This window comes from Hymenobacter sp. GOD-10R (assembly GCF_035609205.1).
Classification (GTDB): domain Bacteria; phylum Bacteroidota; class Bacteroidia; order Cytophagales; family Hymenobacteraceae; genus Hymenobacter.
The window spans coordinates 5,532,132-5,589,802 of record NZ_CP141184.1; the positions used below are offsets into that span (position 1 = coordinate 5,532,132).

At 53.1% G+C, this 57,671-nt stretch carries 49 protein-coding genes (2 of these 49 cut by a window edge); 23 read left to right on the forward strand and 26 right to left on the reverse strand.

What is annotated here, in order from left to right:
• The 5 genes from SD425_RS22065 to SD425_RS22085 all read left to right on the forward strand — a co-directional run.
• A protein-coding gene (locus SD425_RS22065; protein ID WP_324672306.1) for a TonB-dependent receptor crosses the window boundary here: on the forward strand, positions 1–1,399 show its final stretch. 1,739 nt of this gene lie to the left of the window's left edge; only the last 1,399 of its 3,138 coding nucleotides appear in the window; the start codon falls outside the window, past its left edge; the stop codon is at positions 1,397–1,399.
• Between the two features lie 38 nt (positions 1,400–1,437).
• Positions 1,438–3,003, forward strand: coding sequence for a RagB/SusD family nutrient uptake outer membrane protein (locus tag SD425_RS22070; RefSeq protein ID WP_324672308.1), 1,566 nt, complete (start codon positions 1,438–1,440; stop codon positions 3,001–3,003).
• A 99-nt stretch (positions 3,004–3,102) separates the two neighbouring features.
• Positions 3,103–4,167: a glycoside hydrolase family 43 protein gene (locus SD425_RS22075; protein ID WP_324672310.1), complete on the forward strand. Its 1,065-nt coding sequence runs from the start codon at positions 3,103–3,105 to the stop codon at positions 4,165–4,167.
• Positions 4,168–4,196: 29 nt separating this feature from the next.
• Positions 4,197–5,798, forward strand: coding sequence for a family 43 glycosylhydrolase (locus SD425_RS22080; RefSeq protein ID WP_324672312.1), 1,602 nt, complete (start codon positions 4,197–4,199; stop codon positions 5,796–5,798).
• A gap of 180 nt (positions 5,799–5,978) precedes the next feature.
• Positions 5,979–7,028 carry a methyltransferase domain-containing protein gene (locus tag SD425_RS22085; protein WP_324672313.1) on the forward strand — a complete coding sequence of 350 codons (1,050 nt, stop codon included), beginning with the start codon at positions 5,979–5,981 and terminating at the stop codon, positions 7,026–7,028.
• A 107-nt stretch (positions 7,029–7,135) separates the two neighbouring features.
• Here SD425_RS22085 and SD425_RS22090 read toward each other — a convergent pair whose 3' ends face one another.
• Complete coding sequence (locus tag SD425_RS22090) at positions 7,136–7,414, reverse strand: YMGG-like glycine zipper-containing protein (RefSeq protein ID WP_324672314.1); 279 nt, start codon at positions 7,412–7,414, stop codon at positions 7,136–7,138.
• 183 nt (positions 7,415–7,597) lie between these two features.
• On the opposite strand from SD425_RS22090, the gene SD425_RS22095 reads away from it, so the two are divergent.
• A complete protein-coding gene (locus SD425_RS22095; RefSeq protein WP_324672315.1) occupies positions 7,598–8,323 on the forward strand; it encodes a DUF72 domain-containing protein in 726 nt (241 codons plus the stop codon).
• A gap of 20 nt (positions 8,324–8,343) precedes the next feature.
• Here the strand turns inward: SD425_RS22095 and SD425_RS22100 are convergent, their stop codons facing one another.
• A complete protein-coding gene (locus tag SD425_RS22100; RefSeq protein WP_324672318.1) occupies positions 8,344–9,408 on the reverse strand; it encodes an MBL fold metallo-hydrolase in 1,065 nt (354 codons plus the stop codon).
• 172 nt (positions 9,409–9,580) lie between these two features.
• On the opposite strand from SD425_RS22100, the gene SD425_RS22105 reads away from it, so the two are divergent.
• The gene (locus SD425_RS22105; RefSeq protein ID WP_324672320.1) at positions 9,581–10,492 is read left to right on the forward strand and encodes a glutamate--tRNA ligase family protein; all 912 of its coding nucleotides are present in this window, start codon (positions 9,581–9,583) and stop codon (positions 10,490–10,492) included.
• Between the two features lie 59 nt (positions 10,493–10,551).
• On the opposite strand, the gene SD425_RS22110 is transcribed toward SD425_RS22105, so the two are convergent.
• Both SD425_RS22110 and nfi read right to left on the reverse strand, forming a co-directional pair.
• Positions 10,552–11,586, reverse strand: coding sequence for a T9SS type A sorting domain-containing protein (locus tag SD425_RS22110; RefSeq protein WP_324672322.1), 1,035 nt, complete (start codon positions 11,584–11,586; stop codon positions 10,552–10,554).
• A gap of 303 nt (positions 11,587–11,889) precedes the next feature.
• Complete coding sequence (gene nfi, locus SD425_RS22115; protein ID WP_324672324.1) at positions 11,890–12,573, reverse strand: deoxyribonuclease V; 684 nt, start codon at positions 12,571–12,573, stop codon at positions 11,890–11,892.
• Between the two features lie 142 nt (positions 12,574–12,715).
• Here nfi and SD425_RS22120 point away from each other — a divergent pair, with 142 nt between their 5' ends.
• Both SD425_RS22120 and SD425_RS22125 read left to right on the forward strand, forming a co-directional pair.
• Positions 12,716–13,276, forward strand: a complete 561-nt coding sequence (locus SD425_RS22120; RefSeq protein WP_324672326.1) for a DUF1990 family protein — start codon at positions 12,716–12,718, stop codon at positions 13,274–13,276.
• The gene (locus tag SD425_RS22125; RefSeq protein WP_324672328.1) at positions 13,248–13,916 is read left to right on the forward strand and encodes a DUF1990 domain-containing protein; all 669 of its coding nucleotides are present in this window, start codon (positions 13,248–13,250) and stop codon (positions 13,914–13,916) included. The genes SD425_RS22120 and SD425_RS22125 overlap by 29 nt, the downstream gene beginning before the upstream one ends.
• 23 nt (positions 13,917–13,939) lie before the next feature.
• Here SD425_RS22125 and SD425_RS22130 read toward each other — a convergent pair whose 3' ends face one another.
• Entirely contained in the window at positions 13,940–15,532 is a 1,593-nt protein-coding gene (locus SD425_RS22130) for a hypothetical protein (protein ID WP_324672330.1), read from the reverse strand.
• 499 nt (positions 15,533–16,031) lie between these two features.
• Between SD425_RS22130 and SD425_RS22135 the strand changes: the two genes are divergently transcribed.
• Complete coding sequence (locus SD425_RS22135) at positions 16,032–17,033, forward strand: glycoside hydrolase family 43 protein (protein WP_324672332.1); 1,002 nt, start codon at positions 16,032–16,034, stop codon at positions 17,031–17,033.
• A gap of 56 nt (positions 17,034–17,089) precedes the next feature.
• On the opposite strand, the gene prmA is transcribed toward SD425_RS22135, so the two are convergent.
• The 6 genes from prmA to uvrA all read right to left on the reverse strand — a co-directional run bounded on the left by prmA (position 17,090) and on the right by uvrA (position 23,746).
• Positions 17,090–17,920 carry a 50S ribosomal protein L11 methyltransferase gene (gene prmA / locus SD425_RS22140; RefSeq protein WP_324672334.1) on the reverse strand — a complete coding sequence of 277 codons (831 nt, stop codon included), beginning with the start codon at positions 17,918–17,920 and terminating at the stop codon, positions 17,090–17,092.
• A gap of 258 nt (positions 17,921–18,178) precedes the next feature.
• Positions 18,179–18,568: a DUF6150 family protein gene (locus SD425_RS22145; RefSeq protein WP_324672336.1), complete on the reverse strand. Its 390-nt coding sequence runs from the start codon at positions 18,566–18,568 to the stop codon at positions 18,179–18,181.
• Between the two features lie 168 nt (positions 18,569–18,736).
• Positions 18,737–19,501, reverse strand: a complete 765-nt coding sequence (gene tpiA / locus SD425_RS22150; RefSeq protein WP_324672338.1) for a triose-phosphate isomerase — start codon at positions 19,499–19,501, stop codon at positions 18,737–18,739.
• A 49-nt stretch (positions 19,502–19,550) separates the two neighbouring features.
• A complete protein-coding gene (locus SD425_RS22155) occupies positions 19,551–20,357 on the reverse strand; it encodes a tryptophan-rich sensory protein (RefSeq protein ID WP_324672340.1) in 807 nt (268 codons plus the stop codon).
• 62 nt (positions 20,358–20,419) lie between these two features.
• Entirely contained in the window at positions 20,420–20,839 is a 420-nt protein-coding gene (locus SD425_RS22160) for a DUF2251 domain-containing protein (protein ID WP_324672342.1), read from the reverse strand.
• 72 nt (positions 20,840–20,911) lie between these two features.
• On the reverse strand, positions 20,912–23,746 hold the full coding sequence (uvrA, locus tag SD425_RS22165; RefSeq protein ID WP_324672344.1) for an excinuclease ABC subunit UvrA: 2,835 nt from the start codon (positions 23,744–23,746) through the stop codon (positions 20,912–20,914).
• Positions 23,747–23,906: 160 nt separating this feature from the next.
• On the opposite strand from uvrA, the gene SD425_RS22170 reads away from it, so the two are divergent.
• On the forward strand, positions 23,907–24,896 hold the full coding sequence (locus SD425_RS22170; protein WP_324672346.1) for a hypothetical protein: 990 nt from the start codon (positions 23,907–23,909) through the stop codon (positions 24,894–24,896).
• A gap of 2 nt (positions 24,897–24,898) precedes the next feature.
• Here the strand turns inward: SD425_RS22170 and SD425_RS22175 are convergent, their stop codons facing one another.
• A complete protein-coding gene (locus tag SD425_RS22175) occupies positions 24,899–25,852 on the reverse strand; it encodes an amidohydrolase family protein (RefSeq protein WP_324672348.1) in 954 nt (317 codons plus the stop codon).
• Between the two features lie 185 nt (positions 25,853–26,037).
• Between SD425_RS22175 and SD425_RS22180 the strand changes: the two genes are divergently transcribed.
• Complete coding sequence (locus SD425_RS22180; RefSeq protein WP_324672350.1) at positions 26,038–27,123, forward strand: PKD domain-containing protein; 1,086 nt, start codon at positions 26,038–26,040, stop codon at positions 27,121–27,123.
• 32 nt (positions 27,124–27,155) lie between these two features.
• Here SD425_RS22180 and SD425_RS22185 read toward each other — a convergent pair whose 3' ends face one another.
• On the reverse strand, positions 27,156–28,214 hold the full coding sequence (locus SD425_RS22185) for a GNAT family N-acetyltransferase (RefSeq protein WP_324672352.1): 1,059 nt from the start codon (positions 28,212–28,214) through the stop codon (positions 27,156–27,158).
• 283 nt (positions 28,215–28,497) lie between these two features.
• On the opposite strand from SD425_RS22185, the gene SD425_RS22190 reads away from it, so the two are divergent.
• The 3 genes from SD425_RS22190 (at position 28,498) to SD425_RS22200 (ending at position 32,643) form a co-directional block, all read left to right on the forward strand.
• Positions 28,498–29,178 (forward strand): hypothetical protein, encoded by a 681-nt coding sequence (locus tag SD425_RS22190; protein WP_324672354.1) that lies wholly within the window; start codon positions 28,498–28,500, stop codon positions 29,176–29,178.
• A 249-nt stretch (positions 29,179–29,427) separates the two neighbouring features.
• Positions 29,428–30,855, forward strand: a complete 1,428-nt coding sequence (locus SD425_RS22195) for an alpha/beta hydrolase family protein (protein ID WP_324672356.1) — start codon at positions 29,428–29,430, stop codon at positions 30,853–30,855.
• Positions 30,856–31,293: 438 nt separating this feature from the next.
• A complete protein-coding gene (locus SD425_RS22200) occupies positions 31,294–32,643 on the forward strand; it encodes an alpha/beta hydrolase family protein (RefSeq protein WP_324672359.1) in 1,350 nt (449 codons plus the stop codon).
• Positions 32,644–32,765: 122 nt separating this feature from the next.
• Here the strand turns inward: SD425_RS22200 and SD425_RS22205 are convergent, their stop codons facing one another.
• Positions 32,766–34,055 carry an MFS transporter gene (locus SD425_RS22205; RefSeq protein ID WP_324672361.1) on the reverse strand — a complete coding sequence of 430 codons (1,290 nt, stop codon included), beginning with the start codon at positions 34,053–34,055 and terminating at the stop codon, positions 32,766–32,768.
• A gap of 530 nt (positions 34,056–34,585) precedes the next feature.
• On the opposite strand from SD425_RS22205, the gene SD425_RS22210 reads away from it, so the two are divergent.
• A complete protein-coding gene (locus SD425_RS22210; protein ID WP_324672362.1) occupies positions 34,586–35,221 on the forward strand; it encodes an RNA polymerase sigma factor in 636 nt (211 codons plus the stop codon).
• A gap of 263 nt (positions 35,222–35,484) precedes the next feature.
• Positions 35,485–36,177 carry an endonuclease III gene (nth, locus tag SD425_RS22215; protein WP_324672363.1) on the forward strand — a complete coding sequence of 231 codons (693 nt, stop codon included), beginning with the start codon at positions 35,485–35,487 and terminating at the stop codon, positions 36,175–36,177.
• A 28-nt stretch (positions 36,178–36,205) separates the two neighbouring features.
• On the opposite strand, the gene SD425_RS22220 is transcribed toward nth, so the two are convergent.
• Both SD425_RS22220 and SD425_RS22225 read right to left on the reverse strand, forming a co-directional pair.
• Entirely contained in the window at positions 36,206–37,435 is a 1,230-nt protein-coding gene (locus SD425_RS22220) for a glycosyltransferase family 4 protein (RefSeq protein WP_324672365.1), read from the reverse strand.
• Positions 37,436–37,515: 80 nt separating this feature from the next.
• Positions 37,516–38,430, reverse strand: coding sequence for a gliding motility lipoprotein GldB (locus SD425_RS22225; RefSeq protein ID WP_324672367.1), 915 nt, complete (start codon positions 38,428–38,430; stop codon positions 37,516–37,518).
• Positions 38,431–38,614: 184 nt separating this feature from the next.
• On the opposite strand from SD425_RS22225, the gene SD425_RS22230 reads away from it, so the two are divergent.
• On the forward strand, positions 38,615–39,289 hold the full coding sequence (locus tag SD425_RS22230) for a porin family protein (protein WP_324672369.1): 675 nt from the start codon (positions 38,615–38,617) through the stop codon (positions 39,287–39,289).
• Positions 39,290–39,391: 102 nt separating this feature from the next.
• Here the strand turns inward: SD425_RS22230 and SD425_RS22235 are convergent, their stop codons facing one another.
• The 3 genes from SD425_RS22235 to SD425_RS22245 all read right to left on the reverse strand — a co-directional run bounded on the left by SD425_RS22235 (position 39,392) and on the right by SD425_RS22245 (position 42,728).
• Positions 39,392–40,999, reverse strand: a complete 1,608-nt coding sequence (locus tag SD425_RS22235) for an Rne/Rng family ribonuclease (RefSeq protein ID WP_324672371.1) — start codon at positions 40,997–40,999, stop codon at positions 39,392–39,394.
• 437 nt (positions 41,000–41,436) lie between these two features.
• Complete coding sequence (locus SD425_RS22240) at positions 41,437–42,345, reverse strand: tetratricopeptide repeat protein (protein ID WP_324672374.1); 909 nt, start codon at positions 42,343–42,345, stop codon at positions 41,437–41,439.
• A gap of 77 nt (positions 42,346–42,422) precedes the next feature.
• On the reverse strand, positions 42,423–42,728 hold the full coding sequence (locus SD425_RS22245) for an HU family DNA-binding protein (protein WP_086594261.1): 306 nt from the start codon (positions 42,726–42,728) through the stop codon (positions 42,423–42,425).
• A 277-nt stretch (positions 42,729–43,005) separates the two neighbouring features.
• Between SD425_RS22245 and mutY the strand changes: the two genes are divergently transcribed.
• From mutY to recG, 4 genes are all read left to right on the forward strand, one after another.
• Entirely contained in the window at positions 43,006–44,016 is a 1,011-nt protein-coding gene (gene mutY / locus SD425_RS22250) for an A/G-specific adenine glycosylase (protein ID WP_324672378.1), read from the forward strand.
• 92 nt (positions 44,017–44,108) lie between these two features.
• Complete coding sequence (locus SD425_RS22255) at positions 44,109–44,540, forward strand: single-stranded DNA-binding protein (RefSeq protein ID WP_324672379.1); 432 nt, start codon at positions 44,109–44,111, stop codon at positions 44,538–44,540.
• A 130-nt stretch (positions 44,541–44,670) separates the two neighbouring features.
• Positions 44,671–45,264: a gliding motility lipoprotein GldD gene (gene gldD, locus SD425_RS22260; protein WP_324672381.1), complete on the forward strand. Its 594-nt coding sequence runs from the start codon at positions 44,671–44,673 to the stop codon at positions 45,262–45,264.
• A gap of 102 nt (positions 45,265–45,366) precedes the next feature.
• Positions 45,367–47,460 carry an ATP-dependent DNA helicase RecG gene (recG, locus tag SD425_RS22265; protein WP_324672383.1) on the forward strand — a complete coding sequence of 698 codons (2,094 nt, stop codon included), beginning with the start codon at positions 45,367–45,369 and terminating at the stop codon, positions 47,458–47,460.
• Positions 47,461–47,503: 43 nt separating this feature from the next.
• Here the strand turns inward: recG and SD425_RS22270 are convergent, their stop codons facing one another.
• Positions 47,504–47,737 carry a hypothetical protein gene (locus tag SD425_RS22270; RefSeq protein WP_324672385.1) on the reverse strand — a complete coding sequence of 78 codons (234 nt, stop codon included), beginning with the start codon at positions 47,735–47,737 and terminating at the stop codon, positions 47,504–47,506.
• Positions 47,738–48,290: 553 nt separating this feature from the next.
• Here SD425_RS22270 and SD425_RS22275 point away from each other — a divergent pair.
• Positions 48,291–49,586 carry a hypothetical protein gene (locus SD425_RS22275; RefSeq protein WP_324672388.1) on the forward strand — a complete coding sequence of 432 codons (1,296 nt, stop codon included), beginning with the start codon at positions 48,291–48,293 and terminating at the stop codon, positions 49,584–49,586.
• 86 nt (positions 49,587–49,672) lie between these two features.
• Here the strand turns inward: SD425_RS22275 and SD425_RS22280 are convergent, their stop codons facing one another.
• From SD425_RS22280 to SD425_RS22305, 6 genes are all read right to left on the reverse strand, one after another.
• Positions 49,673–51,463 carry an acyl-CoA dehydrogenase family protein gene (locus tag SD425_RS22280; protein WP_324672390.1) on the reverse strand — a complete coding sequence of 597 codons (1,791 nt, stop codon included), beginning with the start codon at positions 51,461–51,463 and terminating at the stop codon, positions 49,673–49,675.
• A 132-nt stretch (positions 51,464–51,595) separates the two neighbouring features.
• On the reverse strand, positions 51,596–51,907 hold the full coding sequence (locus tag SD425_RS22285; protein ID WP_324672392.1) for a 50S ribosome-binding protein YggL: 312 nt from the start codon (positions 51,905–51,907) through the stop codon (positions 51,596–51,598).
• A gap of 30 nt (positions 51,908–51,937) precedes the next feature.
• Positions 51,938–53,116 carry an acetyl-CoA C-acyltransferase gene (locus SD425_RS22290; protein ID WP_324672395.1) on the reverse strand — a complete coding sequence of 393 codons (1,179 nt, stop codon included), beginning with the start codon at positions 53,114–53,116 and terminating at the stop codon, positions 51,938–51,940.
• A 44-nt stretch (positions 53,117–53,160) separates the two neighbouring features.
• A complete protein-coding gene (locus SD425_RS22295) occupies positions 53,161–55,569 on the reverse strand; it encodes a 3-hydroxyacyl-CoA dehydrogenase/enoyl-CoA hydratase family protein (protein ID WP_324672398.1) in 2,409 nt (802 codons plus the stop codon).
• Positions 55,570–55,630: 61 nt separating this feature from the next.
• On the reverse strand, positions 55,631–56,107 hold the full coding sequence (locus SD425_RS22300; protein ID WP_324672400.1) for a MarR family winged helix-turn-helix transcriptional regulator: 477 nt from the start codon (positions 56,105–56,107) through the stop codon (positions 55,631–55,633).
• 135 nt (positions 56,108–56,242) lie between these two features.
• Positions 56,243–57,671, reverse strand: partial view of a long-chain fatty acid--CoA ligase gene (locus SD425_RS22305; RefSeq protein ID WP_324672404.1) — the 3' portion only. 350 nt of this gene lie beyond the right edge of the window; 1,429 of the gene's 1,779 nt are visible here — the last part of the coding sequence; its start codon lies off the right edge, out of view; its stop codon occupies positions 56,243–56,245.

Sequence of the window (57,671 nt, forward strand, 5' to 3'; positions counted from 1 at the left end):
GTCATACTTTGGCCAGATGACCTACGACTACAACCAGCGCTATCTGCTGACAGGCGCCATTCGCCGCGACGGTTCTTCGCGCTTTGCCGATCGTTGGGGTACCTTCTGGGCTGCTTCAGCCGGTTGGCAAATTTCCAAGGAAGATTTCTTCCAGGAAGCTACTGATGTGGTCAATAATCTCAAGCTGCGCGCCAGCTATGGCTCCAATGGCAATGACTTTATTGGTGGGGAGTACGGTGGTTCTTACCGATATCTAAATACCATCAACTCCAACGTAAATTACCCATTTGGCTCTAGTCAAGCCATCCTCAATGGACAGATTCAGACACAATTAGCAAGCCCCAACATCACGTGGGAGGAGCGCCGCACCACTAACCTAGGTTTCGATGCCGGCTTCTTGGAAGACCGCTTCACGCTATCGGCTGATTACTACATTTCGCAGACGCGTAATGCGTTGGTTAACCCTCCTATTTCTACCTTCTACGGCAACGCTGGTGACAACCCTTACCAACCCATTGGCCGCTTGGAGAACCGGGGCTTCGAGTTTGCCCTAGGTTACAACCAGAATAAGGGACCGTTCACCTATAGCGTGACGGGTAACTTGACGACCCTAAAAAACAAGGTGACGCGTCTGATAGATAATACCACAGGGCAGCCCTTAAACTTTGTGGGAGGAGCAGGTGATGCGGCCCGCACCGAGCAAGGGTACGAAATCAGCTCTTTCTACCTCTATCAATTTGACGGGATCTTCCAGCAAGGCGACAATATCGCCTCTAGTGCCCAGCCCCAGGCTTCGCCCGGCGATGTACGCTATAAGGATGTAAACAATGATGGCATAATTAACCCCCAAGACCGTGTCCATGTGGGTCGGGTGTTTCCCAAGATCCAGTATGGCCTAAATCTGAACGCCGCCTACGGTAACTTCGATATTGTTGCCTTCTTCCAAGGCGTGCAAGGCAACAATGTACTGAACGTGGGTAAATGGTGGCTCGACCGCACCGATGATAACAGCAACTATCGGAGCAACTTCAACCCCTGGACGCCACAAAACCCATCGACTACAACACCGCGCGCTATTATTGCCGGCGGTGCGGGCAATGCTTCTTACTCTGCTGGTAGCAACTCCTTCCTAAACTCAACTCGTTGGCTGGAAAGCGGTTCTTATTTGCGTTTGAAAAACGTGCAGATCGGCTACACCATCCCCAAAGCAGTCATCGAGCGCGTGAAAGGTATTGGCAGCTTGCGCATCTACGTGACAGGTCAAAACGTCTTCACCATCACTAAATACGACGGTTACGACCCCGAAACGGTTGGCAGTGGCCCCTTGGCCCGTGGCATAGACGATGGCAGCTACCCCAACATTCGCACGTTTACGGCTGGCTTACAGCTTGGTTTCTAGTGCGGTGGTTCCCGTTTTTACTTCTTCCGATTTCTCTTATGAAACGCTATAAACTTTCCCTAGCAGCGCTGCTCGGCGGCCTACTACTCACGACGGCTTGCGAAAAGGATCCGCTCGATCAGCCGAACCCAAACCAGCCTACAGCCGAATCTTTCTGGGCCAACAGCAACGACGCGGTAAAAGGCGTGAATGCGGCCTATAGCGGCCTGCAACAGCTCGGCACCTACCGGCGCTGGCTTAACTTTGCTTACGACTTGCGTTCCGACGATGGCTTTAGCAACAGCCCTTGGGGTGAGCTAGCTAGCTTCACCAAGTTTGTGCTGACCAACTACAACTTCGAAGTATCGGATAACCTGTGGCGCGACCATTATCGGGCTATTTGGCGCACCAATCAGGTGATTACCAATGTGCCGAATATTTCAGCTTCGAACATCGACGAGACCCTGCGCAAGCGGGTAATAGCCGAAGCTAGGTTCCTGCGGGCACTATACTATTTCAACTTGGTGTCGCTTTACGGCAATGTGCCGATCCTGCTGACGCCTTCTGACCCAACCATTCTGCCTCCTCAGGGCACTGAAGCGCAAGTATGGGAGCAGATCATCGCGGATGCACAAGCAGCCAAAGCTGACCTTCCTGCCACCTACACCAGTGCCAATGACCTAGGCCGAGCTACAAAGGGCGCCGCCTCCACGCTGCTGGGCAAAGTGTATATGCAAACCAAGCAATGGACGTTAGCTTCGGCGCAGTTTAAGGAAGTAATCGACTCCAAGCTTTACGACCTTACTCCCATTTACACGGACAACTTCCGTCATACCAGCGAAAACAATATCGAATCTATTTTCGAGGTGCAGTTTTCGGATGCCAAGCTAAATGGCAACGACCAGGACGACGCCACCTCTTCAGAAGGTGGTCAACGTTCGCAGTTCTGGGGTGCACCGAATGCCGGTGGTTTCGTCGATGGCGAAGTACGGCCTTGGGTAGTAAGCGAATTTTTGAAAGAAGGCACCACGACTGCTGCCCGCGACCCGCGCCTAGCCGCTACGGTGTTCTACAACCGCACGCAGTTTGCCACTTCGCTGCCGGTGGATGCTGATACGCTAGTGTATGGCGTTGGCTTCCTGACCCGCTACAAGAGCAACGCTACGAACCGCGTGCGCGTGTACTGGCGCAAGTACCAAACCGACTACTACCGCAACTTCGAGAACTTCGACTCGCCTATCAACCACCGGGTGATGCGCTTTGCCGATGTGCTACTCTTACAAGCGGAAGCCTTGAACCAGCAAGGACAAACTGCCGCGGCTGCGGATCTCATCAACCGGGTGCGCACCCGCGCTACATTAGCGCCGCTGCTTACCAGCAACTTTCCTACGCAAGCTAGCTTGCTTACGCAAATCATGCACGAGCGGGTAACGGAGCTGACAGGCGAAGGCCTGCGCTGGTTTGACCTTCAGCGTTGGGGCTTGCTTGATAATCAGGCTACGGTGGATCAGTTGAAAGCTCATGACGCTGATTTTGGCAACTTCGTGGTGGGCAAGTCGCGCTTGCTGCCTATTCTGCAACGCGACATTGACATAGCAAGACTTCAGCAGAACCCAGGCTGGTAAGCCTCTCGGCGGTTACGTTTGACAACAGCCGCTCCGGCCTCGAACCGGGGCGGCTGTTTTGCTAAAAGCTAGGTTTTCAACTCCTCTTACCTTTTCTCGATGGCAATATTTTCATCTTCCTGGCGCCTGCTGGCCGTGGCCTTGCTCCTGACAACGGCGGCTTGCAAAGACTCGGGTGGAGGCAGTGCGCCTGCCCCCGCGCCTCCTACTCCCGCCCCTGCCGCAGCCACTTTTACCAACCCGTTGCTGCCCTCCGGACCTGACCCGTGGGTATACCAGAAAGATGGTTTTTACTACTACATGCAAACCACCGGCAACAACCTGGTAATTCGCAAAACCGCGAAAGTGTCGGAGCTAGGGTCGGCGGTGAGCACCATTATCTGGACGCCGCCGAGCAACGGCGGAAACTCTCGCAACATTTGGGCGCCGGAGCTGCACTTTCTGGATGGCAAGTGGTACGTGTACTTCACAGCCGGACCAGGCGCCGATGCCGGACAGCGCACCTGGGTGCTGGAAAACCCCGCCGCCGACCCCACAACGGGAACTTGGACGGAGAAAGGGCGCGTCTATAACCCCACGGAAGACTACTGGGCCATCGACGGGACAGTGCTGGAGCAGAACGGCAAGCGCTACTTTCTGTGGTCGGGGTGGCCAGCGGGGAGCGGCGGGGAGCAGCGCCTGTATATCTCGGAGATGAGTAACCCCTGGACGCTCATTGGCCCTCGCATAGAGTTGTCGCGTCCTCAGTATGCGTGGGAAAAGAACGGCTTTGGCGTGAACGAAGGCCCTGAAATCCTGAAGCACGGCGACAAAACCTACGTGGTGTACTCGGCGAGCTTCTGCGGCACCGACGACTACGCCCTCGGCCTGCTAACAGCTACGGCCACCGCCGACCCACTAACTCCAACGACCTGGACCAAAACAGCCACCCCGGTATTTGTGAAGAGCAATGGCGCGTACGGGCCCGGTCACAACGCGTTCTTCAAGTCGAAAGACGGCGCCGAAGACTGGATTATCTACCATGCCAATAACAGCGCCGGCCAGGGCTGCGGCGACGTGCGGAATCCGCGCATTCAGAAATTTACCTGGAATACCGATGGCACCCCGAACTTTGGCGTGCCCGCTGCCATCAATACAGCCCTGCCGCGCCCGAGTGGCGAATAAGTTGTTTTTCCACCTTTCTCCCTGCAACTGTGCTGCTTTCTAACCTCAAACACACACTTTCCTTCCTGCTAGTAGGCGCTTTGCTACTACCTAGCTGCCAGCAACACGCGGCCACCGGCACCACTGACACAGCCACCACGCCGGCGGCTAGCACGGAAGCCCCTATTGCCAACCCCGTGCTGGCTGGCGACTATCCTGATCCGTCGGTCACCAAAATTGGGGACACGTACTGGGCTACTGCTACCACCTCCAACTGGGGCGCTATTTTCCCCCTGCTGAAGTCGAAAGACCTTACCAACTGGCAGCTGGTGGGGCACGTTTTCCCGGATGGTCCGCCCGCCTGGGCCGACTACTACTTCTGGGCGCCCGAAATCAGCGAGGATGGCGGCAAGGTGTACGTGTACTACACTGCTCACCGCAAAGGCGGGCCGCTGAGCGTAGGCGTGGCGCGCGCCGACAACCCCGCGGGGCCGTACCAAGACCTAGGTCCGCTAGTCGGCCAACCCGACGGCTCTATTGACGCATTTCCGATGCGAGACGAAAATGGGGTGGCGTACCTGATCTGGAAGGAAGACGGTAACAGCGCCAATAAGCCCACTCCCATTTGGGCCCAACGCATCAACGACGCACACACGGCCCTGACGGGCGAAAAAACCGAGCTATTCCGCAACACCGCCCCGTGGGAAGGCAACCTGGTGGAAGGCGTGAGCATGGTACGGCACGAAGGCTATTTCTACGCTTTTTACGCGGCCAACGGCTGCTGCGGGCGGGGCTGCACCTACGCTACGGGCGTGGCCCGGTCGCGCACCCTGCTAGGTCCTTGGGAAAAATATGCTCAGAACCCCATCCTGGTTAAAAACGACGTGTGGACGTGCCCAGGCCACGGCACCGCCATCAGTCGCGGCAATCGGTGGTTTATGCTGCACCACGCCTACAATACCAATGGGTTTGAGAACGTAGGGCGCCAGGGCGTGCTCAGCGAGTTCCGGTGGAATGCCGATGGTTGGCCCGAATTCTTGGACAACCACAGCGTACCCACGCCCCTCTCGGCGAACACTGGAGGGCGCGACTTCACCGATGAGTTCAACGGCGCCACGCTCGCCCCAACCTGGCAGTGGCCGGTTGAGGAAAAGCCACAATTTGCCCTACGCGGCGGCAAGCTGCTGCTTACCGCCCGCACCGACCATAGTGGCGCGGCGCTCGGCCAAAGCTTGGCAGTGGCTGATTATGCTGCCACCACTACCCTCGACCCCACTGCGTTACCCGCCAGCACTGTAGCGGGCCTAGCTGCCCTTGGCGACCCCAACAATACGCTGGCGCTACTGGCAGGCGAGGGCAAGCTGCGCCTTCGTCAGATGAAAGGGGGCAAGCCTCAAATGCTCGGGGAAGTGCCCGTGCCGACTGGCAAAACGCTGCACTTACAACTGCAGGCGCGAAGCGGCAATCAGTACCGCTTTAGCTGGAGCACGGATGGTAAAACCTGGCAAAACCTGCCCGCCGATGGCGCCGCGGTCGACGGCTCCTACTTGCCGCCTTGGGACCGGGGCGTGCGCGTGGGCGTTTTGGCCCAAGGCCCTTCCACGAGCACTGTAGGTTTTGAGGCGTTTCAGGTAGCTAGCCTTAAACGCTAAAATGCTCAGCGGATACCGACACCAAAACGACCTGTTGCTTGTGCAGCAGGTCGTTCTGGTTTATAACCTCTTGGCTCCGCTCGTTTTTGCCTAGCTGGTTCTGCCTTTTACACCTAGGCCAAAGACCAAATACGCCTAGCTTAGTTATAGTAGTACGAAACAGCCCAAGCGCAACCCCCAATGGAACAGCAGATTCAAGAGCAAGTACAGGACTATTACGGCACGCAGCTGGCTTCTAGCCAAGATTTGAAAACCAATGCTTGCTGCACGGAGGATATTCCGGCGGCACACAAGAAAATACTGGCTACGCTCGAAAGCGAGGTGCTGGAAAAGTATTACGGCTGTGGCGTGTGCGTGCCGGCGGCCGTGCAAGGCTGCACCGTGCTCGACCTAGGTTCGGGCAGTGGGCGCGATGCCTATTTGCTCTCGAAGCTGGTAGGTGAGCAAGGCCACGTCATCGGGGTGGATATGACTGATGAGCAGCTGGCGGTGGCGCGGCGCCATGTGCAAGCACACACCGAGCGCTTTGGCTACGCCCAGCCCAATGTGGAGTTCCGCAAAGGCTACATCGAAGACCTAGGCAGCGCCGACATTGCCGACAACAGCATCGATCTGGTAGTAAGCAACTGCGTGCTCAACCTCAGCACCGACAAGGCAGCCACGTACCGCGAAATTTTTCGGGTGCTGAAGCCTGGCGGCGAACTGTACATCTCCGACGTATTTGCCGACCGCCGCGTGCCCGAGTCGTTGCGCCAGGACCCCGTGCTGTACGGCGAGTGCCTGAGCGGTGCGCTTTACATCGAAGATTTTCGGCGCTTGCTGCTAAACCTAGATATTCGCGATTATCGCCTCACCGAGCGGCGCCAGCTCACCATCAACAACGAAGAAATCGAGCGGAAGGTAGGCAACATCAAGTTTTATTCGATAACCATTCGCGCCTTCAAGCTGGAGCTGGAAGACCAGTGCGAAGACTACGGCCAAGTAGCCACCTACCTAGGTTCTGCCCCCGACGAGCCCCACGGTTTTCGCCTCGACGACCACCACTACTTTGAAACAGGCCGGCCGATGCTCGTGTGTGGCAACACCGCTGATATGCTCTCCCGCACCCGCTACGGGCAGTACTTCCGCGTGGATGGCAATAAGGAGCGGCACTTTGGCTTATTTGCCTGCGGCACTCCGGCAGCTAGCCCGGCGTCTTCGCCCGAAGCCGCTAGCTCCTGCGGCTGCTAACGCCTGCCGGTCAGACGCCTAGAGCGCCGGACTGGTGCACAGCTTTATAACGACGAAGGGCCTGCGGTGTGTACCGCAGGCCCTTCGTCGTTCTGCCAGAAGCTAGCTTACTTCTTAGCGTAGTTTTTATAACGTACTGGGTCTTTTTTCTTGTCTTTGTTGCGGCCAATTAAGCCACCACCAACCGCACCAGCGGCGGCACCAATAACGGCACCTTTACCACCGCCAATCACGGCACCCGTTACAGCACCTGCACCGCCACCAATGGCAGCACCTTTTGCCTTCTTACTCCAACCTTTTTTCGGAGCTGTTTGAGCCTGAGCGAATTCGCTGCTTAGCATAAAGAAGGCTAGCAGCATAATGGCGAATACTTTGAAAACTTTCATGACGTCTAATGTTGAATGTTGCTACTCACTGAAGAGTAATAGGTGGAGCTTATGAGGGATTTAACGCGGTACAATTTATCTTGGTTACGTTACATTACTGAAATCTTTAGCTGAACCGTTACGGACCATCAAACAGAAGAGTTTAGCCGTATAAACGGCTTCACGAAAGGTCGTAGCAGACGCATGACGCAGACTTGGTTTATCGGGTGTTCGGGTTATCATTATCGGCATTGGAAGGAGCGGTTCTATCCGATTGGGTTGCCTCAGCGCCGCTGGTTTGAGTTCTATAGCCAGCACTTCAACACGCTAGAGCTGAACGTCACGTTCTACCGATTTCCACAAGTAGCCTTTCTACAAAATTGGTATGCGCAGAGTCCGGCTACGTATCGTTTTTCCGTGAAGGCGCCCCGGCTTATCACGCATTACAAGCAATTTCACGAATCGGCGCAGTTGCTCGCCGATTTTTACCAGACCATTCAAGTTGGCTTGCAGGAAAAGCTAGGGGCCGTGTTGTTTCAGCTGCCACCCAAGATGGCCTATACCCCCGAGCGCCTCCAACGCATCGTCAGCAGCCTCGACCCAGCGTACCGCAACGTGCTGGAGCCGCGGCATGTCAGCTGGTGGCAACCTGGCATTTACGAAGAACTAGCGCAGCACGGCATCAGCTTCTGCGGTATGAGCCACCCCGAGTTGCCTCGCGACGTAGTCGCCAACACCGACGTGCTGTACTACCGCCTGCATGGCGTGCCCGAGTTGTACAAGTCGCCTTACGCGGTGGACGAACTGCGCGAGCTGATGCAACAGGTAAAAGTCGCTGCGCAAGTGCAAGAGGTATACATCTACTTCAATAACGACATCGACGCATCGGCCATTCTGAATGCCAAGCAGCTCCAGGAGTTGATGTCGTAGGAATGCACCGTGACACGCTCTTACCTAGCCTGCCAGCCTACGCCTTCTTTCAGCGCCATAAATACACTGTCGGGCAACTGCTTTTCGCGCAGTGCTTTATGCAAGTCCGTTACGGGTTCGGTCAGGCCATCGTCGGCGAGCTGAAACGTGCCGAAGTGCGTGGCAATGCTACGAGCGGCACCTAGGTCCAGGGAGGCTTGCACGGCTTCCGCCGGGTCCATGTGGATGGGCTGCATAAACCACCGCGGTCGGTAAGCACCAATGGGCAAAATTGCCAATCTTATGGATTTAAATTGCTGACCAATGGACTTAAAGTGCGGTCCGTAGCCGGTGTCGCCAGCGTAGTAGAGGCCGCCGCGTGTTGTTTGAAAAAGGTAGCTCACCCAGAGCGTGGCGTTACGGTCGCCGAGGCCCCGGCCGCTGAAGTGTTGCGCCGGCGTGCACGTAAGCTGCACCAACGGGCTGAGTCGCACGGCTTGGTTCCAATCGAGGTCGGTGGCGTTCGGAATATTTTCTTTTTTCAGTAGCTCACTCACGCCTAGCCCCGCAAAAATGCGCGGTTGGTCGCGCGCGGCAAGGCGGCGGAGCGTGGGCACATCGAGGTGGTCGTAATGGTTGTGGCTAATGACGACTGCGTCAATTTTGGGTAGATCCTCGAAGCGTAGCCCTGGCGGGCGCAGGCGCTTCGGGCCAATCCACTCGTAGGGGCTGGTTCGCTCACTCCAGATGGGGTCGGTGAGGATATTTAAGCTGTCAAACTGCAACAAGAACGTACCGTGGTTGACGAACGTCACGCGCAGCTTGCCCCTGCCCACCCGTGCAGGTGGCTTGGGGCCGTAGGGCAAATTGGGCTGGTCGGTAAAGTCGCCTTTCTCGCGGTGCAAATACCAGCGCAACACGGGACCTAGGCCCTCCTGCGCATGCACACCCCCCGCGTTTTTGAACTCCTTGCCGTCAAAATGATCTGAAGGCGGCCCTTGGTAGCGGGGTGCCGACAAGGAGCAACCGAGTCCAAACGCACCAGCAGCCAAGGCTATGATTACCAAAAAGACCCAAAGTAGATAACGACGACGGGGAGCAGGCATAATGGCGAGTTTACGGATAGTTATCTGGTACGATGCCCTAAGTATCCGACCAGTTGTTGATTGCAAGCGCCTGCGCGAGCTAGGCGCCTGGTGATTGTTTGGGCCGCCGTTCGGAGCAGACGAGTCTCTTTACGGATACGCCGAAAACATTGCTACCGTATCTTGCTCGGCGATGCTGTATCGTCCTGCTTTAGTGGCGCCTGTTCGGGGGCGCTTCGCTCCTACGCCCAGCGGCTACCTGCACCTAGGCAACGCCGTCAACTTCGTGCTGACTTGGCTGCTCGTACGCCAGGCAGGCGGCTCCTTGCACCTGCGCATCGACGACCTCGACCGCGCCCGGCTCCGGCCGGCGTATCTAGCCAACATCTTCCACACCCTCGATTGGCTAGGGCTGGACTACGACACGGGGCCGCGCAACCCTGCCGATTTTGACCAGCACTACTCGCAGCTGCACTACCTATCCGATTATCAGTCTCTACTTGAGCAGCTTCGGCAGCAGCCTGGCCTGGTGTACGCCTGTACTTGCTCTCGCACCGATATTCTGGCCCTAGCTCCCGATGGCCGCTATCCTGGTACGTGCCGCCACCGTCATTTGCCGCTCAGCACGCCTGGGGCCGCATGGCGCGTACACGTACCCGATACAGCGGAAGTGTCTTTCTCCGATGGCTGGCAAGGGCCGACGACAGTAAAGCTAAGTCACAACCTAGGTGACTTTGTTGTGCGCAAAAAAGACGGTTATCCTGCTTATCAGATTGGCTCCATAATCGACGACCTGCGGCTGGGCACCACGCTTATCGTGCGCGGCGCCGACTTGCTGCCCAGCACCGCCGCGCAGCTGTGGCTAGCGCACCAGCTACCCACTACGGCCGCCTTCAACGCCACGCGCATTCACTTCCTGCACCACCCGCTGCTCCCCGGCCCCGATGGGCACAAGCTCTCCAAATCGCAGCAGCAGCCTTTGGAGCGCGGCGTGGTAGCGCAGGCAGAAGGGCCACAGGTGGTATACAGAGCCGTGGCGCAGCTGCTAGGTTTACCGCCAGAGGCGGGTCTTTCGCTGGAATCGTTGCAGCAAAGCTGTCCATAAAAAAGCCCGCCAGCAGTTTTGTAAGAACTACTGGCGGGCCCGATCTAAGAGCGACCTACTTACTCCTTCACTAGGCGAGCCCGCGAGCTGCCTTGCGCCGAAGTCATGGTGAACATGTAAACGCCGGCGGCTAGGTTATCCATGGGCACGGTGGCCGAGGAGCTACCCGATTTCACGTTGCCCTTCCACACCTGACGACCCTGCATATCGCTGAGTTCTATGATGGCGGCACTACGCAAGGTTTCAAATTCGGCGTTTACCGTGCCACTAGTTGGTACAGGACCAACTTTTAGCTCAACAGCATTTTTCTTAAGGCCGCTGGCCAGAATGGTTCCGTCGTTGATGATGAAGGGGAAGTCAACCGTCACGTCGGGCGCACTATCGGGGTTGCCAGCGTCGATGGTAGGCGTCCAGGCACCCGAAATGTATTGCAAGGCATTAGCGCCCGGTGTTTGCCGAGTGCCAGCAATGGTGACGGGCACGTAGAAGTGCGCTCCACCACCTGTCACAGTTGAGGCCCATTCAACCCAGTAAGTGCCAGCTGGCAGCACCAAGGCGGGCGAGACGGTAGCACGCACCTTCCAGATTTTACGCGTTGTGCCAGGAGCGGAAGGAGTAGGATAAAGCGTATTAAAAATGCGATAGGAGCGCGCATCTGTAGCGCCCGCCAAACGGTTAGTAGTAAGGTCACCGAAAACCACTGTAGAGCCAGCTACTGCCGGCGAGCCTCGCCAAATACGAATAGAAAGTTCTGTGAAAGGCGAAGGTGTACTGGCTGCCCCCGTTTGGTAGCCGAAGAAAGATAAATCGGTAATCGTCCACGATTGCCCGGCCGGAACCGTGAAGTCATCAGCTAGGCTAATCGCGGAAAGCTTACTGGCGGTGTAGCCCGAGTTCGTGTTCGACTCGGTGGTGTTGCCCGTGTTGTTCTGCGCTTCGCTCCACGTGTAACCAGCAGGTGCTGTCACGCCGCTTTTGGTGGTAGTACCCGTGGAGAAGTTGCCGTTGGAATACAGCTGTTGCGCTTGCATTGCACTTGGCACTGCCGACGCAATACCTAGCACCAGCAGAAATTGAGTAAAGGTTTTTTTCATAGCAATGGGTTTTAGTGTGGTTTGTTGTAATACTACTGATTATCAACATACATCACTATACCTTCTGCCAATAAAAAACACTTTTACATGCGCAGAATACAATCCGTATTAAAATACTTCAGCTCTTAACCTGCGAATGGCAAGTGCTGTATTTCTAAGAATTGTCTCATCAAAAAAGATCACAATCGTTAGTACAATTCTGCTAGCATCTAACGCTTAGTTTAAGAAGCACTGCTCTAAAGCAGGTAAAGCAAAATGGCCTTTTTCAGGCTCAAGGTCCAAACAGCACCCAATTACTCTAGCTCAGGCTTTCAGTTCTTTTTTGAATTCTTCAGCCCAATGGTCGGCAAGGCGCGTGGGCTCGGGGAGCTTGTAGCCGCGCAGGCAAGCTAGGGTGAGACGCGTCGCCGTGGCTTGGTCGCACAGATGGCCAGGACTAACAAAGAGCGGATTCACTTTGTCTTTACTGCGAATTACTTCGCCCAGCAGCTCGCCGCTCCGGTCGGTTAGGGGCGTGATGCTGCCCCGCGTGAGAGTGGGCTCGGTGTAGTTGCCGGTGAGCTTTTGCTTGGCCACCCCAAACGTTGGTTTGTTGAGCAATACACCTAAGTGCGCTGCAATTCCCATGCGTCGCGGATGCGCAATGCCGTGCCCATCCACCATAATGATATCGGGCTTTTGGGTGAGCTTTTCGTACGCCAGTAGCAGGTTGGGAGCTTCACGAAAAGCGAGGAAGCCCGGTACATAAGGCACTGTAACGGGGCCAGTGTTCCACACTTTCTCAACAATCTCCAGTGACGGAAAGCGTAGCAGCACAAACACCGATAGGATGGTATCGGGGGTGGGAAAAGAGGAGTCGCAGCCTGCAATGAAGGTGGGCTCTTGGGGCAAGGCCAGTAGGCGTACGCGCGTGCGCATGGCTTCCTGCTCCTGGGTAAGCTCGCGCACCACGATGGGGTCGGCGGGTGGGTGATAAGGACGGTACATGAAAAGTGACTAAGTAGCTGAGTGAGTGGTCGTCGTTCTAGTATACTTATCCTTTCATGTAAAATGTTCGTTTTTAAGGGCACAAGCTGACCGCTCATCCATTTCGCTGCTCAGCAACATAGTCACTCAGTTACTCTTTCCTATGAACGAACCCGAGCAGCCCGCTGGCACTGGAGCCGGTCCCTTATTCGAGCGGCGCTATAGCATTGATATTGCTCGACCTGGGCAGTCGGCCAAACAACTCATGGAAGCCATCCGGTGCAACATCGAGGATTTTTCTCCCGATCTGCTGGCCAAGTTTGAGAAAGTGAAAGGCGAAGCGCACCGCCTAGAAGTTGGCGACGAGTTTCAGATCAAGATCCTAGGTCCGTGGAATGGCGGCGTGCGCGTGACCGACGCCGGCGAAACTTTCTTTGAGTTTTTCACTCTCGAAGGTCACCCCGAAGCTGGACGCATCCGATTTTCGGCCGGTGCGCACCCCGACCAGCCCGGCGTACTGCACTTTGAGATTCACTCGTGGGCTAGCTCCCGCGACGGGCTCGTTGCCTTTCTTTATGACACCGTTGGAGCGGGTCAGCGGGTGCAGGAACAAACCTGGCGCCTATTCTGCGAACGAGTAGCGGCAGCTAGTGGCGGGCAAACCCTAGGTTCAGTTACCATTGAAACGCAAAAGCATGAGCCTAACCCCGGCCACCGTTCCTAAGCCACCTGCGCTGTGGCAACAGCAGCAAGCCCGCCTGGCTACCTACACCAAGGCTCACTACAACTTCGACCTCGACCGCATTAGCGAGTACAACGCGGCCAACGGCTGGCGCGTCGACGACTACGAAACTACGCTGCCCGCCGAAGCTCCTGGTCCGCCCGCGCCGCATGGCTCCTGGCAAGCCGCGCAGGAGGTATTGCGCAACTATACCTTTCCACCACCCGACCTCATCACAGGCATCTTCGCTCCCGACGCGCCCCTAGAAGACCGCACCATGATCTTGCGCGGACGGTTTCTTTTGTTCACGTTTTGGTTCGGGGTGCGCACTGGCAAGGTAACCGACGAAACCCGCAACACGCCTACCGGCCCCGAGCAAGTGTGGGGCTACAGCTATAGCACCCTAGAGGGACATTTTGAGCGCGGCCGCATCGAGTTCACCATTCACAAACAGCTCAACAGCGGGCAGGTCACGTTTCACATTCACGCCGTATCGCAGGTGGGGCGCATCCGTAATCCTTTCTATTGGCTAGGCTTCAAGCTGTTCGGGCGGATGCTACAACGTCGTTTCGCCCGCGAATCGATACGACGCATGCAGGATCAAGTAGCCGCCGCACTAAAAGGAGAAGCAGGTACGGCATAAGCTAAGTCGGCGCCGCAAGCGCCTTACCGCACGAAAACGGCGCACTGGTACTGGCATTGGCGGAGCATCGAGCGTTCGTAGGGCGAATACCCTTCGAAACCGTACGCTGGCAAGGTCAGAAAATGGGGCGCGGCAAACACTTGCCGGAAGCCAGCAGGCACGCGTATGTTGTTGCAGCCTGGGCCGGCAATTGGGTACAAGAACCCGAAGTTCAGTAGCATCGCCTCGCCTCTTACCGCTGATGTGGTACGTGCTAGCTTTTGCCGAGTCAACATGTAATCATCGTTGTCAGTCGTTTCGGCTTGATACAGAAAAACCAGGTTCTGCCGCGGTAAGCGCACGGAGGGCCGAGTTAGAAAGTCGATAGGATATAGCACCTGCCGGTACCGCGCCGCAAAGTGGCCGAACGAGTAAAGGGCTACGGCAACGAGCAACGCTGCAAGCGGCCGCTGAAGTTTGGGTGTTACCGCTTGCCAGCCAACAGCTACTGCGAATAGCACCAGAAAAGGCAGAAAAGCATGCAGAATGCGTCCGTAGAAGACCAGTAAATGGCCCCAGTAGCCAATTGCGGCATACATTAGAAAAGCGCCTAGCACTCCTAGGTAAAGCGCATTGCTACGCGACGCTTCAGGTACGCAGGCAGGCTGGCGGTTTGATACAGCTTGGTACAGGAGGCTCAGCACTCCTAGCCCCGTTAGCACGAGCACGGCAACTCCAAGTCCTGCCTCAACGTCGAGCAAATAGTGGAACAAGAAGGTGAAGCTTTCTCGAAAATCACCTTGGATAACCGTGCTCGATAGCTTCAGGCAAGACCAGATGTAGGACACTCCGGCAAGCTGCCCCAGGCCCTCAAAGAAAAGCAGTACGCTCAGCCCTCCGCTACCATAAACGGCTAAGGTCTCGCCCAACCTTATGCCTTTTTGCCGGAGCCCATGTGCAGCGTGATTGGCGCTGTGCACTGCCGGATTAGGTAGCATTGGCAGCAACGCGATAATGACGAAAAAATAGCCTGGATAGATGGTCACCACGAAAGCCGCGCCCACCCCTAGCCCATAGATCTGCTTGCGTGTCAGCGCTTGCCCTGCTTGCCGACTTCGTGCCAGCCACAATACCAGCCCCAAGAAGCTGCAAAGCGCGAACTCATAAGGCAGGACATGTCGGATATAGAGGTTGCTATTCGCCAGACAAGCATACAGCAACGTGCTCAGCAGAGCCCCGAACTGACTCGCGCATAGCACACGCGCTAGCCGGTAATACAATAGCAAGGACAGTATAGAAACGCCATACGTAAACAGTACTGGCACCAGCAACGAAGCAGGCGCGTGAGGGCCAGGTCCGCCAGTGGCGTGCACTATTCCTTGCCCCACCGCTGGTAACAACCGAATTAGTGCATCGGCAGGGCGGCCTTGCGTTCGGATCAGGTATGCGCACCCGCTTCGCAGATTTCCCGCCGCAAAGCTTTTTACTGCCTCTACCGACTGATAATACCGCTCCTCGTCGGGGAAGGACATGGCGCCGCGACCCACAAATGAAAGTCGTACACCTAATACCAGTACAAGCAGGCCGACGAAGGCAAGAATCCAGGCTTTATCGCTGAAGCGTGTGGTTGTATTCAAGAACAGAAATACCTAGGAGTCTAGATAGCAGGTTTAGCTTTCCGAATTGTTTCTATCCACTGGGTAGAATACGCTACGAAACTACTCAATCTGCATGCTAGCATTTCGGGCAGGATGCTGACTACGGCTTCTGCTCATCAATTCTAGCTTCGCAAACTCCTACCATTGATAACAAACCGGTTGCTTCTCTGCCGAAGCAACCGGTTTGTTATCAATGGTGGACCTAGCTTTTAGCCAACTAGCATCATTAACAACCTGGCTTTGGTTTGTGCAAACGATTGCATAAATAGCACTACAGAGCCACCCTAAGCTACTCCGGACTCCCGTAGGCTACTTCCCTGCAAAAGTCAGTGCCAGCTGCTGCTCCTTACGCTTTCACCCCCCTAATCCTTAGATGCTTCCACCTAACTTTCCCACTCCTCTCTCACGGCGAACGTTTGTTAAACAAGCCATAGCTGGGCTAGGTATACTTCCTTTTGTGCCCCAATTAGGATCAACGATGCTCCCCCCTGATCGTGCCACGTACACGAATCCGGTGTATGCGAGTCAATTTCCGGATCCTTTTGTGTTGCACCACCAAGGCGTTTACTACGCCTTCGGTACCACGGGTAATTCGCGGACGAAAGATGGGCGCATCTTCACCTTGCTTTCCTCCAAAGATCTTGTGCATTGGCAGCCACTTGGTGGCGCGCTCACGCCGCCTAAGGGCGCGGAAGGCGCGGAGTTCTGGGCCCCCGAGGTGGTGCACCACAAGGGCACTTTCTATATGTACTACTCCCGGGGCGGTGGCGCGATTGGGGCTAACGTCGGGCACCGCTTGTACGTGGCCACGAGCACGAAACCCGAAGGCCCCTATCAGGAAGCGAATCTGCTCGACGTACCTGAAAGCAAGTTTACCATCGACGCCCACCCATTTCAGGATACCGATGGCCAGTGGTACCTTTTCTACGCCCGCGACTTTATCGACTCCGACAACGGCTACTTTCCCGGCACCGGCCTAGCCGTCGACAAGCTCGTCAACATGACGCGGCTAGCCGGCGAAAGCCGCACCGTGATGCGGGCCAAGCACGCCTGGACGATCTTCGAGGCCAACCGCACGATGCCGCTTTACGATAACAAGAAGTTTGCGCAGTGGCATACGCTGGAAGGGCCTTTCATGCGCAAACACAACGGCAAGTACTACTGCTTCTACAGCGGCGCCAACTTCCTGACGCCCCGCTACGGCGTCGACTACTGCGTGGCTGATTCTATCCTAGGTCCTTATTCGGATGCAGGTGCCGAGAAGGGCGCCCGCGTGTTGCATGCGGTAGCGGGCCACGTGCGCGGCCCCGGCCACCACTCCCACGTGATGGGTCCCGATGGCAAGACCGAATACCTCGTGTATCACGCCTGGGATAAAGGCATGAAGGAGCGTCAGCTCTGCATCGATAAGCTCGCCTGGACCCCACAAGGCCCTCGCTGCCAAGGCCCAACCTACACGCCGCAGCCGATACCTAGCTAAGTCAAACGACGTGGTACTACGACTCCGAAGTCGCGGTACCACGTCGTTTGCTGCTTTTACTGCTTGATAAAAATAGCTGACACCCAGTTGTTTTTCGTGCGGTGCGACTGGAATACTAAGCCGTGTTTCTGCGCTTCCGCATCGATTTTGGCTAGGTCTTCCTGGTAAAAGCCGCTAAACAGAATGGGGTGGCCAGCCGGCAACAGCGCCGCGTAGGCGTGCATGTCTTCCAGCAACACGTTGCGATTGATATTCGCTAGGATGATATCAAAGGGTGCCTCACCGGCTAGCACCTCTACCCCACCGAGGCGGCACTCGATGTTGGTGCAGTTGTTTTCGGCAGCGTTATCGGCGGCGTTTTCTACCGTCCAGGGTTCTACATCTACGGCCAGCACTTCGCGAGCACCGAGTTGGGCAGCCATGATGGCCAGAATGCCGGTGCCGCAGCCCATATCGAGCACCCGTTTGCCTTGGTGGTCAATAGCTAGCTGGTTCTCAATCATCAGCGCGGTCGTTTCGTGATGACCGGTACCAAATGACATGCGCGGCATAATCACGATGTCGTACTCAATCGGCTCCGGCTTGGGGTGGAACGGCGCCCGCACCGACACGCGGTCGGCAATGACGAGCGGCTGAAAGTTCTTCTCCCACTCTGCGTTCCAGTTTTGGCGCGTAATGATGCGGTGGCTGTACTCAATTTCGCCGATGCCTTCGTAACGGGCCATGATTTCGGCCACGTCATCTTGGTTGAACGTCTCCTCGCCCATGTAAGCGCAGAAGCCTTCGTCGTTATCTTCGAAGGTATCGTAGCCAACTTCGGCTAGCTCAGCTACTAGTATATCCGCCAGTTCGCGCGGCGCTTGCACCCGCAACTCTACAAAATCCATATTGAATCAGTTATCAATGAGAAAGCCGCCCATTTCGGAGCGGCAAAGGTAGGTTTGTGCTGCGGATTTCGCGGCTTGTCACGCGAAGCTTCGGCTTCGCGTGTTGTTGAACAATAACCGTTGAAGAGCCTAGGTGCAAGTCGTTCAACGAGGCGCGAAGCCGGAGCTTCGCGCTACAAGCAAACGGCACAAACAAAAAAGACGCTCCCAAGGGAGCGTCTTTTTTGTTCAAATCAATCCTGTAATCTACTGTTTGAGTTACTGCCGCTGCAAGCCAGCATAGGAACGAACCTTAGTGTAGTGGATTGAAAAATCAGCTTGTCCCCGGTCTTTCGTTACAAACAGCACGTAGTCGGCGAAGTCGCGGGTGGGCGTGAAGTACCAGACGCCCGACTTGTCGGCGAAAAGCTTGCTGTCTTCCTTGTACACCAGCACATCGGCAAAGGCCTGCTCGGGTTCCTCGTATATCGCCGCGAAGCAGTAGCTTCTGCGCCGCGGATCAGTTTCTAGATAGATGGAGCCAAAGATTTTGCTCGCATCAATAATCCCGAATGGTGCCGCCGTAGCTAGCTTCGGACTGATGGGCGCAGGTGCAATGGGAGCCGTGGCTACTCCGAGCAAACTCGCGAGCATAAACAAGTAGAGCATGAACAGTGCGTAAGGTCTTCAGCTTGCGGACAATTTTGCGACCAGCTTTGGTTCAGTAGCTAGGCAGTTCCTAGCGTAGTTGTCATTCCGAGCAAGGCAAGGAATCTGAGTGGATTGCCACAGTGGCTAACCTAGGTTCCTCGCCTTGCTCGGACTGACAAGTAGGCTTTAGAATGACTTAATAATCTCGGTAAAATCGCGCGACTTGAGCGAGGCGCCGCCGATTAGGCCACCATCCACGTCAGGCTGCGAGAACAGCTCTTTGGCATTCTTGGCGTTAGCCGAGCCGCCGTATAAGATGGTCGTGTTTTCGGCCGTAGCGGCGTCATAGGTTTTGGCAATCTGCTCGCGGATAAAGGCGTGTACTTCCTGCGCTTGCTCGCTGGTAGCCGTTTTGCCTGTGCCGATGGCCCAGATAGGTTCGTAGGCAATTACCACCTTGGCGAAGTCTTCCTGCGAGAGGTGAAACACGCCATCTTGCAGCTGCTTACCGATGAAGTTGAAAGTCTCGTCGGCTTCGCGGGTTTCGAGGCTTTCGCCCACGCAGAAGATGGGCTTCAAGTCAGCAGCCAACGCCGCATTCAGCTTTTGGCTGAGTAGCTGGTCGTCTTCGCGGAAATGCTCGCGGCGCTCTGAGTGACCGAGGATGACGTATTCTACGCCTACTGAGTGCAGCATCTGAGCCGACACCTCCCCGGTGTAAGCACCGCTTTCTTTGTGGTGGTAGTTCTGAGCACCTAGGTGAAAACGGCTGCCTTCCGGCAACAGCTTGCCCACCGAGGTCAGGAACGGAAAGGGCGGGCAGATAACAACCTGAACGTTGGAGTCGGCAACCTCGTCGGCTACCATGTTGGTGATTTCTGAAACCAAAGCCTGTGCATCCTGGAGGGTAGTGTTCATTTTCCAGTTGCCGGCAACGATGTGTTGGCGCATAGCGAAGAAGTGTATTAGGCGAAATGTCAGCGCAAAGTAAGCACACTAATTAGACTCCGATGGCCACCTGCTTTTGCCGGCGCCAAGCTAGCCCTATTCCGCCCAAGAAAGCGACGACCGCCCCAACCAATGCAGCATCTGCTAGCTCCGGATAAGAGCCGCGTCGCGCTACCCATACAGCTACCAGTGCCCAGGTTATCACCAACGCTACTGTGGCATCCACAAACGCTTGGCTTACCCATAAGCTCAGCGCCGTGATAATCACTAGCAGCACCAGGGTTATGACAACCGTGACGTTAGTAGGCGTTTCCCACCCTAGCGCCCGAAGGCCAATGGTCACATTCACGGGAGCAGCTACCGAAATCCAGCCCAAATAAAGCGCAAACGGCAAGCTAGTCCACCTAGGGGCGCCCCCACCACTTACAACGTACCGGGCCCGCCCGTAGGTAAGAATAAGCCCTGCGAGAATGATGAGCATGAGCACGGCGCACCACGCAATGTGCTCATAAGCAAACAGCACCACCCAAGCCGCCGTGGCTACGTTGACCAGGATCAGTGGCTTTGCTACTGAGTCGGGCAACGGATTTGAGCGTTGCGCCGGCAGCAGTTGCCACACCGCGTAAATAGCTAGGGTCAAAAAGATTAGCCCCCAAATACTAAACGCATAACCGGCCGGCGTGAGCAGCGACGGGTATTTACCCGACACGTAGCCCATGCTTTGCCCATTAAACGGCTGAATGCGCGACCAATACGTGAGGGCCACGTTGCCGAAGATAGCCGCAGCTGCCACCCAGCGTCGCTGACGAAAAGTAGTCGTAGCCACCGCCGAAGACTCCGTTGTAAACGCAGTTGTCATAGGATAACAATAGTTGAAATCAACTCTTATAAACACGCCCTGCCTGGCGAGCAGCTAGGTGCTCAGGCAGCAAAGTACTGCTGCACGAGTTCATCGGTCAACTCGCGCGGCTCGGTTTGCTCGTTTTTGGCGGCCGGAAAAGCATTCCGACAGAAGCCGGCTTGCCGCTGAAAATCATATAGCGCGTGGCATTGCCCGTTCAGAATCAGCGCCACGGCATTTTCTTCTTCATTCCAGAAAATCTGGGCCGTAACGGGCAGTTGCTTGTCGGCCACATCCTCCACATTGTAGATGTGCAGGGCATCCAGAATTTCCAAATCCTCGCCGCCCTGATCGACGACGTAGAAGTAACCCGTGATGCCATCGTCCTCGAACACAGCACCTAGCCCCTTGCGGTCGGGCGGAAAGCTGCCTATTACGGTTTCGGTTTCGTCGGCGGATGGCTGGCCTACCAAGATTTTTTCTTCGGCACCTAGCTTCATGGTACTAGTATAGATAAAAAAAGAACCGCAACAGTGCGGTTCTTTCTTCTACGGCAAATGCTTTTGTTCGGCTTATAGCTTCTCGGCCAAGAAGCGCGCCGTGTGGTTTGTGTCTTTGAGTTTTACCATTTCCTCCGGCGTGCCCTCGAACAGCAAGTGCCCGCCGTTGATGCCGCCTTCCGGACCTAGGTCGATCAGCCAGTCGGCGCACTTAATGATATCCATGTTGTGCTCGATGATAAGCACCGAGTTGCCTTGCTCAATCAGGGCATTGAGCGCCGTCATGAGCTTGTTGATGTCGTGGAAGTGCAGACCCGTGCTCGGTTCGTCGAAGATGAACAGGATCTTATCGTTCTGAAGCGTAGCACCTTTCGTGAGGAAGCTAGCTAGCTTCACACGCTGCGCTTCACCGCCGGAAAGCGTACTTGCCGATTGTCCTAGACGAATGTATCCCAGTCCCACATCATCGAGCGGCTTGAGACGCTCCACTATTTTAGGCTGCTCTTTAAAGAAATCTAGACTGTCGGCGATGGTCATGTCCAGCACCTCGTCGATGCCTTTGTCCTTGTACTTCACCTCCAGAATATCCTGCTTGAACTTGCGGCCCCCGCAGGCTTCACAGGTTAGGAAGATGTCGGCCATGAACTGCATCTCAATCTTCACTTGGCCTTCGCCCTGGCACACTTCGCAACGGCCCCCGTCAATGTTGAAGGAGAAATGCGACGGTTTTAAACCCCGCGCTTTGGCTAGCTGCTGGTCAGCAAACAGGGAGCGAATGGCGTCGTAGGCCTTCACATAGGTCACCGGGTTGGAGCGCGACGACTTGCCAATCGGGTTCTGGTCTACAAATTCGACGTGGGTCACTTGGCCCTGCACGCCCATCAAGCGGTCAAATTTACCCGTCGCCTCACCAGCGCCGCCTCCTAGCTGCTTGGCCACGGCTGGCGCCAGAATGCGTTTCACCAGCGTCGATTTACCCGAGCCCGATACACCCGTTACGACCGTCATCACGCCCAGCGGAAACTTCACGCTCACGTTCTTCAGGTTGTTTTCGCGGGCACCTGTTACCTCCAGCGCGTTGCGCCAGGGGCGCCGTGTTGTTGGCACTTTCACCTCCGTCTTGCCGCTCAGGTATTGGCCAGTGTACGTTGTTTCGTCCTTTAGAATCTCGTCGTACGTGCCCTGAAACATGAGGCGCCCGCCGCCCGAACCAGCTTCTGGCCCGATGTCGATGATCTGGTCGGCCTCCTCCATCATCTTTTCCTCGTGCTCGACCACAATCACGGTGTTCCCTAGCTTTTGCAAAGAGCGCAGCACGCCAATCAGCTGCTCCGCATCCTTAGGGTGTAGCCCAATGCTAGGTTCATCCAGAATGTACATGGAGCCCACCAGCGCCGAACCTAGCGAGGTAGCCAGCGAAATGCGCTGCGATTCTCCCCCCGAGAGCGTGCTGCTGAGGCGGTTCAAGGTTAGATAGCCTAGGCCTACCCGGTTCAGGTACTCCAGGCGATTCGTGATTTCCATGACGAGACGCTCGGCTACTTTCGCATCGTGCTCGTCGAGATTCATGTTCTGAAAAAACTCCAGCGCCTTACTCACGGGCAGCAGCACGAGGTCGGTGATGCTGTGGCCGTCAATTTTGACGTATTGCGCGTCTTTGCGCAGGCGCGAGCCGCGGCAATCGGGGCAGGTAGTACGGCCCCGGTAGCGGCTTTGTAGCACGCGGTACTGGATCTTGTGTGTTTGCTCGGCTACCCACTTGAAATAGTCATCGAGGCCTTGGAAGTACTTGTTGCCTTTCCAGAGCAGCTGACGCTCGGCTTCGCTCAGCTCGTTGTAGGGCCGGTGAATGGGGAAGTCGAAGCGGATACCGTTTTTCAGCAGCGGCTTCAGCCACTCACTTTGTTTGTCGGTGCGCCACGGGGCAATGGCACCCTCGTACACCGTTAGGCTTTTGTCAGGGATAACGAGGTCTTCGTCAATACCGAGCACCGAGCCGAACCCTTCGCAGGTTTGGCAAGCGCCATAAGGATTGTTGAAGGAGAAGAAATTCACGTTAGGTTCCTCGAACACTACACCGTCTAGCTCGAAGCGGTCGGAGAAGGTGCGTGTTTCCTCTTCTAGCTTCACCAAGCACGTGCCGTGGCCTTCGAAAAAAGCCGTTTGAACCGAGTCGGAAAGGCGGAACATCAGGTCTTCGTCGCCGGGACGAATCACGGCGCGGTCGATCATGATGTAGAGTTCACCTTTCACCTCCGACTTGCCTTCGCCAATAAGATCTTCAATGAACGCCGTTTCGCCATTCACGACCACGCGGCTGTAGCCTTTCTGCAACAGCAGGTCTAGCTCCTTACTCATCGGTCGACCTTCCTCGCTCGGCAGCAGCGGCGCCAAGATCATAGCGCGCGTGCCATCGGGCAAGCGGAAAAGGTAGTCGACCACATCCGCCACGTTGTCCTTGCGCACCTGCTCACCACTGATGGGCGAAAACGTGCGGCCCACGCGGGCGTAGAGCAGCTTCAGGTAGTCGTAAATCTCGGTGCTAGTACCGACAGTGGAGCGGTTGTTCTTGATGCTGACCTTTTGCTCAATGGCAATGGCCGGCGAAATACCACGGATATAGTCGACATCAGGCTTGTCCATGCGACCCAGAAACTGGCGCGCATAGCTGCTGAGGCTCTCCACGTACATGCGCTGCCCCTCGGCATACAGGGTGTCGAACGCTAGGCTCGACTTGCCCGAGCCCGACAGGCCCGTGACAACAATAAATTTGTTGCGCGGCAGCGCCACGCTGAGGTTCTTGAGGTTGTGAACCCGCGCGTTTTTGATAAGAATGAACTCGCGCGGGTCTAGCTGGTCAATCGGATCTGCCGCAGGGGCAGCCACTTGTAAAGATTCTTCGGCCATAGAGCAGTAAACAGCCTTCCCCTAGGGTTTGGTTTCCGACAGCGGGAAAGGAGTTTACGAAGGTACGACGCCTAGTAAGTAGATTCGGCAAACTATCTCAAATCGAGCCTGTGATACGCTAGTTATTTCTTAATATTGATTTCCTGATATTTTTATCTCAATGTCTCTGTCTAGCCCACTTATTTCTCTCATTGAAGTATTACAATCAGTTTGTCAGCAAGCCACTGACCATGCGGATTTACTAAAGAAAAATGAAGCGGCTACTCGCGCTGCTTTGATTGATCCGGTGCTACGCGTCTTGGGTTGGGACACAACTAACGTGCGCATGGTAGAGCCTGAAAAAACAGTAAATACAGCTTGGCGTGCTGACTATGCACTTCATAATTCGCAAGGCGAAATACAACTCTTAGTTGAAGCTAAGGCCCTAGGCTCTAATTTAGAGAAGTTTGCTGTCGTGCAACAATTGCTAGGCTACGCTTTTGGATTTGGAGTTGGGAGCATTGTTATGACAGATGGCATCAATTGGCACTTCTATAATGAGTTTAAGCCTGGCGCTTCTACATCCAACAGTAGTTTTAACCTGCTGCAAGATGGTCTAACACACTGCGCGTTTTCGCTTATCTCATGGCTAGATATTGCGCACTTCGGATTTGTTTCAAGTAAAGAAGCTATGTCTGCCATAGCTCAACTGCCTTCTGTTCTTATTCATCCATCTAGTGATGCACCTAGTAAAACAGGCATATCTAAGAACTCAAATGAAGCTCAGAAATTTAATAAGCTGAGCTTCGTTGAGTTAACTCAGATAAACAAGCTACAATTGCAGCCAGACCAGAAACCCACTCATCTTCGCTTACCTGATGGATCAGTAAGATTATTAAGAACGTGGAAAGATGTTCTGCTAGAGTCTTGTCAGTTTGTGCTAATAGCTAGGCCCGATATTCCAATTCCTTTACCCGACAAAGCTGGTAAGAAACGATATTTATTTACGCTCGAAAAGCCTACTGTTGGCAGCAGCACACCGATAGTTCACGACAATAAGACTGTATATATCTACACTCACTATAGCGCAAAAGATTGTATTGCAAACGCTCTCTATATACTTAGTCAGATAAAGCCACAGAATCATTCCGCAGCTTTATCTTTTGAATAATATTATAACCCCAACACCCGCTCCGCGTTCCTATAACAAACCTTCTCCCTTACTGCCTCATTAAGCGGAGCACGCTCAATCCAATCACCGGCTTCTTTCGATTCTTCCAACGGGTAATCAACGGAGAACAGCACGTTATCTTCACCTAGGGCCGCTAGTGCGCACTGTAACGACTCATTAGCGCACACGCCGGTGGTAGTTATCACGATGTTGTCTTTGATGTACTGCGAAGGCAGCTTGGTTAAGCCTTTGGGTAAGCCGGCGAGGCGCGAGCGGCTATCAATGCGCCAGAGGACGTAGGGCAAGGTTTCCCCCATGTGACCTAGGATCAGCTTCACGTTGGGGAAGCGCTCAAATGTGCCACCGAACACCAGCCGCAAGGCGTGCGTAGCCGTCTCGACGGTCCAGCTCCAGGTGGCACCTAGCAGCTCGTCATGGCCTTCTAGTATCTGGAGCTTTTGGTAGGAATTGGCGGGGTGTAGGTACACGGGTACCCCTAGGTCTTGCACCCGCTCCCAGAAAGGGAAGTACTGCTCTTCGTCGAGGTAGTGACCATTGGTGTGACTGTTGATCATGGCGCCGCGGAAGCCGAGCTGGCGCACGCAACGTTCGAGCTCATCTGCAGCGGCTTTGGGGTCTTGCAAAGCTAGGTGGGCGAGGCCACCGTAGCGTGCAGGCTGCTTCTGGACTTCAGCAGCCAGGAAGTCGTTGGTTTCTTGAGCTAGCTTCACGGCGCGAGCCGTATCAGGCTCGATCTGCACGCCGGGGCTGGTAAGCGACAGGAAAGCCATTTCAATGCCGGCCGAATCCATAGCGGCTAGGCGCTGTTCGCCGAAATCTTGTAAGCGCGTCAGGATGTTCTGCATGGCCTCGTCGGGGAGGCTGCGCATACCTTTCTTAAATTCTTCGACAAAAGCGGGTGATAGGAAGTGTTCTTCCAGAGCAATCTTTTTCATAGCGGAGGGGACGCTGGTGTAGGTGGTTCCTTTCTCCCTATGGCTTTTACAGGCAACAAGTTACACCTCATCAGTTGCGATAGCTTAAAAGACTAAATTTTGTTCGAGGCAATTTTGTGACTCTAGGTGCATGCAGCTGTGCTAAGCTAGCTTATGGTAAATGAGCATTAGCTACCTTAACGCCCATGCTCCGTCGATGCTTTTCGCCCCTGTTTCTCCTGCTCAGCTTATTGCCTTTAAGCCACTTAGCCTTCGCGCAGGAAACCCGCAGTTATAAAGTCTTCCAATTTCCCGCCAACATGATTCCGCGCGTAGATGGCGACGCCGACGACTGGAAGATGGTGCCCGACAGCTACACTGTCGGCATGGATCAGCTGGTGAACGACAAGAACCTCAGCGCCAAGCCCGACCCGAAGAACATGGATGTGAAGGTGAAAGTTGGGTGGGTGAAGGGCCTAAACCGCCTGTACTTCCTCTACGAAGCCTACGACAACTACTGGGACTTCACCCACCCCGATCTGCATAACGACATTTTTGAGGTAGTGGTGGACGGTGACCGTTCGGGCGGGCCGCTCATCGCCGAGCAGCACCCAAATAAGGACCTGAGTTGGTCGGAGGCGTACTTTTCCTTCCACGGCGTGCACGCTCAGAACTACCACATCTTCACGCCTGCCGAAGGCAAAGACTGGGCGCTAGCTTGGGGTAGTCAGCCCTGGATCAAAGACTTACCCTACGCCAACGCGGCCTATCATTACAACTTTCGCCCCGGCAAAGCGGGCAAACTCACGCTGGAGTTCTGGATTACGCCCTTCGACTACGCCGGCCCGGAAGGTCCCGCACGAGCCGTGGAAACGAAGCTGGAAGAGAACAAGAAGGTCGGGCTGTGCTGGGCCGTGCTCGACTACGACGACGTGAACGACATCAAGAAGCAGGACTTTTGGAATCTGTCGCGCGAGCACAAGATGTACGGCAACGCATCTTTCTTGCTGCCTTTCACACTTATGCCGCTGGAACCTAGCTTTCGGAAGCCGCTTACTGCGCAGTGGGCATTTCAGCTAGTCGACCCGAAGCGGCGGTTGGTGGCATTTACCGATAAATCGGAAGGAAAAATAACTTCCTGGCAGTGGAACTTCGGCGACGGTACCACCTCCACCGAGCAACATCCGCTGCACACGTACAAAGAAGCCGGCAAGTATGTGGTGGTGCTGTGGGTAGAAGGCCCAGCGGGCAAAGCTAGGATGGCGAAAGTGTGGGACGTAGCGGTGCCGTAAGGTATGGCGCTGGCTACAAAGCATGCGCTACATCAGGTATAGTCAAACGCTGACGTGTACAGCGGCTGATCCGGCGTCTGCCTTAGCTGTTGCGCGGTTAGCCCATTAATCTTCACCATGACCTCCGTGTAAATATTCTTTTTCAGTGAGTTGAGAATACCTAGCTTACCGGAGCTTTTCAACTGCTGGCTCAGCGGGGCATGCACGTCCAACATGAGTAGTGCCGACGTCACTTGAAGATGCGCCAACACGCTTTCAAGTAGCGCAAACACCTCTTGCTCACGACCGGGCTTCAAGTACACCGCTTCTAAAGCAGCAAATGCATACCGGCTTGGATTAATAACCCGATTCAGGATGGGCAGGTGCGGCAGCACGTTCAGCATAAGTTTCCCGCTCAGCCCTGGCATGTCCACAATGCGCCACAGCACCGGGTTGGCCTGCACGCTGGCAATGATTTCGCCGTTTTCGTGCAGCACAAAGTAGTTCTGGTCGTCATATACATGATCGAACTGCACGCAGGAATACGGCTGGTAAGCCGCCTTCAGCAGCGTGAGCATGGCACCTAGCTCATTGCTCGGTAGCCGCGCAAAACGCTCATCTTTCTTGGGGTACAAGCGCCCAAAAACCAATGCCTCTAGTTGGGCTAACGACGTAAAGCCTTCTTTGGCCGATATGCGCATCGAACGCTCGTTAGCTTCTTCGATGTAGGAATAGAAAACGTGAGGCTTGGGCGTGGTGCGTTCAACGTAACGCACGGCTTCCGTCTTGAGCAGGCTCCCGTAGCCTTTGCCGCTGTGGGCCGGATCAATAGCTAGGTAACGCCCATAAAACCCCGTCACGTTTCCAGCCGGCGTTTGTAGTAGGCGCTCGGAGAGACAATACGCGCCGACTACCTGCTCCCCGACCCGCAGTTCGAAAAAGTGCGGCCCGGTCATGCGTGCCACCTTTTTCTCCTGTCCCGTGTGGCTGTACTTGGGGCCGTTGGTGCCGTAAGTCGTGCGTTGCAACAACGCCACTACGGCAGAGCTAGCTACCGGGCCTACGGTAATACTAACGGGCGGCTTAGAGTAGATGAGCGAAGCCTGTTCCATGCGCTGATTTTTAGCTGAAAGCAAAGTAGTTGATTTTCCTCGGCTTGCATCAGCTACCTACTACTGCATTTCAGAACGCCGAAACGGCCCTGAAGCAGGCTCTTTTTTAGCTTATATACCCACACATACATGTGATGCGCGGCACACAATAAATGCGTAAGCAGCGCTGTTTAGGCAAATTCAATCACATGATCATGTCAACGTAAAATACTACTAATGAGGGCACAGCGGAATAATTTTGCTTCATCAAACAACCACTACTCACTTTAACCAACCTCATACGATGAACAACTTCCGCGCCCCCCTCAACAAGCTTAAGCACCTCGGCTTTTTGGTCCTCCTGCTCCTAAGCACCAACCTCACTTTTGCGCAGGGCTTCGAGGGCTCAAAACAGATCTTCGAAAGCCCTAAGCTGAAGGCAGCCATTCCCACGCACCACACGGTAGCCATTTTGCCCTTCGACGCAAAAATCACCTACCGCAAACAGCCTAAAGGCTTCAACGCCGAAGCTAACCGCGACCAGGAAGAAACAATGTCCAAATCGATTCAGGCGAGCCTATATACCTTCTTGTTGCGCAAAGCCGACAACTACAGCGTTAGCTTCCAAGATGTTGATAAAACGAACATCCTACTCAAAAAAGCCGGCCTTTATGGCAAACTCGACCAAGCGACCCGCGACGAAGTAGCCAAAGCGCTGGGAGTTGATGCGGTGCTAGGTGGCCGCTTCGAAACGGAGCAAACGAAAACCGAAGGAGCTGCCATTGCTTCGGCCGTACTGTTCGGCGGCCTAGGTGGCAAAACCGGCACTGGCTCTTTGTTCCTGACGCTGAACAACGGCAACGATGGCGAGCTGCTGTGGCGCTTCTTCAAAACGATGGATGATGGCATTACTTCTTCTACCGATGATCTGGTAGAGCGCATGATGCGCAAAGTGTCCCGTAACTTTCCTTACGCGAAAAACTAACGGCTCCTGCGTTCATCGCCGTACAAAATTTATCTAAAAACAAGACGGAAGCCGGCGGGCCTAGGAGAGAATTCCTGGCCGGCTGGCTTCTTCATTACGATTTAAACCTAGCCAATAGTGGCAAAAGCCTACTTTTCACCAAGAAAGGCACGGAAGTAGGTACCTTAGCCGTTATGAGAGGGATATAGTATTCCACTAATGGCAGACGTTTTGCGTCTATGGTGGTCCGACTCTTCTTGCTTTTTTCCTATGCGTACAGTTCTCGCCGGTCTTCTTTCATACTTGCTTCCTTTCTGCGCTAGTGCCTCCTTGTTGGCGCCACCCGCTAGTCCCAACGTTGGGGGCCGCTGGGCCGGCAGCCTGCGCTTGCCGAGCGGCAATAACCTCACGCTTATTGTCACCATCCGAGACAATAGCGCGGGCCAGCGCACGGCTACGTTGGACGTGCCTACTCAGAATGCACAAGGTGTGCCCATCGATCGGGTTGACGTGCGCGCCGATAGTGTCCTGCTAACGTCCTCTCAGATCAAAGCTTCCTTTGCGGGTCGCCTCACCGGCGACGGCCGACAGATCGATGGCCGTTGGCAGCAAAATGGCGCGAAGCTCCCATTAGTATTCCAACGGGCGACTTCCACCACTACTAGTGGGCCAAAGCGCCCGCAGGAGCCGGCCGCTCCCTTCCCCTATCGGGAAGAGCAAGTTCGTTTTGCCAGTAAAGACCCTGGTGTGCAGTTAGCAGGAACCCTCACGCTGCCAACAGGTGCGGGGCCCTTTCCGGCCGTGGTGCTTTTGTCGGGCTCCGGCGCACAAGACCGCGACGAGAGCATCGTTGGCCACCACCCGTTCCGGGTAGTAGCCGACTACCTAACGCGCCGCGGTATTGCCGTACTGCGTTTTGACGACCGCGGAGTAGGCCAGTCGGGTGGCAATGCAGTCACTGCTACGGCTGCCGACTACGCCAAGGATGCTCAAGGAGCACTAGCCTTCCTACGCAGCCGGCCGGGTCTGAACCCCAAGCAGCTTGGCCTAATTGGGCACAGTGAAGGAGGCACAGCGGCTATTGCGACGGCTGGGCAAGCACAAGGCCCCGCGTTCCTGGTACTCCTAGCTACGCCCGGTGTTCCCGGCATCGATGTGCTTTCGCGCCAGGCAATGGACCTAGCCCGCCTCAAAACCAAGGACCCAAAGGTTCTAGCCTCGACGGAACAGCGGCAGCGCAACATGCTCATGATCGTGCAGCAAACCCAAAACAACGTACAGGCTCAGCAGCAGATCATCAAGGTACTCACGCCTTCGGTTGCTTTGCCCCCTGATATGGCTGAGCAGATTCATAAAGCAGCCGAGGCGCAGGCCTTGATGGCCACGTCACCTGCTTTCCGCCATATCCTGGCCGACAACCCGCAGAAGACCTTGCCCGCGGTGAAGTGCCCTGTTCTTGCCCTGAATGGTTCTAAAGACTTACAAGTCGCCTCGTCCATCAACTTACCGGCTATCGAAAAAGCTTTGAAAGGTTCTGGCAACCGTGATGTAACAACGCAAGAGCTACCTGGCTTAAATCATATGTTTCAAACGGCTTCCACGGGCGCGCCAACCGAGTACGGCCAGATTGAGGAGACCTTCTCTCCTATTGCCCTGCAAAGCATTGGCGATTGGCTCACGCAGCGCACGAAGCGATAGTAAACTGATTTTATAATCTGAAATCTGACAGCCTGTAGCAGCTCTTAGCTCAAGAGTAGTTACAGGCTGTTTCTGTTGTTTCACTACCCGCACTACTGACCTAGTGCCCAGCTGCTTTTCCTCGTGTAGAATATAGCGACCGTGCTCCATATGGCCTACAAGCACCTTTTATCGTGTTGGTAGGAGCACTCAGACGGAATCGACCAACATTGCACGAATAATTTAATATTTACTATATATATGGTACTCTATTTGGATGGGTTTAATCCAACAAAGTTTTATCAGTAGTTCTACCACCTATTTATGAAGAGTGTTCCACCCATAATCTTCAGCTTATTATGTATCATATGTCTATTCTGTAGTACGCTGGCTCAAGCTGGCGACGCACCTACTCTCAATGGGCAATGGAAAGGTCCTTTGAAAGTACCTGGCGGTACCTTGGACCTAGTTATCACACTGGTCCCTTTGAGCAACGGCACCTACTACGCGGCGCTCGATGTGCCCCAACAACGCATCAACCGCATGCCAGTGGAAGTCGAAACCAAAGGAGATGGTATCACCCTGAAGATTGAGCAAGCTGGTAGTAGCTTCGTAGGAAAAATTGAAAATGGTGGCGCCCGCTTTACTGGCACTTGGCAGCAGCCGGGTCTGAAGGCTCCACTGGTATTACAACGGGGTACGGCATCAGCTGCTACGGCTCGCCGCGCCCGTCTGACGCCGCCGTACCGCGAAGAAGACGTATTCTTCGCCAATACCCAAGATAAGCTTCGGCTAGGTGGCACGCTCACAGTGCCAGCTGGCGTAGGGCCTTTTCCGGCAGTAGTACTTGTATCTGATACCGGACCGCAGGACCGCGATGTAACTGTGCAGGAATATCGCATGTTCGGTATCCTAGCCGATTACCTGACGCGCCGCGGTATTGCCGTACTGCGCTTCGATGATCGGGGTGTAGGAAAGTCGAGCGGCAACTATCCGAACGCCACGACTGCCGATTTGGTAACTGATGCGCAAGCGGGCCTAGCTTTTTTACGCTCCCGCTCCCTCATCGATCCACAGCACATCGGTTTTGTGGGCCACGGGGAAGGAGCCAACATTGCCTTGTTGGCAGCAGCGCAACAGCCCCAAGCAGCTGCGTTTGTAGTGTCATTAGCAGGATACGGTTTACCGGGCCGCGATGTACTACTGCAACAGCAAGGCGAAATCATGCGCTTAATTGGCGCTAATCCGGAGCAGGTGAAAGCCGCTTTGGCACTAAATGAGCACATGGTGGATATCATCCGACAAACACCTAATGATGCGCAGGCTCGCAACAAAGTAGCTTCCCTCATTCAGCAAAACAACAGCAACATTGACCCAGGGATGGCTAGGGCTCGAGCTGCCCACTTTACCTCCCCTTGGTCGCGCTACTACCTCGACTTTGATCCGAAGAACAAGCTGCCCGATGTTCAATGCCCGGTGCTAGCCCTCAATGGCACAGCCGATTTGGAAGTAGCAGCTAGCACTAACCTGAGCATTTTACAAAAAGGTCTGAAAGGCAGCCATGATATTACTGCTCAGAAGCTAAGCGGCGTTAATCACCTATTTCAACCCGAGGAAAAAGATTGGCCCTTGGTTAATGGACAGCAGCAGCCGAACTTCTCGCCCAAAGCGCTCGAAATTATCCGCGCTTGGATTGTTGAGCGCACTGTACAACCGCAGCCCGTGCCCGTTACAGTGAAGCGGGAGGCGCCAGCGAAACCAGCAAGTAAGAAAGTCAGTAAAACCGCCTTTCAGAAAACAGCTAGCTAATCAGAGGGACCTAGCCGTGGTTTCCACGTAATGAAAAAGGCCATCCAGTCCTGCTTCTAGCGGAAGCAAAACTGGATGGCCTTTTTGAGTTTAATAGGCTGTGCTGAAAGCTAGCTTGGTGTTTAAGCGCCGGCTGTTGCTTTTTCAGGTGTCATATCTAATCGGCGCAGCTTATCGGCGCGCCAAGCCGTGATACCAACTACAGCAATGGTCATCATGCCCCCAAACACCACAGAGCGTACTACCCCCAGCAACCTAGCCATAGCGCCCGATTCGAAAGAACCAATTTCGTTACTGGAGCCAATGAAGATGTTGTTCACCGCTGCTACTCGTCCCTTCATGTATTCGGGCGTAAAGGTGTGAATCAACGTCTGGCGTACGATCACCGACACTGCATCGAAAACGCCCGTCAGGAACAGCAAAAACAGCGACAACCAGATGTTGGTAGACAAGGCAAAGAATATAGTAGCTACCCCAAAGCCGGCCACTGCCCATAACAGCTTACGCCCTGCCTGACGGCGCAACGGGAAATAGGTGAGCAAAGCCGCCATCAGCACCGAACCAACTGCTGGCGCCGTTTCCAAATGACCTAGGCCAGCCGCTCCTACTTTCAAAATATCGGCGGCAAATACGGGCAGAAGTGCTACCGCTCCGCCAAACAGTACCGCAAACAAATCGAGCGATAAGGCCGCTAGTACAAGCTGGTTTTGCCAAATAAACCGGAGTCCACTTAGCACGCTGTCCTGCAAACTCAGCTTTTCCCCTTCAATTGGGGGTAATGGTCTAGAGGCAATTGAAAAGAATTGCAATAAGGCTATCAGCAACAGCCCCGTTGCCACGGCATATGAATTGGCCACCCCAAGGTGAGCAATCAAATAACCACCAATGGCAGGCCCTATCACCGCAGCCGCTTGGTACGTGGTACTATTCCACGTAATGGCATTTGCCAGCCGCTCCCGGCTAGGCAGCAATTGGGGCATAAAAGAAAACAAGGCTGGCCCTAGGAAGCCACGTGCAATGCCACTCACGAAAATGACTCCGTATAGCGGCAGCGTATAGAAAGAACCACGAGCCAAAAAACCTACGCCCAACGGTGAAGCAAAAAACCAGAGCATAGCTGCACAAAGCAACAGCACTGCCACCCCCACCACGATAATGTTTTTGCGCCGAATCGTATCCGCAACGTGCCCCGCATAGAGCGATACGGCAATGCTGGGTATTGCTTCTGACAAACCAATCAAACCGAGCGCTAGTGGGTCGTTGGTGAGCTTGAATATCTGCCAGCTTACAGCTAGGCCTTGTATGCGTGTGGCTACTGTATAGAAAACTCTGGCAGAGATTAACCGACGAAACTCAGGTAAGCGTAGGGCTGCATACGGATCGTGCTGCGGCCCAGAAACAGATGAATTCATCCTTAAGATAAGCGAGTGACAAACGACGAAGGTAGCTTAAGTAAACAACCTCCTTCGTGAAGACGAAAAATAACCTTTAGGTCTAAAGCACTTATCCGAGGCATTTAGTTTGGCCTAGCTTTCTTTTAACTTGTATTTTCATCGCTCACAGTTGCTTGGCGTTGTCATCATTTAGGAAAGTACCGTTGTAGATGCTTTTTAAAGGGAGTTTTGCCCCGCTCGGCTTGCCCTAGTACCGGCTTCTTTTTTGACAAAATATTTTACAAAGTCTACAGTTGGCTTTACCCTTTTCTTTATCTTAAAGCTGCGAAAGCACACTGATATATTATTGATACACAATACTTAATAAATTGTTTTCATTTTTTTGTTATTTTTTCACTTTGATGGTGAAGAGGCATTGTGTTTGAGGTATCTGTTTTCTACATTTGATCTCCATCTTTTTCTTCTTCCTCACCCAGACTTCATCTAGTTCACAGGCAAACGGCACTCTATGGTTTAAAGCTCTACGTTCTCTTAAACCCGTAGCTTTTATGGAAACCATGCAGCCGAGCGATTCCGCTTTGATCTCGCTCTATATTGCCGGTAAGGAAGAAGCTTTCGAGCTCCTGCTGGAGCGGCATAAAAGCCGCGTTTTTACCACAATCATGTTGATTGTGCGCGATGAAGCCGTAGCCGAAGATTTGCTGCAAGACACCTTCATCAAGGCCATTCACACGATGAAAGGCGGCCGTTACAACGAGGAGGGAAAATTCTCTTCTTGGATCTGCCGTATTGCACATAATTTAGCCATCGACTTCTTCCGGCGCGAAAAACGTAACCCTTTGTTGAATCTCGATACAACAAGCCACGCGTTTAATTCGTTGTCATTGTCAGAAGAGGGTGCGGAGGCTACCATCACCCGTGAGGAAACCCACGCCCGTCTTCGAGAGCTGATCCAGGACCTGCCCGCGGCACAGAAGGAAGTGCTCATCATGCGCCATTATGGTGAGATGAGCTTCCAGGAAATCGCCGATGCAACCGGGGTGAGCATCAATACAGCGTTAGGGCGTATGCGCTACGCATTGATCAACTTGCGGAAGAAGATGGCCGCGCAACCTATTTTCTATGATCAAAACGTTTACCCACGAGAAACTGATCCGGTACCTATACAACGAATTGCCGGCTGAAGAGCAGCAGGAGATTGAGCAAGCCCTGCTTCATGATCCAAAGCTAGCGAGTCATTGTGCCGACCTGCTTTTGGCCCAGCGCTGTTTAAATGACTTGCGCACTACGCCAAGCAAGGAAGTCACAGACTCCATCTTACAGTATTCTCGTAGTTTTCTTCGACCATAGATCTACTAAATGGTGAAGTAGTGAGCTTGTGAGTACAAAGAACTACCTAGGTAGCATCTTTGTACTCACAAGCTCACTACTTCACCATTTTGCCTTTATGCGTAAGCCCGAGCGGTTCCGTCGCTTTCTAGACTACTTTACCACCAACTTTCCGGAGCCCAAGACTGAGTTGCACTACGGCAACCCGTACGAGCTCATTGTGGCTGTTGTGCTCAGCGCTCAGTGTACTGATAAGCGCGTGAACTTGGTGATGCCAGCCTTACTGGAGCAGTTTCCAACGCCTTATCAGCTAGGAGCAGCTTCAGCTGAAGAAATCTATCCGTTTATCCGGAGTGTTTCTTACCCTAATAACAAGGCAAAGCACTTAGCCGGCCTAGGTCGGATGCTGGTTAGTGAGTTTGGTGGCGAAGTACCTAGCACCATCGAAGAGTTGCAGCGCCTGCCAGGCGTAGGCCGCAAAACGGCTAACGTGGTTGTGTCCGTTATTTACAATCAGCCTGCCATGGCCGTTGATACGCACGTCTTCCGCGTGTCGCACCGGCTAGGTTTGGTCAACCGTACGGCAACTACGCCACTAGCTGTTGAAAAAGAGCTTCTGCGCTACACGCCGGAAGAAGTGGTGGCTAAGGCGCACCATTGGTTGATCTTGCACGGCCGCTATATCTGTGTGGCTCGGCAGCCCAAATGTGGTATTTGCCCACTTACGGACTGCTGCCGTTACTATGAGGTAAACTTCGGAGCTGCCCCTAGCAAACCTTTGCCCCCTCCTGAAGCAGCTGATATAATTTAATTTACCTAGCTTTTAGCACAGCTAGGATTCAAACATGTCGAGCAGCCTGCTCCAAGACCTGCTGCACGTCTGCTGCTATTTTTGTGCGGTCGAACTGTTCAGCGGCTAGTACACGTCCGTTTTTACCAGCCTGCTCCAACAAGGCTGGTTGAGCTAGCACGTGCCTTAGCTGTTCTACCAGAGCGGCCGCATCACCAGCCCGCACGTACCACCCACACGCATATTGTTCTACCAAGTTCTTGGTCCAGCCGTCATTGGTCACAATCACCGGTGTGCCAACGGATAGACTATCGTATAGCTTCGCGGGTGAATTAGTATCTAACACCGGCAGATCTAGGAAGGACACGATGGATAGAGAAGCCAACTGAAACCACGCGAATACGGCATGCCGTGGCTGCGGCACTACTAAGCGAACAGCCGAGCAGCGCTCAGCCACCTCACGGATAAGCGGCTCATAAAAGCCATGACCCATAAAAAGCCACACTACATTGGGCAAAGTAGCAGCGAGTTGCTCCGCTGCTTGCACGAGCGTGGGAATATCGTTTGCCCGCCCGAAGGTTCCCGCGTATAGAATTACCCGCTGATCATCAGTAAGACCTAGCTCCTGCCGCAACGCCGCAACGGTCTCATTGGTGGCTGCTGCGGCTAGGTCGAGGTCGGTTCCATTGAGCACCGTTTGCACCTTATCAGGAGTAAACGACCACGGATTTTTAGCCATCTGCCCCACCGCCTGCACGTAGCTCGTCATATCCGGCGAAAGTGTCATGATGGTCTTCGCTTGCTGGTATAGCTTACGTTCCATCTTGTATAGCTCTCTCCAGGTGAACCTAGGTATGGCCTCCATCTGAATCGGGAAAGCAGGCCACAGATCCTGCACCTCAAAGACCCACGGCACTTGGCGCCATCGTGCTACTTGCGCTGCTGCCCAAGCGGCCGTTAAAGGGGTACTGATTCCCCAAATAACGTCGGGCTTATCGATGCGCAGTCCCTCACGTATGGCGTAAGCAGCATAGCGAGCAAAAGCTAGCCCCCGTCTCGCCACGCCCATTTTGTTCTGATAAGGCACATCTGCTGCTCGCATTTCCACGCCTTCGGGTAGCCAGGAATACTGCTGTGTCAGGCGTTGCGCTTCCCAGGTGCGAGTGGTGATGAGCGTGACCCGGTGCGTACGTGCAATATGCGTCAGCAACGAATAATGCCGGCTAGTTGCTGGGCAGTCGGGATTCGTATGGTACTGACTGAAAACGGCAATGTGCACCTGTGAGATATTGAGTGTTGAATGTTGAGTTTTTCAAGAATGCATTGTCAATCAACATGTAGCACTCAACAATTTTAAACCTACTGCCGCCGCTTAGGTCGATAGCGCGATTCGTTCAGGATGTGTTGCGCGTTTTTGTCAGACATAAGCTGGGCCAGGGTTACGCTAGGATGCTCCGCCATATACTTGCGTACAATCTGCCAGCCTACCCACGCACCTATGCGTCCTGGCGCCGTCTTATCAATTTCGGGAACGTCGGGCCGCTCGCCCACATACTTTTGAACAGTAAATGGGCTGGTGTTATAAAGTAGGTTTTTCTCCAAGAAGTGCGCCCATACTTTGCCTTCGTTGAATTCGACGCCGGCTAGCTCTTTGGCCGTATAGCCAATGATAACTGAATCGGGCGTGCAGGGTAGTACCCTCTCAGCAAAGTAAAGTGACTTACCAAACTGCACCATCTCACTGAGCATCGTTTGATTGGTCAACTCATGCTTGTTGTATTTACTCGATATTGCCAACGCCACCGTTGGTAACAAATGCGCCGGCGTATATCGCCGCAGAATATAACCGGGCACGTTAGGACGATAGCTAGCTTTTGGCCCCACAAAAAAGTCGAGGCTAATTACCATAAGACTATCATTCACGAACAGATCCTGACTCAGGCCGCTCACAAATGTCTTCACGGGTGGCACTCGAAACGACGGGAAATAATAGCGCACATGCTGAAATAACTGCTTCAGCTCACCTTGCAGCTTGTTGGTGTCCTTGAACTCAGCTTCTGCCTCCTTGCCTAGCTTCTGCAAGCCATTATTAGTAGCAAGCTTCACCAATGTGCCCGCCAATACTTCTTGCGAAGGATATTGACGCTGCTGCAAAAACTGGTTTGCGAATAGTTGGTGTTGCTGCAAGAATTGCTTGGCATCCGTTTGATTTCGAATCCGGAAGAAGGAGCCTTCCAGTCGCTCTATTTGCACAGGAGCGTCTACTTTCGCCACCTCCGGGTTAAGCTCACACGTATTTGATTTATTACAACTAACTAGTAATAACCAAGAACTAAACAACGTAATTAGGCGTAGGCGCATTCGGGCTTTATTGTAGGTGCACGCTTCTATCTTTGAGGCGAAAATAGCCAAAGAAACTCCCTCAAGTAATATTCTTTGTATTTCGTACTCTATGACTTTGAAAAAAACGCTTCTCAGCTTACTCTTCGTAGGAACTTCTGCCACCATTGCTTCCGCCCAGGTCGAAATTGGCTTGAAAGTATCTCCTAGCTTAGCGCACTTAAGTGCTAACTCTCCTTCTGCTACCAACTTTCAGTCCGAAGGCTCTAAGCTGCGACTTGGAGGCGGAGTAATTGTTGATTATTTCTTCGGTGAGAACTATGCATTCAGCACAGGCTTGATGCTAACGGGCAAAGGCGGTTCCCTCTCCTACCAAGACGATGTGCTTGGAACCAAGCAGGAACGGGAGTATAGTGTTCAGTACCTAGAGTTGCCCCTCACCGTGAAGCTATACACAAACGATGTTGCACCCGATACTAAGCTTTACTTCCAAGTAGGTGGCTCGGCCAACGTCGGTATTTCAGGCAAAATCAACGACAAGAAGTTCTTTGATGACCCCGGCACTGCTGCCGGGGAGACTAAGGCGCTGAAGTACGTCATCTTTCCGGATGCTTCGCTGCTAGGGGCTTTTGGAGTTGAGTACCAAGTAGGCCAGAGTACCAAGCTTCTAGCGGGTATTTCTTATCACCGAGGCCTCGTGAACATTGACCGCTACTTCGATAACACGCGTAAGTACAACGGCGTGACCATCAAGAATAACGAGTTTGCTTTGGACCTAGGTATTAAGTTCTAAGCTTCGTTTCGTAACCTAGCTTCTTGCGAAAAAGCCCGTGCTGCTCATTCCAGAGCAACACGGGCTTTCTTCTTATTCAGGAGGGTTTTCGCAGAAAAACCGTTAATCTGTGATCTCTACTTCGCGGTCTTGCAAACGAGCCATTGCGGCAGCCGAAGAATGTATTTCAATCTCTTCGCCGCGCTCGTCTTCAATCCGGTAATCAGTGAGGCCTAAGCTGGTATCTTTCATCACCTTCACCCACTTGTAGTATTTCAAATACCACTTCATTTGCTTCGACACCAATCCTTTGGTATAGTAAGCATGCAAGAATGGGTGTACAAACAAAGTGATGCCCGATTGATTTTGTGTCACCAGCAAATCTTCGATGCTGTTGTCAATTTCGTCGGTCACCAAAATAGAAGCCGATATTTTGCCCGTACCTCCGCAAGTCGGGCATACTTCGCCGGTCACAATGTTCTCGGCAGGGCGTACCCGCTGCCGCGTAATCTGTAGCAAGCCAAATTTGGTAATGGGTAGAATAGTGAAGCGTGCTTTATCCGCTTTCATGATGTCCTTTACGGCATCTTCCACTTTCTTACGGCTCTCAGGCGACTTCATATCAATAAAGTCGACGACGATAATGCCGCCCATATCACGCAAGCGTAATTGGCGCGCTACTTCCTTGGCCGCGGCTAGGTTTACGGCTAAGGCAGTAGCTTCCTGATCGTTTTCTTGGTTGCTCTTGTTGCCCGAGTTTACGTCAATCACGTGCAACGCTTCCGTGTGCTCAATAACGAGGTAGCCCCCGCCGGGCACAGTTACGGTCTTGCCAAAAAGCGTTTTTAGCTGCTTCTCGATATTAACCTGCTCAAACAACTTCACCTTACCAGTGTAGTGGCGTAGCAGGTTCACTTTATCGGGCGCAATCTTCTCCAAATACCCATGCATCTCCTCGTACATCGGCGCCGAGTCTACCGTAATGGCATCGAACGACTCGTTAAGCATATCACGAATCATAGAGCTAGTGCGGCCCAATTCTCCCAGTATTTTGTCACGCTCCTTAGCGGTGCGTAGGGTCTGGAAGAGCTGTTCCCAATTAGCTACCATGCTCTGCATATCCTTATCGAGCTCCGCTACCTCACGACCTTCGGCTACGGTACGGATAATGACACCAAAATTGTCGGGCTTGATAGAAGCAATGAGCCGCTTAAGGCGCTCACGCTCTGTCTTGCTTACAATCTTTTTGGAAATGCTGATAGTATTGGAAAATGGTACGAGTACGAGGTAACGACCCGCCATTGAAATATCCGTTGAAAGGCGCGGACCTTTCGTCGAGATAGGCTCTTTTACAATCTGAACCAGCATTTGCTGGCCCTTCTTGAGCACGTCGGCAGCCTTACCGACTTTATCGAGTGGCCCTTCTAACTGAAAATTCTTCAGAGCCCCGACGGTAATTTTCTGCGATTGAACACCTTTCACCCATTTGGTGAGCGAGGGAAATTGTTCCCCTAGGTCGCCATAGTGTAGAAAAGCGTCCTTCTGGTACCCAATGTCAATGAACGCTGCGTTCAGACCGGGCATAACTTTCTTGACAGTGCCCAGGAAAATGTCACCAACAGAATAGTTGGTGTCGTTGCGGTCGAAATGGTATTCGATAAGCCGCTTATCCTGAAGCAGAGCAATTCGTTCTCCTTCCTGAGTAGAATTAATGACTAATTCGTTACTCAATGTATCGGTAGTTATAGTATTTCCCTTTAAGGTGGTCTTGCTCACCGCCTGAAACCCACAAAGGGAAGCCAGCGCAGTGCGCCAGCTTCCCTTCTAAGCAGCAGGAAAGTAAACTTATAGCCACTCTCGGGGATACTAAATGAGAGATAAGCGGGATACTAATTATGAGAAAAGTCCCGCCAGCATACCCCTGAGGGCTTACTTCTTCTTATGACGGTTCTTACGTAGGCGTTTTTTCCGTTTGTGGGTAGCAATCTTATGACGCTTTCTTTTTTTACCGCAGGGCATGTGTTTTTGAGGTTAAGTGGTTGATTGTTAAATGACTTGATGTTGAGAATGATCGCACCAAATAAAGTGACTGCAAAATAGCAAATTCTGTTTTAGAGAATTGCTTAACTACTACTCACCTATTAGCTGAACCATAGAACAATGTTTCTCTACTGTAGTTTTTGAAGCTGCTCGTCTACCGAGGCGGCAAGACTAGGATCTGTGCTCAAGCTTTTGGCCTTCAAGAAAGCGGCTTTCGCCTCTTCTTTAGCGCCTGTTTGAGCTAGTGCCACTCCTAGATAAAACTGTCCGTTTACGTTATCTGGGTTTACTTTGATTAACTCACGGAAACGTTCTACGGCTCGGTCGTACTGGTTACTTTGAATAGACAGCACGCCCAAGTTGTACAGTGCTTTCTCGTTGCGAGGATCAGTAGCGAGTACTTCTCGCAACAAGGTAACGCCTTGCACCGGATTGTCGCTCGCCATATAGGCCATACCTAGGTTGGTCTTAGCGTCAAGGTTATCGGGGTTGTTTTTCAGCACCCGATCGTACAGATCTCTTACTTTAGCGCCCAGAAGCTTAGCGCGCTCTTCCGTTGCAGCAAAGCTAAACGCTTCAAAGTATTCGTCAGCGGCCCGTTTCCAAGCTTGTTCGCCAGGCCGAGCCTGTGCTACTTGCTCGTAGTAATAACCGGCGCTATCGAACTTCTCAGCAGCTTTGTACTTGACGGCCAGATCGGTAGCTAGGCGGAGCTTAGCTGTAGGATCTCCTTCCGCATTGTACTTGTGCAGCAACTGACTGAGTTCACGTCGCTGAGTGGCACCAATAGCCATGTGCGGCTGTTCTGGCGTTGCCCCAGCCGCAACCGTAGGCTGTTCACCCGATGAAGCAACTGCCTTAGACCCGTTTACCGCAGGTCCGCCGCCGTCTCGGTTAGCCGTACGAGCTGCATCTTGCGTAAGCTCTCCTTTTCCTTCCTTAGGCTTAACAATTACCTTCGGCAATAGAAACAAACCCGCTGTTAAGGCAACAGCAACGGTCAGAACAATAAATTGATGCGAAGAAGAACGAGCCATGAGGAAAAAGCAGGCCGCCGGGCTCCCAGTTGTGGAATGCCCGGCGGCACGGCCGGCAATGTTACGAAGAAACGATTTTAGGCTTGCGCTTCTTCCTTAATCTTCTTGCTGTTCTTAATCTTGCTGATGAAGGTTTTCGAAGGCTTGAAGCTAGGAATGAAGTGCTCGTCGATGATGATCGACGTATTTTTCGAGATGTTCCGGGCGACTTTCTTTGCCCGTTTCTTGTTTACGAAGCTTCCAAAGCCGCGCACGTAGATGTTGCTGCCATCGGCCATCGAATCCTTCACAACTTTGAAAAAGGCCTCTACGGTAGCCGAAACGTCTGCTTTTTCAATGCCGGTCTTGTCGGCGATTTCGGCGATTACTTCTGCTTTAGTCACGCTGGTAAGTGTACTATGTAGTGAAAAAAATGTGTTGGGCAAAAAATGTCATTCTGAAACGTAAGCCCTTGCCCGGTAAGCTGTTCGCTTTGGAATTAGGGCCACAAAGGTAGCCCCCTTTTTTGGTTTTACAATACTTCTATTCTAAACCAACTTTAGCTGTCGACCTTCCGGCAAGCCTTTCTGATTCAAAAACTTGACCACTAATCATTCCGTTCCCGCTCATTCATATTTCGCGCCAGTTTTATTGGATTGGTACCCGCGCCATCGACGCGATTTGCCTTGGCGCCAGACCCGCGACCCTTATGCCATCTGGCTTTCCGAAGTCATTCTGCAACAAACTCGTGTTCGCCAAGGGCTCCCCTACTACCACGATTTCATCACTACCTATCCTATTGTTCATGACCTAGCCGCGGCGTCTGAAGACGAAGTACTTCGTCACTGGCAGGGCCTAGGCTACTATTCGCGGGCTCGCAACATGCACCATACGGCCCAACAAGTAGTGCGTGAGTATGATGGCCAGTTTCCGAATACGTATGCGGAACTACTGAAGCTGCGTGGCGTGGGCCAGTACACGGCGGCGGCAATTGCCTCCTTTGCCTTTGGTGAAAAGGTAGCGGTGCTCGATGGTAACGTTTATCGGGTGCTGGCGCGGGTATTTGGCATAACGGCCGACATTGCGGCGCCGGCAACACGCAAGCAGTTTCAGCAGCTAGCCGACTCCCTGATTTCAGCTGACGCGCCAGATCAGTTCAACCAGGCTATCATGGAGTTCGGAGCTATTCAGTGTACCCCCGTTAATCCAGATTGCCTGTTCTGCCCGCTACAGAGCCAGTGCTTTGCCTTCCAGCACGGAATGGTAAACGAGCTACCGGTGAAGAGCAAGGCCAAAGCCGGACGCACTCGCTATTTCCACTACCTGGTGCTTCGCTATGGCGACACAATCTATCTGCGCAAACGCGCAGCAAAAGATATCTGGCAGGGGCTCTACGATTTCGCACTAACCGAAACAGACGCGCCTACATTACCTGCAGTAGAAGTTCTAGAAGCCGTGGAAAAGCTAGGTGGTACTGTTGCTACTAACCGGGTGGCAGAGCCTACCGAAACGTACCGACACGTACTCAGTCATCAGAAAGTAGAGGCGAAGTTTCAACCCATTTGGTTAAGCGAACCATTGCCTGACGAGGCCCTTATTGGGTCAGGCTTAGCCCCCTTTACCGCCGCTGAAGCAGAGCAATTACCCAAGCCTATTCTCATCGTTAATTACTTGCAAAAGACGAGTTTTTAGGAGCTTTTTGGCTTGGCAAATTGACGCTATTTTGGTATCTTTAAAGAAGAAAATAACCCTATTCTCTTCTTTAAACAGCCTTTTTAGCAAGTATGGCAGCAGGAGTTAACAAAGTAATTTTGGTTGGAAACTTAGGCAAAGATCCGGAAGTACGTCACCTCGAAGGAGGTACTACAGTAGCCCGGTTTACGCTCGCCACCAATGATTACTACAAAGATAAAAGTGGTAACCGTGTTGAGCGGACGGAGTGGCACAACGTTGCCCTGTGGCGTGACTTGGCAGAGGTAGCCGAAAAGTACCTGCGCAAAGGACAACAGGTGTATCTTGAAGGTCGTATCCGGACGCGGCAATACCAGGACAAGGATAACCAGACGCGCTACATCACCGAGATAGTAGCCGAGGAGCTAACCATGCTAGGTGGCCGGCCGCAGGCAGACCAACAAGCTGAGCCTGTCACCGACGCTGCGGCTCCAGAGGCACAAACGTTCCGGCAAGAACCGGAACTCGATCAACTTCCTTTTTAATTTACCTCCCTTAAAAGGGCATAAATTTTTCTTTAGCAAAGCCCCGGCACGTAGCTGGGGCTTTTTGCGTTATTGGTGCCAGAGCCAGCCGTTTCGGGCTACCTTTGAGAAGTAAACCCGCATTTTTCGAATGCTACCATTTTCATTTCTGCGTTCCGCATGCTTTGCGCTGACCGGGCTTCTACTTGTTGCCTGCACTTCTACTTCCGATTACACGCCCAAGCCAAAGGGCTATAACCGGATTGACTTGCCCCCGCATAGCTACCAGCAACTGGCCCCGGGTCATCCTTATACGTTTGAGTACTCACGCTATGCGCGGGTACTTCGCGACTCGTCTTACCTAGCTCAGCCGCACTGGATTAACTTGTACTACCCGCAGTATCATGCCAGCGTGCAGATTACCTACGCCGCCATAAATCGCAATCCGCAGGTGTTTAACAAGCTTTTGGAGGACGCGCGCAAACTCACGAGCAAGCACCAGATCAAGGCTTCTGCCATTGATGAAAAAGTGTTACAAACGCCAAATGGAATGCGTGTATCGGTATTTGAGTTGTCCGGCGAAGTACCTAGTCAATTCCAGTTTTATACGACTGACAGCACACGACACTTCTTCCGCGGCGCACTATACTTCCCAACTGCTACATCCAACGATTCGCTAGCGCCCGTCATCGACTACGTCAAGAAAGATATTGTACGCCTGCTCAACACGTTGCAGTACAAGTAATCGATTCTCATCTATCAACTAACATTTGATAAAAGTAGTTTTGCGATACAGCTGCTCACATTTTTCCAGTCACGTGTTACTTGGTAGTTGTCAACTGAACACATGAGTTTTTTTAATACCAAGATTGAGAATTTGCGGGGGGTAGGCACGCAACGTGCTCAGCTCTTGCAGAAGGAGCTAGAAATTTTCACTTACGGCGACCTTATTCAGCGCTACCCCTTTCGCTACCTCGACCGTACTCAGTTTTATAACATCGTCGACCTGCACGACGACTTGCCTTATGTGCAAGTGAAAGGCATTTTGCGCGGACGCGAAATATTGGGCGAAGGCCCTAAACAACGCCTTGTGGCGAAAGTAGCGGATGCGAGTGGTGAACTAGAACTTGTGTGGTTCAAAGGAGTAAAGTGGCTTCAAAACATCGTTAAAAACCATCAAGAGTACATCGTTTTTGGTAAGCCAACTTTCTTCAACGGCAAGCCACAGATGTCGCACCCAGAGCTGGAGGAAGTAACCGAAGCCAAAGCAGGCCAGAGCTTTCTACAGCCTGTTTATAACACCACCGAAAAGCTAAAGAACTATCATCGCGTTGATAGCAAAGCTATTATGCGCATGGTGGCCGACTTGCTTAAGCTTGCTGTTCCGCACATCCAGGAATCGTTGTCGCCGGAACTGGTGCGGCACTATGGGCTGATGAGTAAGGCGGATGCACTTCAGCAAATACACTTTCCGCAAAGTACCGAGCTGCTGCAGGCAGCTCGATTTCGGCTTAAGTTTGAGGAGCTATTTTACGTTCAGCTTAAGCTGCTACGCCAGAAAACGCAGCGCAAAGTGACGTTAGCTGGGCAAATTTTCAGGGAGGTTCCTTCTCTTGTAGACTTCTACAAGAACCACTTAACCTTTGACCTGACTGGTGCTCAAAAGCGGGTTATCCACGACATCTACAAAGATTTTTGCTCGGGCAAGCAGATGAACCGGCTGCTGCAGGGTGATGTGGGCTCGGGTAAAACGATTGTGGCATTTATTTCTATGTTAATGGCCGCCGACAACGGTGCTCAAAGCTGCTTGATGGCCCCCACCGAGATTTTGGCCGATCAGCACTACGTTGGCTTAAAGCAGTACGCTGATCAGCTCGGCATCAAGCTAGGCAAGCTTACTGGCTCTTCACGCACGAGTGAGCGACGCGTGTTGCACGAGCAGTTGCGGAGCGGAGAAATGCACATGCTGGTAGGCACACACGCCCTACTCGAAGATGTGGTGCAGTTCCGCAACCTAGGTCTGACCATCATGGATGAGCAGCACCGTTTTGGCGTAGCGCAACGATCGAAGCTTTGGCAGAAGAACCCCAGTATCATTCCGCACGTGTTGGTCATGACGGCCACGCCCATTCCGCGTACGCTGGCCATGACGCTGTATGGCGACCTCGACGTGTCTGTAATTGATGAGCTACCGGCGGGTCGTAAACCCATCGTGACGGTACATCGGTACGATGCTAACCGCTTGAAAGTGTTTCAGTTTTTGCGTGACCAAATCAACCTAGGCCGGCAAGTATACATTGTGTACCCGCTCATCGAAGAGAGCGAGACAATGGATTACAAAGACCTCACGGACGGCTATGAAAGTGTAGCACGAGCCTTTCCCGAGTTTCAGATCAGCGTCGTGCACGGCCGTATGCGGGCGGAGGAAAAGGACTTTGAAATGCAACGCTTTTTGAAGCGAGAGACGCAGATCATGGTTGCTACTACCGTAATCGAAGTAGGCGTCAACGTCCCGAATGCATCGGTGATGGTTATTGAAAGCGCGGAGCGGTTCGGTCTTTCTCAGCTGCATCAGCTACGGGGCCGGGTCGGCCGTGGTGCTGAGCAGAGCTATTGTATTCTGATGACCGGCTACAAGCTGAGTAAAGACAGTCGTATCCGCCTCGAAACCATGGTGCGAACCAACAACGGCTTTGAAATTGCCGACATTGATTTGAAGCTACGTGGCCCTGGCGACCTGATGGGCACTCAGCAGAGTGGTGTGCTAGACCTACTTATTGCCGACTTAGCCAAAGATGGACGCATCCTGAGCGAGTCGAGAGCAGCTGCCCAACAGCTGCTAGATGATGATCCGGATCTGGCCAAACCAGAGAATTTTAACATCCGGAGGCACATAGAATCACTACCTGCAACAGCCGTAAACTGGAGCCGCATCAGCTAAATTTTAGTTTGCGGCTACCATAAAAAAAGCGACTATAAGTCGCTTACTCAAACTGAACTTGCTGCTCTAACTTGTCATTGGTACGCCAAAACTGCTCGGAGCTAACAGGTGCTATTGGCAGTGACACCTGGCGCGTGAAGAAAGATCTGGTTGGCATTAACAAAGAAGTATTACGGTGTAACAGCTTTGCAGTATCCCGGGCAATAACGGACTGCTTGGTGAGCTTACCGACGATAATAAGCGCGAAAAGCAGAGCAAAACGAAGTAACGATTTCATAATTCTTAACTACTTGGATTATGCCTATAGCGGGGCAAAGTTAAGGCCAAAGTGTTGAACTACATAATAAGTAGGCAGAAGAGTTAGAAAATCAACACGTTGCCAATATCTCATCCGTAAGCTCAACATTTCGTACCCAAGGCTGTACACAGCAACTCTGTGTAAAAAACCTAGATTTTATAAATTTCGCCAGATTTATCACCACTCTCCTACCTACCGCTAAGGTAAAGGCTTTGTCTCTGACGGATCGTTGTGTTGGTATTAAGGAAATGTAAATAAATAAGCATCTCCTAATATACCCGTTCAAACGACGCATTTTACGATGGAAGATTAGGTTTGGTTGTTGCCTTTGGCAAAGTTTTTTCGCTTTTACTTAAACTGTTTCACTTAACTGATTATTGTTGTGCGGGTTACCATTCTTCTACTTAGCTACCTTTTATGCCTCAATTTAGTATCCGGCACAGCACAGGCGCAGAAAGTAAAATCTGTTCCGTTTAGCTACTTACCCGAGCGGTCAGATGATCGTTATAACCAGCGTGTACCGCAGAAAACATTGTCCCTTGCCGGTGGCAGCTTCCTGATATTGGCGCACAAGTCAGCTACTGAATACGCCGTCGAACGCTACAGCGCTGATTTACAAAAAACCTGGTCGGCTACAGTGCCGGTCTCAGATGCCGAGCGTATCGATGGCTTCGCGTGCGGTACTCGGCAGGCGCTCGTTGTTATTTATAGCAAAACGAATGCATCCCAGACCTTATCGGCGCAGGCAATTGACCTAGCTACTGGACAGAAAGCACCACTCAAAAAGCTCGTGGAAACAGGAGCCCGCGACCGGCATCCGGGAGTGGCTTTTTCGCCCAACGGCACGAAGCTGGTAGCCTGGAGCTATGCAACCCGCGAGGAGCAGATTCGCGCTATCACAGCAAGTGTGTATGACGAGCAGCTTGCCAAGCTCAAAGACCGCACCTACGACTTCCACGACCTAGGCTCCTTCTTCTCCCCTACCGTTTCGCTGGGCAATGATGGCACACAATACGTCACTATTATCAGTGATGAGATGAAGAAGCTTAGTGTGCGTCGCTACCGCAATGACAATCAAGATGTAAAAGTAATGTCGGTAGCTGTAGGCGGTAGCTTCGGAGGTAAGGCCATCACGGTATTTGATACCAAAATTTCGACGCAGGCGGATAACAATTTGTATGTCGCTGCTATTTGCACCGAGCGCCTAACAGGTCAGTATTACAGCTTGAAACTGGTGAAGTTTGACTTTAATGGCGAGGGCACTATGAAGTTTGCGGATGAGTTCCGGTTTACACCCGAGTACCTAGCTGAAGTAAACAAAGCAACCCAGGGTAGTAGCAAGCGCTTAGAAGACATTTATCTCTCTGACATACTGCTCACTGAAGAAAAGCAACTTGTACTCGTGGCGGAGAAGAAATACGAGGAAGGTGGCGACGAGTCACCTGTCCGGACTAAGGAACTGCACCTGTTTGGCTACAACGAATTCGAAGCTCCTACCTGGCACACCATCATTGCCAAAGACCAAGTAGCACCGCCAGCGGAGTCATTTGCAGGTATTGGCTATAAAGCCACCGTATTTGGTCCCAACGTTCAGCTTTTGACGCAAGAAAAGATCAAGGGCAAGTCGGACTTATATGTGCGCTCGGTGAATGCCCAGACCGGTGTTGTACAGCCCGCGAAAGGTCTCGGATTAAAAGTGGCAAGTGACCAGCAGCTAGCTTACGTCAAAGACTTTACGGCGTGGCTCGATGCGCAAACACTTATCGGTGTAAGCCGTCCTAGTAAGAAGTCGGCTGCCCTAATGTTGAATAAGATTGTGTTAAAGTAATCAAGTTTGCCCTACTACAGAATACAAAAAGGCCGCTCCTAAGTCAGGAGTGGCCTTTTTGTATTTAGTTGAGTACCTAGGCTAGCTTAGTATACGTACTCGTTTGCCTCGATCATAGCAGACGCAATGCGACGGCGTGCTTCTTTGGCATTGAACAGCTCGGCTTTGGTAAAGCGCTTCAAGCCTAGAGCTAACAGGCGCTGCTCATCTCCTTCGGTCATGGAGGCAATGGCGTCTTTGCCAAACTTATTCACCAAATCGACGGCGTCAGACAAGTACACACGAGCAATATCGATCTGGTTCGCCAGTGCTTCCTCGCCTTTTTCGCCAGCTTCTTTCTCCACACGGAGCACGGTGCTTTCGGCAGTATATACCTTGATAGCCATGTCGGCGATGTTCATCAGCACTTCCTGCTCTTTAGCCAACGAGTTCATGTACTTCTGAACGGCTGTGCTGGCTACCATCAGGATAGCTTTCTTAAGGTTCTTGATAGTTTTGTGCTCGGTGGCAAACAGTCCAGTAGGCTCTTCGGCGCCAAAGTCTGGAATAGCCATTAGTTCTTGCTGCACGGCTTGAGCAGGACCCATCAGATCTAGCTCACCTTTCAGACCCTTTTTCAAGATCATATCGACGGCTAGCATTCGGTTGATCTCGTTGGTGCCTTCGAAGATGCGGTTGATACGCGAGTCGCGGTAAGCGCGGTCCATTGGGTAATCGGCCGAGAAGCCGTATCCACCAAAAATCTGCACGCCTTCATCTACCACGAAGTCAAGCACTTCAGAGCCTTCTACCTTCAACATAGCGCACTCAACGGCAAACTCGCGGGCGGCACCTAGCAGCGCTTCGCTGTGACTCTTGCCTTGGGCGAGCAGCTCTTGCTCCATACGGTGAATGTCCATGCCAGCGCGGTAGATAGCTGACTCGACTGCATACGTGCGGATGGCCTGCTCAGCTAACTTGTGGCGAATAGCGCCGAACTTGGAAATCGGCAACTTGAACTGCACTCGCTCATTGGCATACTTCACGCTAGTAGTTACTACGCGCTTCGTAGCACCTAGGCAAGCAGCTGCTAGCTTAATACGGCCAATGTTCAGGATATTGAACGCAATGAGGTGGCCTTTGCCAATCTCACCCAGCACATTTTCCTTTGGCACCTTCACATCAGAAAGGAAGACTTGACGGGTCGAAGAGCCACGGATACCCATTTTGTGCTCCTCGTTGCCGAAGGACAAACCAGGCGTGTCGCGCTCTACGATGAAGCCGGTGAACTTGTCGCCATCAACTTGTGCAAATACGATGAACACATGCGCGAAGCCTGCGTTCGTAATCCACATCTTCTGGCCGTTCAAAACATAGCTCTGGCCGTCCTCGCTTAGCACGGCTTTGCTACGGGCGCCCAGAGCGTCGGAACCAGAGCCGGGCTCGGTGAGGCAATAGGCCCCGATCCACTCACCAGTCGTTAGCTTCGGAATATACTTTTGCTTCTGCTCCTCGGTGCCGAAGTACAGAATCGGCAGCATACCGATACCAGTATGAGCCGCGAAAGCTACTGGGAACGAGTGGCCGCCACCCACGCCTTCGGTCACGAGCAGGGCCGTGTTAAAGTCCATGTCGAAACCGCCGTACTCCGCCGGGATGCTCACGCCGAACAGACCTAGCTCACCAGCTTTTTTCATGAGGTCTTCCATCAGACCTTCTTCGTGGTTGTCGAGGCGCTCCAGAAGCGGGTTTACCTCGTTGTTCACGAAGTCGAGGCAAGTCTGATACATCAGGCGCTGCTCTTCGGAGAACTCAGCGGGTGTGAAAACGTCTTGGGCGTCGGTTTCTTTGATGATAAACTCGCCGCCTTTGATGACTGCTTTGTTTGATACTTCCATGGCTGGGTGAGCGTTGAATATGAAAGGGGAAGAAGGTTCTAATTTACGAAAATTTGTTAGGCTTGCAGCCTATTTTGAGGAAAGAAAACCCCGGTTTCGCGGGGTTTTCTTTTTGTTGTTCTTTGATTTTAATTACAGTTGGCCTAGCCCGTGGTCTTCGATGCTGACGACCTCGGGTATGTTCTGCAAGAAAGAAGACATTACCTGACGCTGCGTTTCAGTAGGTGTTTTGTAGTGTCGAGTACCATCGAGAATGAATGAACAACTTTCGGCATTGCCTGCTATAAAGACAAAGAATCTTTGTTCGTTAGCCAACTCTGAAAATTGCTCCTTTATCTCACTCACTCTAGCTTCACTCAAGCCTAGCTGAAACGTACAGGAGATCCACCATTGTTGGATGTAAAACTCACCTAGGTATTTCTTTTTACGCAGTCGTTTTTTCAAGGCAAGCAGACTGGCTTTACCTACGTTAGATTACTTTAGCAGCTCATAAATACCAGCTACACCCTGGCCACCACCTACACAGGCTGTGACCATGCCGTACTTCTGGCCTCGCTCGCGCAGTTCGTCGAATAATTGAATGCTGAGCTTGGCACCCGAGCAACCCAGCGGGTGACCTAGGGCAATGGCGCCGCCGTTCACGTTGAGCTTATCGGGGTCGATACCTAGCTCGCGTGTTACGGCAATGGATTGAGAAGCAAAAGCTTCATTCAGCTCGATTAAGTCGATGTCGGCTAGCTGCATGTTGGCTTGCTTCAGCACTTTCGGCACGGCTTTGATTGGCCCCATACCCATGATGCGTGGGTCTACGCCTTCCGAAGCATAGGCTACCATACGGGCAATTGGCTCCAGATTTAGCTCCTTTACCATACGCTCCGACATTACGAGCACGAATGCGGCACCGTCGGAGGTTTGAGAAGAGTTGCCAGCTGTAACCGTGCCGTTGGCTGCGAACACAGGCTTGAGGCGTGCCAAGGCCTCCATGGAGGTATCAGCGCGTGGGCCCTCGTCGGTGTCTACCACGAACGAACGGGTTTTCTTCTTGCCTGTAGCCTGATCGACGTAGGTTTCATCTACCGTAATCGGCAGAATCTGCTTCTTGAACTTGCCTTCCTTGATGGCCTTAATGGCTTTCTGGTGCGAGTTGTAAGAGAATTCGTCCTGGTCCTGACGCGAAATCTTGTAGTCATTTGCCACCGCTTCAGCTGTCAAGCCCATGCCGATGTAGTAATCAGGATGCAGTTGAGCTAGCTTGTAGTTCGGAACCGTTTTCCAGCCAACGGTGGGCACCATGCTCATGCTTTCAGTGCCGCCCGCAATAATGCAGTCGGCCATGCCAGCCGTAATCTTGCCGGCCGCCATGGCAATGGTTTCGATGCCCGAGCCGCAATAGCGGTTCACGATCAGGCCAGGCACGTTGATGGGCAGCGCCAATAGTGAAATCATGCGGCCCATTTGCAAACCTTGCTCGGCCTCGGGTACTGCATTACCGACGATTACATCATCAATGCGTGCCGGATCTAACTGAGGCACAGAAGCAACCAAGTGCTTAATGACCTCGGCAGCAAGGTCATCGGGACGCGTGAAACGGAAGCCACCGCGGGTTGCTTTCCCAACCGCTGTGCGGTAGCCAGCTACGATATATGCGTTCATGTTTTTAGTCTTGAAGAAAGTAGAGAATCAGAGCTAGCCTAGCGCTAGTTTCTCAAGGGCTTGCCGGTGGTCAGAATGCTCTGAATACGTTCCAGCGTTTTCCGCTCGCCACACAGGCTGAGGAAGGCTTCGCGCTCCAAATCCAGCAAGTACTGTTCGCTCACTTCCGTCGGGTACGACAGGTCTCCGCCGGTCATGACGTAGGCTAGCTTGTTCGCTATCTTAACATCATGATCGGAAATGTAGTTGCCTTCCCGCATGGCATGCACACCAGTCAGGAACATGGCTAGCGCACCCGTGCCGTGCACTTTGATGTTGGTTTTCTGCGTGGGCTGGGTGTAGCCCGCACTCGCTAGCTCCAGCGCGGCGGCTTTGGCTTGGGCAATAACGCGGTTGCTGTTCACCGCCACTTCGTCGCCACGACGCATGAAACCTAGGTCGAAGGCTTCGGCGGCCGACGTCGAAACCTTGGCCGTGCTGATGGTCATGTAGGTGTTGCGCAGCAGGTTAAATTCTGGCTCGCCTTCCTCGTACTTAGCTGCTGTGCGCAAGGTCATTTCCTTGGTACCGCCACCACCGGGAATCAGGCCTACGCCGAATTCCACGAGACCCATGTAGGTTTCGGCAGCCGCTACTACTCGGTCGCAGTGCAGGTTCAGCTCGCAGCCGCCACCTAGGCTCAAACCGTGCGGCGCGCCCACTACCGGAATGCTGCTGTAGCGCATGCGCATCATGGCTTGCTGGAACTGCCGAATCATCAGGTTCAGTTCGTCGTAATCCTGCTCCAGCGCAAACATGTACACCAGACCTAGGTTAGCGCCCGCCGAGAAGTTCGGCGCGTCGTTACCGACAACCAACCCTTCATAGCCTTGCTCAGCCATGTCTACGCCTTTCATCAGGCCTTGAATCACATCCGAGCCCATGGCGTTCATCTTGCTATGGAACTCCACGTTCAAGATGCCGTCACCTAAGTCGATAACGCTGGCGCCCGAGTTCTTCCACAACACTTTGCCGGCCGAGCGCAGGTTTTCGAGAATGATAAAGTTCTCGACGCCCGGAATAGCTTGGTAGCTCTTCGACTCGGGGTCATAGAATTGCTTCGCGCCTTGCTCCGATACTTTATAGAAAGTCGAGTTGCCGGCAGCTAGCATCTCCTCCACCCACGGCGCTACCGTTTTGCCTTCCGCTTTAGCCAGCTCCAAGCCTTTCTGCACACCTAGGGCATCCCAGGTTTCGAAAGGGCCTTGCTCCCAGCCAAAACCAGCTCGTAGCGCATCATCAATCTTATAAAGCGCGTCGGTGATTTCGGGGATGCGGTTGCTCACGTAAGCAAACAAGCCCGCGAACATCTTCCGGTAAAACTCGCCCGCCTTGTCTTTGCCGCCAACCAGCACCTTATAGCGGTCCGACAGCTTTTCGATGAGTTTAGTAGACTCCAGCGTAGGGAACTTCACCTTCTGACTCGGCTTGTACTCCATCGTAGCTAGGTCGAGGGCGTAGATTTCGGACTTGCCGCCCTCCCCTTTCACCTTCTTGTAGAAGCCCTGGCCAGTTTTATCGCCAAGCCACTTGTTCTCGCCCATCTTCTGCACGAAGTCAGGCAACTGGAATACTTCTTTAGCTTCGTCGTTTGGCAGACCTTGGGCTAGGCCGTTGGTCACGTTAATAGTCGTGTCCAGCCCTACGACATCCGACGTGCGCAGGGTAGCAGACTTCGCGTGGCCAATTACTGGCCCGGTGAGCTTGTCGACTTCTTCTACCGTCAGACCTAGCTTCTGCATGTTCTGCATCACGTCGAGCATGGCAAACACGCCCACACGGTTAGCAATGAAGCCTTGCGTGTCTTTGGCCAGCACGGTGGTCTTACCTAGGTACAAGTCGCCGTAGTGCATCAGGAAATCAACCACAGCCGGATCAGTCTCCGGCGTTGGTATAACTTCAAGCAACTTCAGGTAGCGGGGCGGATTGAAGAAGTGCGTGCCGCAGAAGTTTTTCTTGAAGTCGTCGGAACGTCCTTCCGCCAGCAGGTGAATCGGAATGCCGGAAGTGTTCGACGTAATGAGGGTGCCAGGCTTGCGAACCTTCTCGACCTTCTCGTACAAGCTCTGCTTGATATCAAGGCGCTCGACCACGACCTCAATGGCCCAGTCGCAGGAGGCAATATCTTTTAGGTTGTCGTCGAAGTTACCCGTTTTGATGCGGGTAGCATCTGCCTTGCGGTAGAGCGGCGAGGGGTTACTCGCCACGGCAGCCTGCAAGGAGCTGTTTACGATGCGGTTGCGCACGGCGGGGGCTTCCAGCGTCAGGCCTTTGGCTTGTTCGTCGGCCGTCAGCTCGCGGGGCACAATGTCGAGTAGCAGCACTTGCACGCCAATGTTGGCGAAGTGGCACGCAATGCGCGACCCCATAACGCCGGAGCCGAGCACGGCAACTTTCTTGATGGTTCGGTTCATTCCAGAAAGGAAGTGGGTGAGAGAATGAGCGAAGAAATAATTGAGGAAACTTCTCCCTAGCCTAGGCAGAAGTTTTCTCAGGGTGAGGCTTCAGAATAAAATCGTCGAACAGCGTTTTGCCTTCAATCATGCCGCTGATCTGCCCAACTACTTTGAAGAACACGTCGAGCTGCGATTGAGAAACTTTCTCGCGGATCTTCAGATTGAAGTGACGTACCGTCTGCCGCGAGATTTCCTTTTTCTTCAAGCCTTCTGGTGTCAGAAAGATGCGCACCGAGCGTTTATCTAACTGATCAGCTTGTTTGTAGATCAGGCCTTTCTCCTCCATGCTGCGCAGAATGCGCGTCAGGCTGCGTGTCTCGAGCCCAAGCAGCGGCGCAATCTTAGTAGCGGGCGTACCATTTTCCTGATCAATATTCAGCAGCACGAAGCCAATACTGGTCGTAATGTCGTACTTGGCAGCTTGCGCATTGTACATGCGTGAAATAGCGTGCCAGGCTACTTTGATGTTATAATCAACGGTTTCTTCCGGTTTCATAGGAGGGGCGAAGTCCGGTAAATCTACAAAGAATATAGTATGCTTGCATACTAATTTAAGAGAAAAAAGTTAGGGTCAACGACAGCTTTGGTCATTAGCTTGTCGTTGACCCTTGCTTATAGCAGCCTAGCTACTTCAGTGATGTACGCCCTGATGATACAGGCTCTCGATCAGTTCTTTGTTGTTCTCCGTGATAATTTTCCGCTTCAGCTTCATGGTAGGCGTCATTTCACCGGTTTCCACGGTCCAAAGGCGCGGCAGCAGCACAATCTTCTTGACCTGCTCCCAATGGGCGAAGTTTTGGTTGTATTTCTTCACCAAATCCTCGTAGAGCTTTACCACTTGCTCGTTTTTCACCAGCTCTTCTGCTGAACCGCTGCACTCCACGTTGTTGCGCTTGCACCAGTTACGCAGGTCATCGAACGACGGTATTACCAGCGCAGCCGGAAACTTCTGGTCGGCACCCACCACCATCACCTGCTCCACTAGCGGCGACTCCTTCATTTTCCCTTCAATCACCTGGGGTGCGATATACTTGCCACCCGAAGTTTTGAACATCTCCTTCTTGCGGTCGGTGATTTTCAGGAAACGACCATTCACGAATTCGCCGATGTCGCCGGTGTGAAACCAGCCATCGGCGTCGATGGTCTCTTTGGTGAGGTCGGGGCGGTTGTAGTAGCCTTTCATCACCGATGCTGATCGGGTCAAAATCTCGCCGTCGGGCGCAAGCTTAACCTCTACGTTGTCAATCAGCGGTCCAACGGTGCCAATCATGTTGTTTTCAGGTTCGTAGCCGCCCACAGCAATAACGGGCGAGGTCTCGGTCAGACCGTAGCCTTCCATCACCCGAATGCCCGCCGCCCAGAACACCCGCGCCAAACGCGGCTGTAAGGCTCCGCCGCCCGACACAATACAGCGCAACTCTCCGCCCAGCGCCTCGCGCCACTTATTGAAGATGAGCTTATTGGCCAACGTCAGCTGGGTATTGTAGAGGAAGCCTTGGCTTTGCTGCGTGTCGTACTTCAGACCTAGGTTCAAGGCCCAGAAAAACAAGCTTTTCTTTGCGCCTTCCAACTCGTGGCCTTTCGCCACGATCTTGTCGTACACTTTCTCCAACAAACGCGGCACGGTCGTGAAGATCTGGGGCTTTACCTCACGCAGATTTTCGGCAATGCTCTCCATGCTCTCGGCGTAGTAGATGCTCACACCATTGATCATGTAGATGTAGGTCACCATACGCTCAAAAATGTGGCAGAGCGGCAGGAAACTTAGGGCTTTATCTGCTTTAGTAACGGGCACATAGGGTTGCGCGCTACGGCAGTTGCTCAGGATATTGTTGTGTGTGAGCATCACGCCTTTCGGGCTGCCGGTGGTACCGCTCGTGTAAATGAGCGTGAGCAGATCATCAGGCTGCACAGCGGCCTTCAGCGGCTCCAGCAGCTGTGCGTCACTTTGCTTACCTAGGTTCAGCAACTCGTCAAAATGACGCGCGTTTGGCAACTTATCGAAGGAGAAGATGTGCTCGACCTCCGGCAGTTCGGCAGTAGCTTCCTGCACTTTGTCG

Coding starts and splice junctions, on each gene's coding strand:
- SD425_RS22070 (WP_324672308.1), top strand. CDS start 1,438: ATGAAACGCTATAAACTTTCCCTAGCAGCGCTGCTCGGCGGCCTACTA.
- SD425_RS22075 (WP_324672310.1), top strand. CDS start 3,103: ATGGCAATATTTTCATCTTCCTGGCGCCTGCTGGCCGTGGCCTTGCTC.
- SD425_RS22085 (WP_324672313.1), top strand. CDS start 5,979: ATGGAACAGCAGATTCAAGAGCAAGTACAGGACTATTACGGCACGCAG.
- SD425_RS22090 (WP_324672314.1), bottom strand. CDS start 7,414: ATGAAAGTTTTCAAAGTATTCGCCATTATGCTGCTAGCCTTCTTTATG.
- SD425_RS22095 (WP_324672315.1), top strand. CDS start 7,598: ATGACGCAGACTTGGTTTATCGGGTGTTCGGGTTATCATTATCGGCAT.
- SD425_RS22100 (WP_324672318.1), bottom strand. CDS start 9,408: ATGCCTGCTCCCCGTCGTCGTTATCTACTTTGGGTCTTTTTGGTAATC.
- SD425_RS22105 (WP_324672320.1), top strand. CDS start 9,581: ATGCTGTATCGTCCTGCTTTAGTGGCGCCTGTTCGGGGGCGCTTCGCT.
- SD425_RS22110 (WP_324672322.1), bottom strand. CDS start 11,586: ATGAAAAAAACCTTTACTCAATTTCTGCTGGTGCTAGGTATTGCGTCG.
- nfi (WP_324672324.1), bottom strand. CDS start 12,573: ATGTACCGTCCTTATCACCCACCCGCCGACCCCATCGTGGTGCGCGAG.
- SD425_RS22120 (WP_324672326.1), top strand. CDS start 12,716: ATGAACGAACCCGAGCAGCCCGCTGGCACTGGAGCCGGTCCCTTATTC.
- SD425_RS22125 (WP_324672328.1), top strand. CDS start 13,248: ATGAGCCTAACCCCGGCCACCGTTCCTAAGCCACCTGCGCTGTGGCAA.
- SD425_RS22135 (WP_324672332.1), top strand. CDS start 16,032: ATGCTCCCCCCTGATCGTGCCACGTACACGAATCCGGTGTATGCGAGT.
- prmA (WP_324672334.1), bottom strand. CDS start 17,920: ATGGATTTTGTAGAGTTGCGGGTGCAAGCGCCGCGCGAACTGGCGGAT.
- SD425_RS22145 (WP_324672336.1), bottom strand. CDS start 18,568: ATGCTCTACTTGTTTATGCTCGCGAGTTTGCTCGGAGTAGCCACGGCT.
- tpiA (WP_324672338.1), bottom strand. CDS start 19,501: ATGCGCCAACACATCGTTGCCGGCAACTGGAAAATGAACACTACCCTC.
- SD425_RS22155 (WP_324672340.1), bottom strand. CDS start 20,357: ATGACAACTGCGTTTACAACGGAGTCTTCGGCGGTGGCTACGACTACT.
- SD425_RS22160 (WP_324672342.1), bottom strand. CDS start 20,839: ATGAAGCTAGGTGCCGAAGAAAAAATCTTGGTAGGCCAGCCATCCGCC.
- uvrA (WP_324672344.1), bottom strand. CDS start 23,746: ATGGCCGAAGAATCTTTACAAGTGGCTGCCCCTGCGGCAGATCCGATT.
- SD425_RS22170 (WP_324672346.1), top strand. CDS start 23,907: ATGTCTCTGTCTAGCCCACTTATTTCTCTCATTGAAGTATTACAATCA.
- SD425_RS22175 (WP_324672348.1), bottom strand. CDS start 25,852: ATGAAAAAGATTGCTCTGGAAGAACACTTCCTATCACCCGCTTTTGTC.
- SD425_RS22180 (WP_324672350.1), top strand. CDS start 26,038: ATGCTCCGTCGATGCTTTTCGCCCCTGTTTCTCCTGCTCAGCTTATTG.
- SD425_RS22185 (WP_324672352.1), bottom strand. CDS start 28,214: ATGGAACAGGCTTCGCTCATCTACTCTAAGCCGCCCGTTAGTATTACC.
- SD425_RS22190 (WP_324672354.1), top strand. CDS start 28,498: ATGAACAACTTCCGCGCCCCCCTCAACAAGCTTAAGCACCTCGGCTTT.
- SD425_RS22195 (WP_324672356.1), top strand. CDS start 29,428: ATGCGTACAGTTCTCGCCGGTCTTCTTTCATACTTGCTTCCTTTCTGC.
- SD425_RS22205 (WP_324672361.1), bottom strand. CDS start 34,055: ATGAATTCATCTGTTTCTGGGCCGCAGCACGATCCGTATGCAGCCCTA.
- SD425_RS22210 (WP_324672362.1), top strand. CDS start 34,586: ATGGAAACCATGCAGCCGAGCGATTCCGCTTTGATCTCGCTCTATATT.
- nth (WP_324672363.1), top strand. CDS start 35,485: ATGCGTAAGCCCGAGCGGTTCCGTCGCTTTCTAGACTACTTTACCACC.
- SD425_RS22240 (WP_324672374.1), bottom strand. CDS start 42,345: ATGGCTCGTTCTTCTTCGCATCAATTTATTGTTCTGACCGTTGCTGTT.
- SD425_RS22255 (WP_324672379.1), top strand. CDS start 44,109: ATGGCAGCAGGAGTTAACAAAGTAATTTTGGTTGGAAACTTAGGCAAA.
- gldD (WP_324672381.1), top strand. CDS start 44,671: ATGCTACCATTTTCATTTCTGCGTTCCGCATGCTTTGCGCTGACCGGG.
- recG (WP_324672383.1), top strand. CDS start 45,367: ATGAGTTTTTTTAATACCAAGATTGAGAATTTGCGGGGGGTAGGCACG.
- SD425_RS22270 (WP_324672385.1), bottom strand. CDS start 47,737: ATGAAATCGTTACTTCGTTTTGCTCTGCTTTTCGCGCTTATTATCGTC.
- SD425_RS22280 (WP_324672390.1), bottom strand. CDS start 51,463: ATGGAAGTATCAAACAAAGCAGTCATCAAAGGCGGCGAGTTTATCATC.
- SD425_RS22290 (WP_324672395.1), bottom strand. CDS start 53,116: ATGAACGCATATATCGTAGCTGGCTACCGCACAGCGGTTGGGAAAGCA.
- SD425_RS22295 (WP_324672398.1), bottom strand. CDS start 55,569: ATGAACCGAACCATCAAGAAAGTTGCCGTGCTCGGCTCCGGCGTTATG.
- SD425_RS22300 (WP_324672400.1), bottom strand. CDS start 56,107: ATGAAACCGGAAGAAACCGTTGATTATAACATCAAAGTAGCCTGGCAC.